General features: G+C 70.9%; 46 protein-coding genes and 1 pseudogene (1 of these 47 only partly in view). 24 read left to right on the top strand and 23 right to left on the bottom strand.

What is annotated here, in order from left to right; all coding sequences use genetic code 11:
- Window positions 1–156 precede the first annotated feature (156 nt).
- From ACZ6MA_RS07620 to ACZ6MA_RS07590, 7 genes are all read left to right on the top strand, one after another.
- Window positions 157–1536: an MFS transporter gene (locus tag ACZ6MA_RS07620; protein ID WP_469431859.1), complete on the top strand. Its 1380-nt coding sequence runs from the start codon at window positions 157–159 to the stop codon at window positions 1534–1536.
- A 278-nt stretch (window positions 1537–1814) separates the two neighbouring features.
- Window positions 1815–2882: a pyridoxal-phosphate dependent enzyme gene (locus ACZ6MA_RS07615; protein ID WP_469431857.1), complete on the top strand. Its 1068-nt coding sequence runs from the start codon at window positions 1815–1817 to the stop codon at window positions 2880–2882.
- Complete coding sequence (locus ACZ6MA_RS07610; RefSeq protein WP_469431856.1) at window positions 2879–3814, top strand: diiron oxygenase; 936 nt, start codon at window positions 2879–2881, stop codon at window positions 3812–3814. Before ACZ6MA_RS07615 ends, ACZ6MA_RS07610 begins: the two co-directional genes overlap by 4 nt.
- A gap of 141 nt (window positions 3815–3955) precedes the next feature.
- Entirely contained in the window at window positions 3956–4993 is a 1038-nt protein-coding gene (locus tag ACZ6MA_RS07605) for an ornithine cyclodeaminase family protein (protein WP_469431855.1), read from the top strand.
- Between the two features lie 70 nt (window positions 4994–5063).
- Window positions 5064–6053, top strand: coding sequence for an ornithine carbamoyltransferase (locus ACZ6MA_RS07600; RefSeq protein WP_469431854.1), 990 nt, complete (start codon window positions 5064–5066; stop codon window positions 6051–6053).
- A 53-nt stretch (window positions 6054–6106) separates the two neighbouring features.
- Window positions 6107–7027: a methyltransferase domain-containing protein gene (locus ACZ6MA_RS07595; protein ID WP_469431853.1), complete on the top strand. Its 921-nt coding sequence runs from the start codon at window positions 6107–6109 to the stop codon at window positions 7025–7027.
- Between the two features lie 83 nt (window positions 7028–7110).
- Entirely contained in the window at window positions 7111–8223 is a 1113-nt protein-coding gene (locus ACZ6MA_RS07590) for a hypothetical protein (protein WP_469431851.1), read from the top strand.
- On the opposite strand, the gene thpD is transcribed toward ACZ6MA_RS07590, so the two are convergent.
- The 4 genes from thpD to ACZ6MA_RS07570 form a co-directional block, all read right to left on the bottom strand.
- A complete protein-coding gene (gene thpD / locus ACZ6MA_RS07585; protein ID WP_469431849.1) occupies window positions 8183–9073 on the bottom strand; it encodes an ectoine hydroxylase in 891 nt (296 codons plus the stop codon). The two genes, ACZ6MA_RS07590 and thpD, sit on opposite strands and share 41 nt — an antisense overlap.
- Window positions 9074–9327: 254 nt before the next feature.
- Window positions 9328–10272, bottom strand: coding sequence for an amino acid ABC transporter permease (locus tag ACZ6MA_RS07580; protein ID WP_469431848.1), 945 nt, complete (start codon window positions 10270–10272; stop codon window positions 9328–9330).
- Window positions 10269–10916: an amino acid ABC transporter permease gene (locus ACZ6MA_RS07575; RefSeq protein WP_469431847.1), complete on the bottom strand. Its 648-nt coding sequence runs from the start codon at window positions 10914–10916 to the stop codon at window positions 10269–10271. The genes ACZ6MA_RS07580 and ACZ6MA_RS07575 overlap by 4 nt, the downstream gene beginning before the upstream one ends.
- 52 nt (window positions 10917–10968) lie before the next feature.
- Window positions 10969–11904, bottom strand: coding sequence for a glutamate ABC transporter substrate-binding protein (locus ACZ6MA_RS07570; protein WP_469431846.1), 936 nt, complete (start codon window positions 11902–11904; stop codon window positions 10969–10971).
- A gap of 394 nt (window positions 11905–12298) precedes the next feature.
- Between ACZ6MA_RS07570 and ACZ6MA_RS07565 the strand changes: the two genes are divergently transcribed.
- Window positions 12299–13711, top strand: a complete 1413-nt coding sequence (locus ACZ6MA_RS07565; protein WP_469431844.1) for an NADP-dependent succinic semialdehyde dehydrogenase — start codon at window positions 12299–12301, stop codon at window positions 13709–13711.
- A 99-nt stretch (window positions 13712–13810) separates the two neighbouring features.
- Here ACZ6MA_RS07565 and dhaK read toward each other — a convergent pair whose 3' ends face one another.
- On the bottom strand, window positions 13811–14803 hold the full coding sequence (gene dhaK / locus ACZ6MA_RS07560) for a dihydroxyacetone kinase subunit DhaK (RefSeq protein ID WP_469431842.1): 993 nt from the start codon (window positions 14801–14803) through the stop codon (window positions 13811–13813).
- A gap of 507 nt (window positions 14804–15310) precedes the next feature.
- Entirely contained in the window at window positions 15311–16195 is an 885-nt protein-coding gene (locus tag ACZ6MA_RS07555) for a patatin-like phospholipase family protein (RefSeq protein WP_469432282.1), read from the bottom strand.
- Window positions 16196–16897: 702 nt separating this feature from the next.
- On the opposite strand from ACZ6MA_RS07555, the gene ACZ6MA_RS07550 reads away from it, so the two are divergent.
- The 3 genes from ACZ6MA_RS07550 (at window position 16898) to ACZ6MA_RS07540 (ending at window position 19804) form a co-directional block, all read left to right on the top strand.
- Complete coding sequence (locus tag ACZ6MA_RS07550) at window positions 16898–18175, top strand: wax ester/triacylglycerol synthase domain-containing protein (RefSeq protein WP_469431841.1); 1278 nt, start codon at window positions 16898–16900, stop codon at window positions 18173–18175.
- A gap of 63 nt (window positions 18176–18238) precedes the next feature.
- Window positions 18239–18526: an acyl carrier protein gene (locus ACZ6MA_RS07545; protein WP_469431839.1), complete on the top strand. Its 288-nt coding sequence runs from the start codon at window positions 18239–18241 to the stop codon at window positions 18524–18526.
- A 6-nt stretch (window positions 18527–18532) separates the two neighbouring features.
- A complete protein-coding gene (locus tag ACZ6MA_RS07540) occupies window positions 18533–19804 on the top strand; it encodes a beta-ketoacyl-[acyl-carrier-protein] synthase family protein (protein ID WP_469431838.1) in 1272 nt (423 codons plus the stop codon).
- 30 nt (window positions 19805–19834) lie between these two features.
- Here ACZ6MA_RS07540 and ACZ6MA_RS07535 read toward each other — a convergent pair whose 3' ends face one another.
- The 3 genes from ACZ6MA_RS07535 to ACZ6MA_RS07525 all read right to left on the bottom strand — a co-directional run bounded on the left by ACZ6MA_RS07535 (window position 19835) and on the right by ACZ6MA_RS07525 (window position 23125).
- Window positions 19835–20821 (bottom strand): terpene synthase family protein, encoded by a 987-nt coding sequence (locus ACZ6MA_RS07535; RefSeq protein ID WP_469432281.1) that lies wholly within the window; start codon window positions 20819–20821, stop codon window positions 19835–19837.
- A 63-nt stretch (window positions 20822–20884) separates the two neighbouring features.
- Complete coding sequence (gene uppS / locus ACZ6MA_RS07530) at window positions 20885–21637, bottom strand: polyprenyl diphosphate synthase (protein ID WP_469431836.1); 753 nt, start codon at window positions 21635–21637, stop codon at window positions 20885–20887.
- 147 nt (window positions 21638–21784) lie between these two features.
- Window positions 21785–23125, bottom strand: coding sequence for a cytochrome P450 (locus ACZ6MA_RS07525; RefSeq protein WP_469431834.1), 1341 nt, complete (start codon window positions 23123–23125; stop codon window positions 21785–21787).
- A gap of 768 nt (window positions 23126–23893) precedes the next feature.
- On the opposite strand from ACZ6MA_RS07525, the gene ACZ6MA_RS07520 reads away from it, so the two are divergent.
- Window positions 23894–25471: a GMC family oxidoreductase gene (locus tag ACZ6MA_RS07520; protein WP_469431833.1), complete on the top strand. Its 1578-nt coding sequence runs from the start codon at window positions 23894–23896 to the stop codon at window positions 25469–25471.
- Between the two features lie 22 nt (window positions 25472–25493).
- A pseudogene (locus ACZ6MA_RS07515) lies at window positions 25494–25607 on the top strand (S-adenosylmethionine-dependent methyltransferase); the annotation flags it as partial.
- 85 nt (window positions 25608–25692) lie between these two features.
- On the opposite strand, the gene ACZ6MA_RS07510 reads toward ACZ6MA_RS07515, so the two are convergent.
- The 3 genes from ACZ6MA_RS07510 to ACZ6MA_RS07500 form a co-directional block, all read right to left on the bottom strand.
- The gene (locus ACZ6MA_RS07510; protein ID WP_469431831.1) at window positions 25693–26496 is read right to left on the bottom strand and encodes a GNAT family N-acetyltransferase; all 804 of its coding nucleotides are present in this window, start codon (window positions 26494–26496) and stop codon (window positions 25693–25695) included.
- Window positions 26497–26765: 269 nt separating this feature from the next.
- Window positions 26766–28022 (bottom strand): protein-glutamine gamma-glutamyltransferase, encoded by a 1257-nt coding sequence (locus tag ACZ6MA_RS07505; protein WP_469431830.1) that lies wholly within the window; start codon window positions 28020–28022, stop codon window positions 26766–26768.
- Between the two features lie 161 nt (window positions 28023–28183).
- Window positions 28184–28462 (bottom strand): hypothetical protein, encoded by a 279-nt coding sequence (locus tag ACZ6MA_RS07500; RefSeq protein WP_469431828.1) that lies wholly within the window; start codon window positions 28460–28462, stop codon window positions 28184–28186.
- A gap of 737 nt (window positions 28463–29199) precedes the next feature.
- On the opposite strand from ACZ6MA_RS07500, the gene ACZ6MA_RS07495 reads away from it, so the two are divergent.
- The gene (locus tag ACZ6MA_RS07495; RefSeq protein ID WP_469431827.1) at window positions 29200–29511 is read left to right on the top strand and encodes a hypothetical protein; all 312 of its coding nucleotides are present in this window, start codon (window positions 29200–29202) and stop codon (window positions 29509–29511) included.
- A gap of 51 nt (window positions 29512–29562) precedes the next feature.
- On the opposite strand, the gene ACZ6MA_RS07490 is transcribed toward ACZ6MA_RS07495, so the two are convergent.
- A complete protein-coding gene (locus ACZ6MA_RS07490) occupies window positions 29563–30258 on the bottom strand; it encodes an SDR family oxidoreductase (RefSeq protein ID WP_469431826.1) in 696 nt (231 codons plus the stop codon).
- Between the two features lie 201 nt (window positions 30259–30459).
- Between ACZ6MA_RS07490 and ACZ6MA_RS07485 the strand changes: the two genes are divergently transcribed.
- Window positions 30460–31278 carry a LysR family transcriptional regulator gene (locus ACZ6MA_RS07485; RefSeq protein WP_469432279.1) on the top strand — a complete coding sequence of 273 codons (819 nt, stop codon included), beginning with the start codon at window positions 30460–30462 and terminating at the stop codon, window positions 31276–31278.
- Between the two features lie 15 nt (window positions 31279–31293).
- On the opposite strand, the gene ACZ6MA_RS07480 is transcribed toward ACZ6MA_RS07485, so the two are convergent.
- The 5 genes from ACZ6MA_RS07480 to ACZ6MA_RS07460 form a co-directional block, all read right to left on the bottom strand.
- Entirely contained in the window at window positions 31294–32277 is a 984-nt protein-coding gene (locus tag ACZ6MA_RS07480) for an alpha/beta hydrolase (protein WP_469431825.1), read from the bottom strand.
- A gap of 32 nt (window positions 32278–32309) precedes the next feature.
- Window positions 32310–33293 (bottom strand): hypothetical protein, encoded by a 984-nt coding sequence (locus ACZ6MA_RS07475; RefSeq protein ID WP_469431823.1) that lies wholly within the window; start codon window positions 33291–33293, stop codon window positions 32310–32312.
- A 37-nt stretch (window positions 33294–33330) separates the two neighbouring features.
- Window positions 33331–34293: an LGFP repeat-containing protein gene (locus tag ACZ6MA_RS07470; RefSeq protein WP_469431822.1), complete on the bottom strand. Its 963-nt coding sequence runs from the start codon at window positions 34291–34293 to the stop codon at window positions 33331–33333.
- Between the two features lie 240 nt (window positions 34294–34533).
- The gene (locus tag ACZ6MA_RS07465) at window positions 34534–35994 is read right to left on the bottom strand and encodes a serine/threonine-protein kinase (RefSeq protein WP_469431821.1); all 1461 of its coding nucleotides are present in this window, start codon (window positions 35992–35994) and stop codon (window positions 34534–34536) included.
- 126 nt (window positions 35995–36120) lie between these two features.
- Window positions 36121–36927, bottom strand: a complete 807-nt coding sequence (locus ACZ6MA_RS07460; protein ID WP_469431819.1) for a serine/threonine protein kinase — start codon at window positions 36925–36927, stop codon at window positions 36121–36123.
- Between the two features lie 578 nt (window positions 36928–37505).
- Between ACZ6MA_RS07460 and ACZ6MA_RS07455 the strand changes: the two genes are divergently transcribed.
- The 8 genes from ACZ6MA_RS07455 to ACZ6MA_RS07420 all read left to right on the top strand — a co-directional run bounded on the left by ACZ6MA_RS07455 (window position 37506) and on the right by ACZ6MA_RS07420 (window position 49843).
- Window positions 37506–38273 (top strand): hypothetical protein, encoded by a 768-nt coding sequence (locus tag ACZ6MA_RS07455; RefSeq protein WP_469431818.1) that lies wholly within the window; start codon window positions 37506–37508, stop codon window positions 38271–38273.
- Window positions 38270–41359 carry a non-ribosomal peptide synthetase gene (locus ACZ6MA_RS07450; RefSeq protein ID WP_469431816.1) on the top strand — a complete coding sequence of 1030 codons (3090 nt, stop codon included), beginning with the start codon at window positions 38270–38272 and terminating at the stop codon, window positions 41357–41359. Before ACZ6MA_RS07455 ends, ACZ6MA_RS07450 begins: the two co-directional genes overlap by 4 nt.
- A gap of 25 nt (window positions 41360–41384) precedes the next feature.
- Window positions 41385–42386, top strand: coding sequence for a methyltransferase (locus ACZ6MA_RS07445; protein WP_469431815.1), 1002 nt, complete (start codon window positions 41385–41387; stop codon window positions 42384–42386).
- Window positions 42383–45658: an ACP S-malonyltransferase gene (gene fabD / locus ACZ6MA_RS07440; protein ID WP_469431814.1), complete on the top strand. Its 3276-nt coding sequence runs from the start codon at window positions 42383–42385 to the stop codon at window positions 45656–45658. The genes ACZ6MA_RS07445 and fabD overlap by 4 nt, the downstream gene beginning before the upstream one ends.
- Window positions 45659–45747: 89 nt before the next feature.
- On the top strand, window positions 45748–47007 hold the full coding sequence (locus ACZ6MA_RS07435; RefSeq protein WP_469431812.1) for a cytochrome P450 family protein: 1260 nt from the start codon (window positions 45748–45750) through the stop codon (window positions 47005–47007).
- Between the two features lie 50 nt (window positions 47008–47057).
- On the top strand, window positions 47058–47474 hold the full coding sequence (gene panD / locus ACZ6MA_RS07430; protein WP_469432277.1) for an aspartate 1-decarboxylase: 417 nt from the start codon (window positions 47058–47060) through the stop codon (window positions 47472–47474).
- Between the two features lie 31 nt (window positions 47475–47505).
- Window positions 47506–48465, top strand: coding sequence for a class I SAM-dependent methyltransferase (locus ACZ6MA_RS07425; protein WP_469431810.1), 960 nt, complete (start codon window positions 47506–47508; stop codon window positions 48463–48465).
- Between the two features lie 43 nt (window positions 48466–48508).
- Window positions 48509–49843 (top strand): acyltransferase domain-containing protein, encoded by a 1335-nt coding sequence (locus ACZ6MA_RS07420; protein ID WP_469431809.1) that lies wholly within the window; start codon window positions 48509–48511, stop codon window positions 49841–49843.
- A gap of 134 nt (window positions 49844–49977) precedes the next feature.
- Here the strand turns inward: ACZ6MA_RS07420 and ACZ6MA_RS07415 are convergent, their stop codons facing one another.
- The 5 genes from ACZ6MA_RS07415 to ACZ6MA_RS07395 form a co-directional block, all read right to left on the bottom strand.
- Window positions 49978–50310: a DUF6204 family protein gene (locus ACZ6MA_RS07415; protein WP_469431808.1), complete on the bottom strand. Its 333-nt coding sequence runs from the start codon at window positions 50308–50310 to the stop codon at window positions 49978–49980.
- Between the two features lie 53 nt (window positions 50311–50363).
- Entirely contained in the window at window positions 50364–52040 is a 1677-nt protein-coding gene (locus ACZ6MA_RS07410; RefSeq protein ID WP_469431807.1) for an MFS transporter, read from the bottom strand.
- The gene (locus ACZ6MA_RS07405) at window positions 52037–52678 is read right to left on the bottom strand and encodes a TetR/AcrR family transcriptional regulator (RefSeq protein ID WP_469432276.1); all 642 of its coding nucleotides are present in this window, start codon (window positions 52676–52678) and stop codon (window positions 52037–52039) included. Before ACZ6MA_RS07405 ends, ACZ6MA_RS07410 begins: the two co-directional genes overlap by 4 nt.
- A 238-nt stretch (window positions 52679–52916) precedes the next feature.
- On the bottom strand, window positions 52917–54269 hold the full coding sequence (gene ccrA, locus ACZ6MA_RS07400) for a crotonyl-CoA carboxylase/reductase (RefSeq protein ID WP_469431805.1): 1353 nt from the start codon (window positions 54267–54269) through the stop codon (window positions 52917–52919).
- A gap of 385 nt (window positions 54270–54654) precedes the next feature.
- Complete coding sequence (locus tag ACZ6MA_RS07395; protein WP_469432274.1) at window positions 54655–55353, bottom strand: 4'-phosphopantetheinyl transferase family protein; 699 nt, start codon at window positions 55351–55353, stop codon at window positions 54655–54657.
- Window positions 55354–55765: 412 nt separating this feature from the next.
- Here ACZ6MA_RS07395 and ACZ6MA_RS07390 point away from each other — a divergent pair, with 412 nt between their 5' ends.
- A protein-coding gene (locus ACZ6MA_RS07390; protein ID WP_469431804.1) for a beta-ketoacyl synthase N-terminal-like domain-containing protein crosses the window boundary here: on the top strand, window positions 55766–57671 show its start. It continues 4091 nt past the right edge of the window; the window shows 1906 of its 5997 coding nt (coding positions 1–1906); it begins with the start codon at window positions 55766–55768; its stop codon lies off the right edge, out of view.

Genomic DNA, 57671 nt, shown 5'->3' with positions numbered 1-57671 from the left:
AGACGCCGGGGCGCTCCGACCCTTGAAAGGGCGGAATCTATGGCCGCCCCGGCCGCCGTCCCCGCCGCTTCGCGCAACGTCACACCCGCTGGGCGCAGAGCCGCCCACTCGGCCCGGGTGTTCATCTCTCCCGTTCGGGTCGAATAGGGAATATTCATGAGGACTCTACAGGCGGTCCGCGAGTTTCCGCTCGCATTGCGATTGCTATTGGTCAACCAGTTCGGGGTGGACGTCGGCTTCTACCTCCTGATTCCCTTTCTGGCGGAATATCTGGGGCAGGGGCTGGGGATGTCGGCCGCGCTGGTCGGGCTGGTGCTCGGCACGCGCAACCTCAGCCAGGAGGGGCTGTTCCTCCTCGGTGGTTCGGCGGCCGACCGGATCGGCCCCCGTGCGGTGATCATCTGCGGCTGTGCCCTGCGGGCCGTGGGTTTCGCCCTCTTCGCCGTCGGGGACTCCCTGCCGCTGCTGCTCGGCGCGTCCGCGCTGAGCGGTCTCGCCGGGGCGATGTTCTACCCGGCGATGCGCGCCTACGTCGCGCTCGAGGCGGGCGAGCGCAAGGCCGAGGCGTTCTCGCTGCTGACCGTCTCGTCGACGGCGGCCTCGCTGGTCGGGCTGCTCCTGGGCAGTCTGCTGGTCACCATCGACTTCCGGCTCTGCGCGCTGTCGGCGGCCGTGGTCTTCGCCCTGCTCACCGGCGCCCAGGTGTTCCTGCTGCCGACGTACCGGGTGCCGGGCAACCGGGGCACGGTGCTGGCGGACTGGCGCGAGGTCTTCGGCGACCGCCGGTTCGTGGTGTTCGCGTTCGCCATGACCGGCATGTTCGCCATGGAGAACCAGCTCTACCTGCTGCTCCCCGCGGGGGCGCGGCAGGCGTCCGGCTGGCAGGGCGCGGCGGGCATGCTGCTCGCCACCGGCGCGGTGGCCAACATGCTCTTCCAGCTCCGGATCACCCGGCTGCTGGCGCGGCGCGGCGGTGGTGCGCGGTGGGTGGGGGCCGGGCTCGCGGTGATAGGGCTCGGGTTCACACCACCGCTGCTGATCTGCGGTGCGGCGCCCCCGCACGGCTTCGCGGAGTCCGCTTCGCGGATAGTCGTCATGATCACGGGGTCGCTGATGCTCTATCTGGGGCTCATGATCGCCCAGCCGGCGGTCATGGACCTCATCCCCAGATTCGGGCGTGAGCGGCTGACCGGCACCTACTACGGGTTGTTCTACGTCTTCTCCGGGCTGGTGGCGACCGGCGGCAACGCCGCGGTCGGCTGGGCCATGGACGTGGCCGGGGCCACCGGGCACACGTGGCTGCCCTGGATGTGCTGCCTGGGCTACGGGATGGTCTCCGCGTCGGCGGCGGTGTGGCTGTACCGCACCCGGGCGTTGCCGTCCCGTCCCGTGCCACAGGCTCCGCTTCCCGTCGGCGCGACCGATGCCGCGGTCCCGGGGGCGCCGGTGGGCGACGGCGTCGGGCCGTCGGCGGCGAACCGGTTGCGGGGCCCGGCCCGGCCCTTCGACGACACGGCGGACCAGACTCCCCGTTGAGGGCGGCGGCCCGGCCGGCGTTGCCGGGTGAACGGGCGGGGATTTCGGCCACGGGACGAATGGCGTCTCACGGGACCGCCGCGTGTTCGACGTGTCGCCCAAGCGTCCTGACGACACCTCAAGTCCAGGGAATTATGCGGCTGTCATGGCTCCTCCCCGAATAAAGGTGGCGAGTTCGCCATCTTGCAGCACGCGTCCCCCGGAAATAGATTCGAGGATCCGGGGGTATCGTTTCCCGGATTGCGGACCGTCGGTCCAGCAGTACCCGAGGAGGAGTTTTGGCGGGCTTGGCGGACGGTCAGGAGAATCCGCCGAGGGACAGTGGATCTCCGGCGCCCATCACACCGGTTGTCAATGTTCAGCTTTCCGTCGACGGTATTCCCGGAACACTGTGGCTGAAATTGGAGTCACACAATCCGCATGGTTCCGTCAAAGGCCGTACCGCACTCGCCCTGTGGCAGGACGTCGAGAGCCGGGTGGACCCGGAAATCGGCATCGTGGAGTCCACCTCGGGCAATCTCGGCCTCGCCCTCGCGGCCGTCGCGGCGGCGCACGGCGTGCCCTTCACCGCCGTGGTGGACCCGCGCAGCAGCGCGTCGGTCGTGGACGCCGTGCGCGCGCTCGGGGGGCGGGTGGTCACCGTCGACAAGCCCGACGGCGCGGGCGGCTATCTGCTCAGCCGGATCGCTTTCATCCGCGAGCGGCTGCGCGTCCAGCCCCGGCTGGTCTGGCCCAATCAGTACGTGAATCCGGCCAATCCCCGGGCGCACACCCGGGGGACGGCCCCCGAGCTGTGGGCGCAGACCGGCGGGCGGCCCATGTCCGTCCTGGTGGCGGTGTCCACCGGGGGCACCCTGGCGGGCTTCCGCGACTACGTGGCCGCCTTCCGCCCCGAGTGGGAGCTGATCGGCGTGGACGTGGTCGGCTCGGCCGCCCTCGGCGGCGTCTCCGGGCGGCGCGTGCTGTCGGGCATCGGCGCGAGCCGGCCCTCCACCTTCCTGCCCGACGGCTACCGCCCCGCCCTGTGGATCACCCCGCAGGAAGCGGTCAGCGCGTGCCTGTGGCTGTCGGAGAGCACCGGCATGGGAGTGGGCGGAAGCTCGGGCGCGGTGATCGCGGCGGCGCTGAAGCTGCTGCGCGCCACGCCCCGCCGCGACAGTGTGGCCTGTTTGTGCCCGGACGGCGCCGACCGCTACTTCGACACCGTCTATTCGGCTCTCTGGCGGGAACGCAAGGGGCTGGAGCCGGTGGACGTCGCCCGGGGCATAGAGATCGTGGCCACCCGCGACCACCCCCCGCCCGCCGCTCCGCCACCGTGGTCCCCACGAGAGGAGTCGACGCCGTGAGCGCGGCGGAGCCCAAACGCGAATGGTACGACCGGGCCGGAGTGCGTTCCGGGCCGCGCCGCCGGCTGGGCGGCGAACTCTCGACCGGACGGTACTTCTTCCCGCCGGGCCTGGTCCCCTACTGGGAACACCCCCTGGTCCGGGCCCTGCCCGAGCGCCGCCGGGCGGAGCTGCTCGCCCGCCATCTCTTCCAGTACCTCGGCTTCACCGCCCAGTTCGAGACCCGGGTGGTCAACCGGGCCGCGGAACGCATCGCGGGAGGCCGCAGCGGCGTCGAGACGGGCACCCCGGCCCGCCTCGACGCCTACCGCATCTACGTGGACGAGGGCTACCACTCCCTGTACAGCCTCGACATCATCGACCAGATCTCCGCCGCGTCCGGCATCACCCCCGCCCCCTACGACTTCGAACCCTTCCTCGACCGGCTCGACCACGTGGGCGAACAGGCGCTGCCCGACGAGCCCGTGCTCGCCCAGCTGCTCCAGGTCGTGGTGTTCGAAACGCTGATCACGGCGATCCTCAACGACGTGCCGAAGGACCCCCGGGTCCTCACCGTCGTCCGCGACGTCGTCCGCGACCACGCGCGCGACGAGGGCTGGCACCACGTCTTCTTCTCCCGGTTCTTCCGTGAGCTGTGGGCCCAGCAGTCCGCCGCCTCGCGCGGCCGCGTCGCGCGCTGCCTGCCGGAGCTGATCCGCTCCAGCCTGCTGCCGGACCTGCGTCCGGTGCGGGCCTCACTGGGCGCCGCCGGGCTGTCACCGGCGGCCGTGGAGGAAGTCGTCCGCGACGCCTATCCGGCGGGCCGGGTGAACGCGGGCATCAGGACCGCCGCCCGGCACGCCGTCCGGCTGTTCGAGGAGGTGGGTGCGCTGGACGTGCCCGGCGGCCGGGCCGCCTTCGAGGCGGCGGAGCTGCTGCCCGACCGGAGCTGAGACCGTGCCACCCCGGACCCGCCCGTCCCGCACCCTGAAAACGATCGAAGCCGATCGAGAACGACCGAGACGTACGGAAGCTGACACACCAGCACGGCGGCGATCGTCCGGATCGGCCCGTGCCCAGTCGAGAGGCGACGGATGACGGAAGATCTGCTCTTTCTGGACCGGAGCGCGGTGCTGGCCTGCATGGCGGACGTCGACCCCTGCGCGGTCGTCGAACGGGTGCTGCGGCGCCAGGCCGAGGGGCGCACCACGCTGCCGCCCGAGGGATACCTCCCGTGGACCAACGGCGAAGGGGCGTACTGCCGCTCCCTCGCCATGCTCGGCGCGGTGGAGCGGGACGACGGGCCGCCCGTCCTGGGAGTGAAACTGATCAACGCGGCCACCAGCAACCCCGGGCACGGCCGGGAACGGGCCGGCGGGATCGGCATGGTCTTCGACCCCGAGACCGCGCGCCCGGTGCTGCTGGCCGAGGCGGGCTGGCTCAGCGCCGCCCGGACCGCCGCGTACACCATGGTGAGCCTCGCGTACCTCGGGCCGAGCCGGTGGGACGCGATGACGCTCATCGGCTGCGGCACCCTGGCCCGCGCGCACATCGACCTCCTCACCCGCACCTTCCCGCAGGTCGGATCCGTCCATCTGCACGACACCGCCGCGCCGCGCGCCGAAGCCCTGGCGCAGTGGACGCGCGAGCACCATCCGCGGCTGAAGGTCCACGTCCAGGACCGCGCGCGGGCGGCCGTGGGCGCGGCGCCCGTGGTCGTGACCACGACCACCACCGACCGCGGCTACCTGCCCGCGGGATGGCTCGTCCCGGGCACCTTCGTCGCCCACGTCTCCCTGGACGATCTCCTGCCGGACGTCTTCCTCACGGCGCAGGGCCTGTTCGTCGACGACGTGGACCTCGTGGCGGACAACCCGCGCCGGATCCTCGGCCGGATGCTGCGCGACGGTCACGTCGTCGCCCGGGCGGACGCCGACGTGCGGGGCGGGGCACGGGCCCTGGACGGCACGCTCGGCCAGGTGCTCACCGGCGAACGCCCCGCGATCCGGCCGACCACGGGGCATGTGATCAGCAATCCGTTCGGCATGTCGGTGCTGGACGTCGGCCTGCTGGGGGAGGTCCACCGCGTCGCCGTGGAACGGGGCTACGGGCAGGTACTGACCCTCTACTGACCACCCCGCACACCCCCGGCCACCGGCCCCGCTTCCCTCCCGTCTTTCTTCCCCGTCCCCGCGCCATCCGATGAGTTCCGTCTCCGACGAGCGAGGTTTCATGGGCGACACCCACGACCGGCAGGGCCCCGGGCACGCGCGGGGCCTGTTCTCGCTGGCCGAGCTGCCACCAGAGCTGATCACGAGTCTGACCGGGCGGTCGGTCGAACTGTTCCGCGACCGCCACGCCCACGACCGCCCGCTGGACGGCCAGGCGGTGGGCGTGCTCTTCACCAAGACCTCGACCCGCACCCGTACCGCCTTCACCGTCGGCGCCATCCGGCTGGGCGCCACCCCCGTCACCTTCGGCCCGGGCGATCTGCAGCTCAACACCGGGGAGTCGGTGGGGGACACCGGCCGGGTGCTGGGCTCGATGCTCGACGCCCTGGTGGCCCGGACCGCCGGCCCCCTCGACGAGCTGCGCGAGCTGTCACGCCAGGGCCGGCTGCCGGTCGTCAACGCCATGGCGGCCCAGGAGCACCCGAGCCAGGGCGTGACCGACCTCGCGACGCTCGCGCTGACCTTCGGCGACCTCGCGGGGATCCGGGTGCTCTACGTCGGCGAGGGCAACAACACGGCCGTCGCCCTCGCCCACGGCCTCGCGGGCGTTCCCGGGGCCCGGCTCACCCTCGCCACCCCCGCCGGATACGGGCTGCCGGGCGACGCCCTGGCGACGGCGGTACGACGGGCCGACGGCGCGGGAGCCCAGGTGCGGCAGATCCACGACCTCGCCTTCGCCCCCGACGAGGTGGACGTCGTCTACACCACCCGCTGGCAGACCACCGGCACCGCCAAGCCCGACGCGTCCTGGCGGGAGACCTTCCGCCCCTTCCACGTCGACGAGGCGCTGCTGAGCCGCTGGCCCCAGGCGTCGTTCATGCACGACCTGCCCGCCCACCGGGGCGACGAGGTCGCGGGAGACGTCCTCGACGGCCCCCGGTCCCTGGCCTGGACACAGGCGGCGATGAAGCTGACCGGTGCGATGGCGATCCTCGAATGGGCGGCAGGACCACACGGCTGACCCCGCGCACCCCCTCTCCGCACCCCGCCCGCCACCTCCCGGATCGAGGCCCCATGCCGAACGTCTCCCGTGTCCTTGACTACCAGCACCTGCGCGCCGACGACTTCGTTCCGCCCACCTCCCCGCAGGTGTTCTTCGAGCCCGCCGACACCGAGATCGGCGTCTGGGTGGCCCAGGACCTCATCACCGAGGGCTGTTCCGTGCTGGACCTGGGATCCGGCAGCGGGGCGGCCGCGGCCGCGATGGCCCGCGCCGGAGCGGCCCGGGTGCACGGTGTCGACGCGGGAGCGGAGACGGTCAAGTGGGCGACCGAGCACTACGCCTCGCGGGACGGCGACCGGGTCACCATCGCCCAGGGCGACTTCTCCGAGCTGTCCACCCAGGAGCTGCTGGCCACCGCGCCCGCCCCGCTGCCCCGGCCGCTGGTCGTCACCAGCAACCCGCCCTACGTTCCCCTCGCCGCGCACGCCGACGACCGGCGCCGGTCCATCGGCGGCGGTACGGACGGCCTCAAATGGGCCCCCGCGATCCTCGGCCACGGCCGGGCGCTCCAGGCCGACCTGGGCTTCACCATCGGCAGCTACTCCACCCCGCGCAAGGCCGTGCGGCTGCTGGAATCGGCCGGATACCGCGTCGAATCCGTCACGCTGTGCCCGCTGCCGCTGGGGGAGTTCACCCTGAGCCACATGGAACAGGTCCTCGCCCTGGAGGAGCGGGGTGAGGCCGTGCTGTGGCGGACGGAGCACGCGCCGCCCGCCTACTTCATCGTCGGCCTCGCCTGCCGGTGGGCGGGCGCGGACGCGTCCCCGGCGCCCGGCCGGCTCACCGCGGACGGGCTGCTGGAGCTGCTGCGGACCGCGGCCCGCTCGCGCACCTCGCGCCTGGAGACCCTGGACGAGCCGCGCCCGGAAGGCCGGCCGGAGCGGCTGCGGGTCCTGGACCTGCCGCCGGCCACCGTACGTCACCACTGGTGAAACGGGCCCCGGCCGGCGGGGGACGACGAGTGCGGCGCGCACACGAGAGGCAGTGAGTACGAGAGAAAGGCGGAGAGTCCGTCGTGAAAGCACCAGGCCCCATACCCGTCTCACCGGTCAGCGTCACCGCCCACGCGGTGCTGCACAGCGCCGACTTCCTCCACGCCCGGCTGAGAGCCACCGGCCACGACCGGGTGGTCCTGCACGCCGGAGTGCAGATCAACGGTGCCCCCCACTTAGGGACCAACCTCATGCAGACCGCCGCCTTCCAGCTCGCCGCCGCGGCGAGGGAACGTTTCGGCGTCGCGGCGGCGCTCCGGTTCGGCGCCCTCGACAACTCCCCGTGCGAGACCAGGGTGTGCCCCGAGACGGGCTCCCTCTACGAACGTTCCTTCCGGCACACGATCGGGGAACACCGCGTCCGGGAACTGGTGCGGCTCTACTACGGTGCCCTTTTCGACGAACTGTCCGCCGCCACCGGTGTTCCCTACGAGGTCGAGACCTATACGCGCCAGCAGTCACAGGCCGCGTTCCGTGAGGAGTTCCTGATCTCGCTGGGCATGATGGACACCCTGAGATGGATACTCGCCCCCTCCACCGGCACGGTGCCGGTGAGCTTTCCCTGCCCGCGCTGCGGATGGTCGCAGAAGTACGGCGAGGACACGGAAGTGCTGTCGGCGGACGCCGGGGAGGCCCGCTTCGCGGCCGTCTGCCTCGACCACGGGAAGTACCTGGTGGACGTCTCGCCCGACACCGACGCCTATATGGGACTGACGACCCTGCACCGCAATCTGGTCAAGGAGCGCGTCGCGGCCCGTGACCCCGACGCCCTCCCGGTCATCGTCAAAGGGGCCGACTGGGCACCGGGCTGCCGGCTCCTGGACGAGGCGTTCCTGTGCTACCCCGGCGCCGTACTGCCGCCGCGCCTGTTCACCCCGGTGGTCCTCTCCGACTCCGGGGCGAAGCTGTCCAAGACGCTCCTGCGCGAAGGCACGGCCGATCTGCCGGCGGAGACCGCACCGTGGATGCTCGACGCCACGGCCTGGACGGGCACGATGGCGGAGTACGCACACACCCTGCTCGCCCTCGGTGCGCTGATGCTCTCCGAGCCCCGGCACTTCGAACGCGGCTACACCACGCGGGAGGTGGCCCGGCTCATCGCCCGGAGCCCCGGCTCTGCCGCGGGATGGGCGTGACCTCACGGCTGGCCAGGTACCCGGGGCGGGGCCGGGGTGCCGCGTAGGGGACGCCGAGGGGATTGTCGACGCTGTTGTAGACCACGAAGAGATTGGTGCGGGGGAAGGGCGAGGTGTTGCCGCTGGAGGCGTGCAGACAGTTGCAGTCGAACATGACGGCCGACCCCGGGGCACCGGTGAACTGCCGGATGCCGTGCCGCTCGGCCAGGGCCCGCACCCCGGCCCGGTCCGCGGACCCGGCCGGCAGGTTCTTTCCCAGCAGCGAGAGCTTGTGGTAGTCCTCGGGGGTCTCGCCGACGGACGGTACGAAGGTCCGGTGCGAACCGGGAATGATCATCAGCGGGCCGTTGTAGGGCATGTTCTCCGTGAGGGCGATCGACATGCTCAAGGCCCGGGGCGCGGGCATCCCGTCCTCCGAGTGCCAGGTCTCGAAGTCGGAGTGCCAGCCGAACCGTGAACCCTCGAAGGCCGCCTTGTAGTTCACCCGGCTCTGGTGGATGTACACCTCCGAACCGAGGATCTGCCGGGCGATGCCCGCCAGCGCGTCCGAGTGGACGACCTCGGCGAACACCTCGGACAGCGCGTGCACTTCGAAGACCGAGCGGATCTCCGCGGAGTCCGGCTCCAGCACCACCCGCTCGGTACCGCGTAACGTTTCGTCACCGCCTATGCGGCCTATCTCTCTGCGGCACGCGGTGACCTGATCACCCGTCAGCAGCGCCGAGAAGGCGAGAAAGCCGTCACGCTCGTACGCGGCGAGGTCGTCCGCGTCCAACGGGCCCCCACCGGGCGCCCCGGCGGCGCTCCAGACGACGGGGTGGCTCCGGCCGACGGGCACCGACTCGGTCACGTAGCGGGTGGGATACGGGTCGTGCGCGATCCCGGAAACAGGACCGGGACCGGAAACAGGACCGGGACCGGAAGCGCCAGCGGAACCGGATGCGTCGGATGAGGGCAGAGACGAGGGCATCGCCGAATCTCCTTGGGGCCTCGGGAATGCCGGGAGGGACCCTTGCCATCGGCCCCTGGCGGCCTCGGGTCGAATTCCGCTGGATGGCTGCCCCCGGCCGGGAATCCGAAAACCTCGCCCCCTTCCGGCGCGCTTTATCCCGGGGGTTTTCGGTCACGGGCCGGAGGCGACCGGAAACGGATCCCGGGACGCCGCTGCTGCCGGCCCCGGTGCGCGAGCCGGGTGGCGAAGGTGCTGAGGGCCAGGCACATCCCGATGTATATCGGGCCGACCACGAGCAGGACGGGTATGTAGGGATATCCCGCGGGGGTCGCCGTGTTCTGCGCCAGGAGTTTCCCCGCGTAGAGGAGTTCCTCGTACGTGATGATGAAACCCAGTGAGGTGTCCTTGAGCGTCACGACGATCTGGCCGACGATGCTGGGCAGCATGGCCCGTACCGCCTGCGGCAGCACGACCGTCGTGGTGACCTGTGCCTTGCGCATGCCCAGCGCGTACGCCGCCTCGGTCTGCCCGCGGGGAACCGCGCGGGCCCCGGCGCGCAGGATCTCCGCCTGCACCGAACCGTTGTACAGCGCGATCCCGATGACCAGCGCCCAAAGGGTGGGGCTCGCGAAGTTGTCCGCGAGCCAGACGCCGGTCCGGCCCAGGTGTTCCCGCAGCAGGCGTGCGACGGCCGCGACCCACGAACGCAGCCAGCCCATGTTGTACAGCGCGAAGATCATGATCAGCAGTGGCATCGCGCGGAAGAACTCCACCAGCGCGGTGGACGGCCAGCGCAGCGCGCGGTGCCGGGAGAGCCGGCCGGTGGCCAGCAGCACACCGAGCAGCAGGGAGAACACCACCGCCAGCGCGAACGCCTTGAGGGTGTCCAGGGCCCCGATCAGGATCCGCCGCTGTACCCCCTGGTAGGTGAACGCCTCCCACATGGCCCAGGTGAACTGGCCGGCGTCGCGCAGCCGCACGACCACGTAGCCGGCCACGGCCCCGAGAACGACGACCGCCAGCACGCCGCAGATCCGGTTGCGGCGGCGGGCGCGCGGGCCCGGGGCCTCGAAGAGGATCGGGTCACCGGCGGTCACCGGACCACCGCCAGCCGGTGTTCGAGGAGCCGGAAGACCCCGCTGATCAGCATGATCAGCGCGAGATAGGCGAGGGCGACCCACAGGAAGACGGTGAGGATGGCGTACCCCTCCTCGGCGAGGGTCTTCTCCACGCTGAAGAGTTCGTACACGCTGAAGCCGCCCGCCAGTGCCGAGTTCTTGGTCAGGGTGATCAGCAGGCTGCCGACCGGCGGGACCACCGCCCGTCCGGCCTGGGGCAGCACGATCAGCAAGGTGGTCTGGGCGAAGGACATGCCCAGACTGCGGGCCGCCTCCGCCTGCCCCGCCTCGACGGTGTTGATGCCCGATCTGAGGGCCTCGCAGACGAACGCGGAGGTATAGCCGCCCAGGGTCAGCACGGCGAGCGTGAAGTAGCTGAGCCCGGACAGGCCGAGCATCGGCAGGCCCAGGGTGACACCGAAGAACAGCAGGGTCAGCGGGGTGTTGCACAGGACGGTCACCCCGGCGGCGCCGACGACGCGCAACGGTGCGACGGGGCAGACCCGGAAGACGGTGAGAACGGTGCCCAGGACCAGGGCGAGCAGCGTGCTCAGACCGGTGAGCGCCACGGTGCCGACGAACCCTCTGCGGAAGAGGTCGAGGTTGTCCAGCAGTACGTGCACGAGCGCCTCCGTGGCCTGGTGGGCGGGGCAGCGGGCCGTCGGGTGGGTGCCGTCAGTACCGGATCACCTCCGGCGGCTTAGGGGCACGCGCTCCGGAGAGGCCCAGCGTGGCGTCGTACGCCCGCTGCCAGTCGCCGTTGTCCCGGTGGCGCTCCAGCGCGTCGTCGATGGCGCCGCGCAGCGCCTTGTCGCCTTTGGCGAGCCCCACCCCGTAGGGCTCCTGGGAGAAGGGCCGGCCGACGACCCGCAGCCGTCCGCCGTTCTGTGCCGCGTAGCCCTTCAATATCGTGTCGTCGGCGGTCACCGCGTCGGCCTCGCCGCTGATCAGGTCCTGGACGCACTGGGCGTAACTGTCGTGCGAGCTGACCTCGGCGCCGTACTCCGGCTTCTCGATCCGCTGGAAGGGCGTGGAGCCGGTGACCGAGCAGACCCGCCGGCCCTTGAGGTCACCCGGGCCGTCGATGTCCCGGTTCGCCCGCTTGACCAGCAGGTCCTGTCCCGCGATGTAGTACGGCCCGGCGAAGGACACCTGCTTCTTCCGCTCGTCGTTGATGGTGTAGGCGGCGACGTAGAAATCGACGTCCCCCTTGGAGATCGCCGTCTCCCGGCCCTGCGGCGGGACGGTCTTCCAGGAGATCCGGCCGGGCCCGAACCCGAGGTCCGCGGCGACCATCCGCGCGACCTCGACGTCGAAGCCGAAGCGCCGCCCGGTGACGGGGTCCTCGAACCCCAGGAAGGGGTGGTCCGACTTCACCCCGATGACGATCCGGTGGGCGGCCTCGGCGCGGGCGAGCGTCGGGGAGCCTTCGACCGTGACGTTCCGGTTCACCGGATAGGCCGAAGGGGTGACGCCGTGTCCCCGGGCGCCCATCAGTGCGGCGACGCTGCCCGGCGGTACGCCGCCCCGGCCGCAGGACACCAGGCAGACCAGCGTGAGCAGCACGGTGGCCAGGGCGGGGCCATTCCTCGATCTCGTTCCGCTCCGCAAGGGCTGCTCCTCAACGGACCTGCGCGTGGCCGGTGCGAGAGCGACGCAAGGGACGTGCGCGAGGGCCGATCAGTGACGCGGCACGGGTCGTCGGCATGCCGGCGTCGAGGTGACGACACGGGGTGGCACAACAAGAGGATGAGCGGGAAAAGTGATGATCAGGGGATCACTCAAGACGAAATAAAGCATACCGGCGGGGCGGTGTCGCGCTACCCGCGGTGCGCGCGCGAACACCGATTCGGGTGATCGCTCCGGCCCGGGATTGACGTCCGGTCGGCGTGGCCCCCGACGGAAGGGGTAGGGCCCTGTCGTGGCCCCGCCCGTCCGGCATACGCGTTGCGCGGCCGGGCGGGGCGTCGCAAGGTCGAGGCATCGCGCATGAGGAAGGACATCCATGCCCATCGCAACGGTGAACCCCGCCAACGGCGAGACGCTCAAGACGTTCGACCCGCTGGGGCCCGAGGAGATCGAGCGACGGCTGGCCACCGCGGCCGAGACGTTCCGTACGTACCGCACGACCGACTTCCCCGAACGGGCGCGGCTGCTGAACCACGCGGCGGACCTCCTGGAACAGGACCAGGACGACATCGCCCGCACCATGACGACCGAGATGGGCAAGCCGCTCGCCGCCGCCCGCGCGGAGGCCGCCAAATGTGTGAAGGCGATGCGCTGGTACGCCGGGCACGCCGAGGAACTGCTGGCCGACGAGCACCCCGCCGAGGCCGAGGTCAAGGACTCCGGGGCCGCGCACGCCCGCGTCCACTACCGGCCGCTGGGCGTGATCCTCGCCGTCATGCCGTGGAACTTCCCGCTGTGGCAGGTGGTGCGCTTCGCGGCCCCCGCCCTGATGGCGGGCAACGTGGGCCTGCTCAAGCACGCCTCCAACGTGCCGCAGACCGCGCTGTACCTGGAGGACCTCTTCCGCCGCGCCCGGTACCCCGAGGGCTGCTTCCAGACGCTGCTCGTGGGATCCCGGGCCGTCGAGGGCCTTCTGCGCGATCCCAGGGTCGCCGCCGCGACGCTCACCGGCAGTGAGCCGGCCGGCCGCTCGGTCGCGGCGATCGCCGGGGACGAGATCAAGAAGACCGTACTGGAACTGGGCGGCAGCGACCCCTTCGTGGTGATGCCCTCGGCCGACGTCGACCGGGCGGCCCGCACCGCCGTCACCGCCCGTGTGCAGAACAACGGCCAGTCCTGTATCGCCGCCAAGCGCTTCATCGTCCACACGGACGTCTACGACGCCTTCGCCGCCCGCTTCACCGCCCGGATGGCGGAGCTGACCGTCGGCGACCCGATGGCGGAGTCCACCGACGTCGGCCCGCTCGCCAGCGAGCAGGGCCGGGCCGACCTGGAGGAACTCGTCGACGACGCCGTGGGCCGGGGCGCGACCGCGCTGTGCGGCGGCGGCAGGCCGGCCGCCACCGGGCCGCTGGCGAACGGCTGGTTCTACCGGCCGACGATCCTCGCCGACGTCACGCCCGAGATGCGCATCCACCGCGAGGAGGCCTTCGGGCCGGTGGCCACGCTGTACCGGGTGCGGGACCTGGACGAGGCGGTCGACCTCGCCAACGACACCCCGTTCGGCCTGAGTTCGAACGTCTGGACCCAGGACGAGGAGGAACAGCGCCGCTTCGTCCGCGACATGGAGGCCGGCGGCGTCTTCTTCAACGGCATGACGGCCTCCCACCCGGCGCTCCCCTTCGGCGGGGTGAAACGCTCCGGCTACGGGCGGGAGCTGTCCGGGCACGGCATCCGCGAATTCTGCAACGCGATGACGGTGTGGCATGCGGAGCCCAACGCGGGGTAGGGGCCTCGGGGTGCCCTGGCCGCCTACGGCTTTCGGGGCGTCCCACGGGCGCGCGCCGAACCGGCCGCGCCCCCTGGCGGCGGCGCCGCTGACCGGCGGTCAGCGGCCCCAGCGGAGCGCGGCCGTCTGGACCGGCGCGTCCCACAGCCGCAGCAGCTCGTCGTCGACCTGGCACAGGGTCACCGAGGCGCCGGCCATGTCGAGGGAGGTGACGTAGTTGCCGACCAGCGTCCGCGCGACCGGCACGCCGCGCTCCCGCAGGACCCGGTGCACCTCCGCGTTGAAGCCGTACAGCTCCAGCAACGGCGTCGCGCCCAGCCCGTTGACCAGCGCAAGCACCGGACCACTCGGCCGCAGGTCGGACAGCACCGCGTCCACCGCGAAGTCCGCGATCTCACCCGACGTCATCATCGCGCGGCGCTCGCGTCCCGGCTCGCCGTGGATGCCGACCCCCAACTCCAGCTCACCGGCCGGAAGGTCGAAGGTGGGTCCGCCCTTGGCGGGTGTCGTACAGGAGGCCAGGGCGACCCCGAAACTGCGGGACGACTCGTTCACCCGGCGGGCGATCGCCTCCACCCGCTCCAACGGCGCGCCCTCCTCGGCCGCCGCCCCCGCGATCTTCTCCACGAAGAGCGTGGCCCCGGTGCCCCGTCGGCCCGCCGTGTAGAGACTGTCGGTCACCGCGACGTCGTCGTTGACGAGCACGCTCGCGACCTGGATGCCCTCGTCCTCGGCGAGTTCGGCGGCCATGTTGAAGTTCAGGAGGTCGCCCGTGTAGTTCTTCACGATGAACAACACGCCCTTGCCGCTGTCCACGGCCGCCGCCGCCCGCACCATCTGATCGGGCACGGGCGAGGTATAGACCTCCCCGGGGCACGCCGCGTCGAGCATCCCGTACCCCACGAAGCCCCCGTGCAACGGTTCGTGCCCCGAACCGCCGCCGGACACCAGCGCCGTCTTACCCGCCACGGGCGCGTCCCGCCGGACGACGACACGTCGCTCCACATCGACCGACAGCTCCGGATGAGCCGCCGCCATCCCGCGCAGCGCATCGGCGACGACGGTCTCGGCCACGTTGATGAGCATTTTCATGCGGGTCTCCTCGGATGTTGGGCGGACAGGCCGCTGACCTGTGCCTTCGCGGGGCAGGAAGGGTGTGAGCGCATGCTGACTTTGTTGACCGACCGTCGGTTCCCTGACTGCTTCGCCTGACCAGGGAACAGTACCGACGCCGGAGGCGGCTCGCCGCAGCAACTTCCCGTACGCGAGTCCGAGCGGCCCTTGCGGGCCGTATGGGTGAGCAGCCGACAGCCTTTCCTGGCATGTCCGGGTATTACTATGCGCGCCGTCCCGTCTCCTTCGGCGAGTTGGCGGACGACGTCCGCGCGGGTGCCGCTTTCCGGGCGCGGGACGCGGGCACGGACCGCCGCGAGCGCCGGCGGGATGTACGCGGTGGCGGACTGCGGGTCCGGCCGCGAGGTGCCGGCGGCCGGGGACACGGGCGGGGAGGGCGACGCAGCGAAAGCTGTCGGCGTGCTCAGCCCGCTCCTGCCGGGTGTCGGCGACGGAACCGCCGGCGGCCGCTGCGAACCCTCTCGTTCACTCCGAGTTCCACACAGCTGCCACGTCGACAGCCTGGGCCAGCCCTTGCGACCGACCAGCCTTGGCGCACGCTACCCGGCGGGCCAGATCGACACTGAAGGCGTTATAGCCAAGAAGAGGCTTGTACCCAAGGGCTTTACGGGACATTGCGTCCGGTGTCAGAACGACGACCCTCGCCCCGCCTCGCCTGAGCGATGCGATTTGCCGGGCGGTATCGGGGCACCTTCCGAGGACTCGGTAGACGGGCGCGAGCACCACGATCTTACTGTTCCCCGCCGCCAGGTGGGCGTTGGCAGGAGTTCCCATGCCACCGTCGACCCACCGGCGTCCCGCAGCCGCCACCGGCCGCCAGAGGCCCGGGGCGGCACTGCTCGCAGCGACCGCCCTGGTCAGGCTGACGTCCCCGCCGGATTCGAAGGCGGAAATCTTGCCGTTCCCGGCATCGACAGAGGTGATCATCAGGGCTCTTTCCGGCCACTCCGACATCTCCAGATAGTCGCTGGCGGTCTGCAGCGCTTGTTTCTCGGATCCCGCGGCCACGGCGAGAGCCACCCGCCCCGCGAACCGGGCCGCTCGCCGGGGCGACTTGGGCCCGAAGGCTGCCAACAGGACGTTCACAGCGAGAGCCTGCGGGGCATGAGTGGCGATATTCCCCGAGGCCGGCGGGTCAGTGAATTGCCGCGCGTACGACGTCGCGGGAGGCACACCTCCCGCGACATGCGAGGCCACTACCGCACCTGCCGATGTTCCGATGACAACGTCAGCAGTGCCCAGGTCGACCCCCGCCTCGAACAGTCCGGCCAGCACCCCGGCTTCCCAGGCGCCACCGGGCACACCCCCACCGCCCAACACAAGAGCGCCGCCCGACTGGCAATTACCCATCATCCACCTCTTCCGCATGGACGCACGTGAGTGCTGCACTGCCTTTCCGACACGCTATGGCGGCGTGCAACCTGGACCCTCGTGGAAGGGAAGTCACGGCAGTGACGGGCAGTATGGGCGGACTCCTTCTGTGTTGCCTCCTATGAAGACACAGTGATGACGAGCTGGCTAGGCGGCGCAGCCGACTTCGGGGGAGCACACAATTCCCTGTGCAACAAACGTACGGCGCGCGTAACGATGGGCGGCGCGCGGTAAAGTTCACACGCTCTCCCTTTGGCGCCCACCACATGCGCTGGCCCGTCGAGCTCAGCGCGGCAAGATGACCTCAGCCGGGGTCCGTCATCATGGTGGACACACGGTCGATAGCGGCGGGCGCGCAGCCCAGGCCGCGCGCCGCCCGTCGCCGCGCGCCACAGGTCTGCCGCACCGAGCATTCCCGCGCTCCTCGAACGCCGGCCGTGCGCCTAGCCAACATGCAGCCGGCATGTCTTCATGGTTAAAGAACGCACGTGATTGCGATGCACTGCGCGATGGCTAGGGCGATTTTGCAGCTGGGCGGTCCGTCCATCTCACCGACCGCCTCATACGACCTTGAGGCTCGCGCCGCACCACCTGGACTTTCCTCGCGATTCGCAAAGGAAGGCCACTCTGCTGCCCTCTGCGGACGTCTTGTGACTTCCCGGCGCCGCTACGGAGGTTGGCATGAAGCCATTTGCGCCGTGCACGAACGGAGGCCGACAGGCCGTCCCCCAGCTGGTGCTGGACCGCATCGTCCTGGCAATGGCTTCCCGAGTGCGCGAGGGCGATCTGAACCTGGGTGCGCTGCTGTACTTCGACGGACCGCCGCCCCAAAGGCATCATCTGGTGGCCCACCTGGAGGAGCGCCTGCCCGCCGTTCCGGAACTGGCCTACCGGCCCGGAGGAAGCATCCGACGTCCTCATTGGGAACCAGACCGCTCTTTCGATCTCGACGGCCACGTGCATGAGGTGGATCTCGCTCCGGGCCCGGGGGCGGTGGCAGACCGGATGGTGGCGGTTTTGCTGGCACAGCACCTTGCCCCCGAGCACCCGTTGTGGGGGCTATGGCTCATCCGTGGCGAGAATGCGTTCGGTCTCGGATATCTGGCTCATCACGGATTCCAGGACGGTGCGGCCGCCAACCACACGCTGCAAGCCCTCTTCGGGCCCCCACGCACCACCAAGGCCTCACGCAGCGTGGTACGAAAATCGGCGCCACGAGCGTGGTCCGCCAGCGTCCTTGCCGACCTCACGCCGCCGCTTCGCCCTACCTCCCGATGGACCGCTGCGCAGGCGCCGATCTGCGGCCCGCGCACCGCCACCACGATCGCGACCGACGGGGCACGGCTGCGTGCTCTCAGCCGCGCCACCGAAACGCGTGTCTCTCATGTGTGCCTGGCCGCTCTCGCCTCCGTGGTGCGCAGCTGGCATCCCCAGGACTGGACATGCCCCGACCGTACCCTGCGCACAGCCATGGCCATCAACTTGCGCCAGCCCGGCGAACCGTACCCCTGTCTGGGCAACCGCCTCGGGGCCTTTCACTTTGAACTGCCCTGTGGAGAAACCTCGGTTCGGCGCCGCCTCCAGACAGCTCGCGCGCAGCTGAACGCCCGGCACCTGGCGGATGTCGGGAACGCCCAGGCCAAGCTCTTGGCGCACGTGCCGTACTGGCTGGCCAACCGCCTCATGCGGCGTCTGACCAACCCGCGCTACGTGGCCATGGCCGTGGCCGACGTGCGATGCCGCGCCACCCTGCAGTATGCGGGGTCAGTCTGCCAGGCCCTCTACGCCGTGCCCGCCTCCACGCCCGGGCACGCTCTGTTCACGGCCTGGACCACCTACCGCGACTCGCTCTACACCACCTTCACCGCACCCGGCCCTCTCGCCGGATTCGACAGCCTGGCAGCTCACTGGGAGACGGCCCTCAGTGACATGGAAGCGCAACTCCGCACCCGCGCCTGAAGACCGGCCAAGGGACGGTCATCAGATTCCCGATGTCACCGGGATGAGAACCGAGGAGCACTCATGGACGAGCAGAGCATCTTCCTCACTGTGGTGTCGATCCTGCGCAGCACGGTCGAGGATCTGCCGGAGAACCAGGAGATCCGCTGGGACAGCCACCTGGAGGACCTGGGAGTGGATTCCCTGGCCATGCTCGAAGTCGCCGCAGCCCTTGAGGAGCACTACTGCTTCCGGGCCAAGAGCGACGCCGTGGACAACATCACCACGGTCGGCGCACTCGTCGCCTACCTCGCCACCGTCAACAGCGCCACCGCCCAGCAGGCCTCAAGCCCCCTCCTGCGCAAGAGGTGACAGTTGATGCCCGACGCCCGCCGCCGCGTGGTGATCACCGGCCTGGGAGCCACTACCCCGCTGGGCGGTGATGTGGCCACCACTTGGCAGGCCCTGCTCGGCGGCGCCACCGGGGTCCGCGCCGTTGACCTGACCACGCCGGGAGGCAAAGCCCTCCCCGTGCGGCTGGCCGCTCCGGTCGCCCAGGACCCGGCCGGCCGGCTCGGCCCGGCCCGCATGCGGCATACCGACCGCTGTGCGCAGCTCGCCCTGTTGGCTGCCCGTGAGGCATGGCATGACGCGGGGTTCGAGCCCCGTTCCCGCCGGGGCGACAATGACGGCGGTAGTCCGGGAACCGCGGCGATCGTCGGCGTCGGCCTCGGCGGCCTGCTGACGATGGACGACCAGCTGCGTACCCTCTCCGACCGTGGTCCCGACGCCTTGGCGCCCCGCTGCATCCCGATGATCCTGCCCAACCACCCCGCCGCCGAGGTCGGTCTGTACATCGGAGCCCGCGCAGCCGTCCACGCCCCCGTGAGCGCCTGCGCCTCCGGTGCCGAAGCCCTAGCCCTCGGCCTGGCCCTGATCCGCGCCGGCCAGGCCACCACCGTTCTGGCCGGAGGTACCGAAGCCCCCCTGCACCCCTTGATCGTCGCCGGCTTCGCCCGTATGCGCGCCCTGTCGTGCCGCAACGATGCTCCCGACCAGGCATCGCGCCCCTTCGACGTAGCCCGTGACGGGTTCGTCCTGGCTGAGGGTGCCGCCCTGCTCGTCCTCGAAGACGCCCACCAGGCCCAGGAGCGCGGCGCGCGTATCTACGCCGAACTCGCTGGAGCCGCCACGACCAACGACTCCCACCACGTCGCCCGGCCACGGCCCGACGCGGCCGGCATCCGCGACGCGGTCAGCGGCGCCGTCAAAGACGCCGGCCTCCAGCCCAACGACATCCACCACGTCAACGCCCACGCCACCTCCACCCCCCTCGGTGACCTCACCGAAGCCATCGCCCTGCACCAGGCTCTCGGTGCTTCCCGTCAGCCCGTAGCGGTATCCGCGACCAAGGCCGCCCTCGGACACACTCTCGGCGCGGCCGGCGCCATCGAGGCCGTCCTGACTGTCCTGGCTCTTCACCACCACACCGCACCACCCAACCGCAACCTCACCACCCCCGACCCGGCTCTGCCCTTCACCCCAGTCGGGCCGCGCCCCGCCCCTCTGCCACCTGGTCCCCTCGCCGCTCTCAGCACCAGCCTGGGTTTCGGCGGTCACAACATCGCCCTCGTCTTCCGGACCTCCTGAGCAGGCCGCCCCTTGCCGTCTCGAACCGGGCTAGAACCGGTCGCCCCATTGGACGGAGCCTTGGGCGTCGTGCTGGTAGCGGGGAGTGGTGATGTGCCACTGGTGATTGCCTGCCACCCACGCCTCCAGGTGGTCGAGGTAGGCGGTGAGCACCGGATTGTTGCGGGAGCGGAGATGGGTGGTGGCACGGGCGAAAGCGGCCATGCCATCGTTGTGCCGTCGCGCGGTCTCCGTCATTGCCTGGTGCAATGTGCGGCCGTGTCGGCGGATGAGGAGGAGGGGAAGGCTGGCCGCCCAGGGCTCGTGGAGTTCTTTCGGACAGGACACCACGTCGTTGAGATAGCCGATGGTGTCCACGATGCCGGCGTGCATGGTCCGGACCTCGTGGTCGTTCCATAGGGCGTCGGGGAGTTCGGGCAGGTTGTTGACGTGGTCGAGGAAGGCGAAGAAAGGGTAGACGCCGACGTCGTGGCGGCGCATGGGGAGGAATTCGTCCACAGTGGGCCAGTACCCGCTGGAGCGGAAGCTGGCACGGGAGACGCAGCTCGCAAGATAGCTGTGGGTGGCGAGCGCGAACCGCCAGTACTGGGTCCAGGTGGCGGAGTGGTACAGGCGCAGGCACACGTCGCGCAAGGCTCGGGTGCATGGGTCGGGGGCTACGGGTTCGCCTTCGGGATGTTCGAGGATTCCCTGGCACCGGATTGCCTGACGGGCGGCGGCGGTCGCAGGGTCCGACGAGCCGGGCTGATCGATGTACGAGTCGTCGAACGAGAACTGCCACAACGTGAAGTCGGTCACCAGTTGGACGCGCTGCGTCTGCCCATGGGGATAGAGGGCGGCGACTAGCCCGCCGAAGCGGGAGCCGCGTACTTGCTTCTCGATCCGAGGATGGGCGATGACTCCGATCTCCCTTGCCCATGCGATGGAATTTTCCTCGATCCTGTCCGACTGTTCATGGACCGCATGCGGGAAGGGGCAGTGCAGCTCAGGAATGGCGATGGAGGATGCGGGAGGCATGGACACAGCGGAGTCCTTTTCAGATGCGGGGCGGGGTGCGGGTGCCGGGGGATGCCACCCGCCTTATACGCCGAAACGGCGCTCCGTGCCTGCGTAGTAGTCGAGGGCTTGACGCAGGTGATTCCGATCGAAGTCGGGCCACATGACGTCGCAGAAATAGAACTCGGTCTCGGCGGTCTGCCATGGCATGAAGCCGGACAGCCGTTTTTCGCCGGAGGTGCGGACCAAGAGATCGGGGTCTGGCTGCCCTGCCGTGAACAGGCGCCGACTGATGTCTTCCTCGCATATGCCAATGGGCGCGTTAGCGCCGGCGAGATCCTTGGTGAGAGCTTTGACGGCCTCCACAATCTCGGCTCGACCGTCGTACGCCAGGGCCAGATTGGCCTGTAGACCCTGGCACTGCCGCGTTGACTCCTCAGCATCACGGAAGGCGTTGGCCACGTGCTCGGGGAGCAGGCCCAGGAATCCCATAGGGTGGACCCGCCAATGCGCCGAGGCGAGTCGGTTGGCCACGTCCTCGAAGGCGCGGAACAGACCGGCCAGTTCTTCAACGCTCCGCTGCAGATTCTTCACTGCCAGCAGCCACATCGTGGCCACCTCTACGCCCTCTTCTTGGCACCAGTGCAGGAGGGCCGGAATCTTGGCGATGCCGATTCGGTGCCCTTCGTCCACACTCAGACCGCGGGCTTTGGCCCAGCGCCGGTTGCCGTCCAGGATGAATGCGACGTGTCGTGGAACCGGCGGAGGCTTGCGGGGAGGAGTGGCAACGGCTGAGGTTGCGGAAGGTCGCGTCAGAGCGGTCGGGTGTTTCGACATCAAGGCCCTTTCCTCACTGTCGTGACCGAGGGGTGGTTGCCTCGATAATTCCTTTGGGTGGCGCGAACTACGGGTGTGACCTTCTGGATCCGCATGAAGCGGTACCGAAGTCTCGCCCAGGGGGGGCGTCCCGGGTTCGGGCACACCTCATCGCGAAGTGGGGAGCATATGCAACCCTCCGGGATTGAGGATTCCGCCCGGCACCGGACGGACGTGTGTTCCAGGGGCGTGGCGCAGGCGCCATCGGGCCGCGATGGCTGCCAGGGTGAGCGTGGCTTCCATGACGCCGAACTTGTCTCCGATGCATTTACGTGCCCCTTCGGCAAAGGGCACCAGAGCACCTTTTGTCGGCCGCGTGGCGCCGTAACCGCCCTTCCACCGGTCTGGATTGAATCGTTCCGGGTCGGAGTACAAACTCGGTTTGTGGTGGATCAAATAGGGGCTGTAAGCGACAGAGCTACCAGCCGGGAGGAAGTATCCGCCGAGTTCGGTGTCCTTCGTGACGACGCGGGTGATGAACCAGGCAGGTGGATGGATGCGCAAAGATTCCGTGATGATGCGGCCGGTGACCTCGAGCCGGGGCAAGTCGTCGAAAGTGGGGGCGGCGCCGGACAGCACATTGTCGACCTCCGCGTGGAGTTGCTCCTCGACGTTCGGGGACAGGGCGAGTAGGTGCAGCGTCCAAGCGAGGCATGCGGCGGTGGTCTCGGCTCCCGCGCTGAAGAAGTTGACGAGCTGGTCGGTGAGTTCGAGGCTGGTCAGGCCGTTGCCATGCCCGTCAGGCGTGTCGGTGTCATGGGCGGCAAGCAGCGCGGAGAGCAGGTCACCACGGTCAACGTCGCGCATGCGGCGCTCTGTGATGACGGTCTCGATGGTCTGGCGAAGACGGCTCCGGGCCCGCCCGTAGCGGCGATTCCCAACGGTCGGGAATCCGGCCAGAAAGGATGGCATGAACATTCGTCGGAAGATGCCGTTCGCCACCGTGTTGAGGTCTTTGATCAGCGAGTCGACGGGGACCCTGTCCGCGTCTGCGAACATGGTCGCGACGACAGTCCGCGCGGTGATCGCTTGCATGTCAGCGAGGACGTCGACGCTCTCGCCATCGCGCCACCTACTGATGACAGCGGCGACCTGCTCGTTCATCACCTCTGCGTAGGCCGGGAGGCGGGACGGGTGAAAGGCTGGCTGGGTGAGGCGTCGCTGCCGCCGGTGATCATGATAGGGGCAAGCCAATACCCCATTACCGAGCGCCTCGCGTGCCCTGTTGAAGAGCGGCCCGCCCTTGTCGAACGTGCGGTCATCCATGAGGACCAGGTGGGTCAACTCCGGGCCGCAGATCAGGTATACAGACCACGGGCCGAGTTTGACCTCGACGAGGCCGTCATTGAAGGCCAAAGACGTCAGGAAGATATGCGGGTCACGAAACAAAGGGACCGCGTGCCCGAGCATGGGGAATTCCCTGGGCGCCCTAGGAGGAACAGTGTTCACGAATACTCCTTGAGGGGCGTTTGAGCTTTATGAGCTGACACGCCGCGGACCGTGTGTGGAGGTCTTCTTCTGGCGGCGGCCCCGCACCTGCGTTTCCGAATGCCGTTCCCCAGCCTGGCGGCCGACCTGACTGAGTCCCGGTGCCGCGCACGATCGAAGCGCGGCGGGGAGCCGCAACCCCAGTGCAGGGCCGGGGTCGGCTTCACCACGTGTTCGCCCGTGGCCGCCCTGGCCGGACGCCGGCATGGTCTTATCGCGGCCCAGTGCGGCCCCGCTCTGCCAACAGGGCAATGGGCAGGCCATTCAAGGGCACCACTCACGGCTGTTCAGCGCTACCCCCGCCGCGAGGCGCACCGAAGACAGCCCGGAAGGCGCCGCACGGCGCGTGCGCGGCACGGCTTCCCCGCTGATTCCCCCCATTGCGCCCACGCCTTCCCTGTCAGGGCACCATTGCGTGCAGAGGCCTAACGCCCTGCTGGCAGCACGTTCTCGCTCCCATTGGAGCATTTGCCTTACGTGCCACACAGCCTCACCCATATCCGCTCGTTCAGCGCGCTCCTGCCGCGATCGCGCGCTGCCCGTAAGCCGGGAGCACTCCTGCGCTCGGATGACAACGAATGACCCCGCGCGCCCTGGGATGGGCGGTTGTCAGAGGAACGGTTTTGCGGTGTGCTCGAAGGGCCTGTCCAAGAGCCTTATCGGGGAGAATGGGGGCCTGGCTGGGGACGGGATGCGGTGTGTCCCCGGGCGGGAAGCCGAACGATCGACGTGCCCACGGATTTTCCCCTGCGCAGGTCGGCGTCTGCACAGAGCTTCAAAGACGGGTCGCTCCGCGAAATGCCGAACATGAAGGTGTATCCAATGCCTGACCTGGGATCGTGGGATGTGGCCATCGTCGGGGGCGGGACGGCCGGTTGCGTGCTGGCGGCCCGGCTGTCGGAGACGTCCGGCAGGCGCGTCATTCTTCTCGAGGCCGGCCCTGTCTTCCCGCCCGACGGATATCCGCCTGCTGTCGCCTCCAGCGCCCTGATGGGCCGGGTCGCGGGCCATGACTGGCACTACCGGGCGGTGCCCGGCGGCTCTGCGCTTCCCCGCGGGAAAATGATCGGCGGTTCGTCGGCCATGAACGCCACCGTGGCCGTGCGCGCTCTGCCCGCCGACTTCGCACGGTGGACGGACAGGGGTCTGCGCGGCTGGTCGTACGAGGACGTCTTGCCTGCCTACATGCGCCTGGAGCGCTCGGATGAGCCGGGGAAGAAGAACCGGGGCCGCCACGGCCCTGTCCCGGTACACCAGTTACGCATGGACGAACTGAGCAGCCTGCAGACGGCTTTTCTGACGGCCGCCAGGGACATGGGATACCCAGCGGCCGACTTCAACAGCGCACAGCCCCGCGGTGTCGGCGTCTACTCCGTCACCGCTGCCGGCGGTATTCGGATCAACGCGGCGATGGCGTACCTGCCGCACAGCGTTCGCCAGCGCCGCAACCTACGCATCGAAGGACGGGCCCTGGCCGACCGCGTGTTGTTCCGTGAACGACATGTCACCGGCGTCCGACTGGCCGACGGCCGCACGATCGCCGCAGCCGAGGTCATCGCCTGCGCGGGGACCTATGGCAGCGCCGCGCTCCTGCTGCGCTCCGGCATCGGGCCGGTGGCCCACTTGCGGAGTCTCGGCATCCGGGTCGTGCAGGAACTGCCCGTGGGGGCCGGGTTCCTGGACCAACCGCTGCTGTACCTGCCCTACCTGGCCTGGCCGTGGGCCTGCGGCCGGGCACGGTCGGTCGTCGGATCGGGCGTGTGGACCGCCAGTGCGCAGGCCCTGCCCGGTGAACTTGATCTGTCCGTCAGCCTCATGCAGCCGAAGGCACCGTTCGCCGTTCCCGCTTGCGCGATCGTCGTCACCCTGAATCGCCCCCACTCGCGCGGCACCATCGAACTGGCCTCACGCGCCCCCGCCGCACCCCCGCGCATCCGGCCCGGATGGCTGGCTGCGACCAGTGACCGGGAACGGCTGCGTGAGGGCATCACCCTGGCCCGCCGACTGGCGCACACGCATCCCCTGGTCGACGTGCTGGCGCGCCGGCTCTTTGCCCAGCGGCTGTCCGACCCGGCACGGTCCGAGGCATTGAAGGCAGCCGTGCGCACCTGCCACCATCCCACCTCAAGCACCCCGATGGGACGGCACGGCGACCCCCGAGCTGTGGTCGACGCCACCGGTCGGGTCTTCAACGTCGAGGGGCTGCGCGTCGTCGACGCTTCGATCTTCCCGGACCCGCCGTCCGCACCGCCCAACCTCACGGTGCTCATGGCCGCAGAACACGTCGCCGCGACCATGCAGTCGTGAACAGCGGCGGACACACCCGCACGTGACCGACCTCGACGCCACCGACGGCACCCCGGTCATCGACATCGCCCCGGGGTTCGCCGCATTCGGCCCACGAGGACCGCCCCGTCAGCCGGCCTGGCCCACGCAGACGCTGGACCTTGCGGTTCGCCTCGGCGATGGCCCGTGCGGGCGAGGGGTGCCCGGGCCGGCCGGGGCGCTGCGTCAGGCCTCGGTGGTGGTCACTGCGAGGACCACCAGGTCGACCAGGTGGCGGTGGCGAAGCCCAGTGACTCGTACAGCGGCCGGCCGAGCCGTGAGGCGGTGAGTGTCACCGTGAGGTCCGACATGGGTGCCAGGGAGCCGAGCATGACGGCCCGTCCGACCCCTCGGGAGCGGTGCGCCGACGCCGTGCCGACCCAGTAGTGGCTGCCGGACCCGTCGTGGACGACGGTGACCCCGGCCCCGGCCGTCTCGCCGTCGAGGACGGCGACGAAGACGTCCACGCCCGGCTGCTCGGTCAGCGTCGTGGGGAACATCTCGCCGGGACGGTAGGGGGTGAACCTGGTCAGCCCGAAGCCCTCGATCACGATCTCCTCGGCACTGCGCAGTTCGTGTGCCCGCCGGACGCGGACCACCTCCATCGCGGGGGCGGGGACGGGGCCGGGCGGGCGCACCATGATGGGCATCTGCCAGTTGCGCATGCCCAGGTGACCGAGGTCGGTGGAACCGAACGGATCCTCGGCATCCACCGGTCCGGCCGACCGGCCGGCCAGCTCGGTCAGCTCGGCGAGTTCGTCCGCGTCGAGGTCGGGTTCCTGCAGCAGGATGCGTGCCCCGGCGCGCTCGTCGCCGAGCACGGCGAGGAAGCCGCGCCGGCGGATCACCTCGTGGCCGCGGGCGTTACCGGTCGCGGTCCAGAACGCGGCGGAATTGCGGGCCTGGCGAATCGCCGCGTCGTCGACGGCCGCGGGGGCATCGGGATGGTCCCGTCTGCTTCGATCCTCGACACGGGCGTCGGGGGTGGTCTGCCAAGAGTTGGCCACGGTGGCTCCAGTTCGGTCACGGTGCGGTGGTCCCGGCGAAGGAGCGGACGAAGGGCCCGAGAAGAAGTCGACTCGGGCCTTCGTCATGCTCCGGCCTGACGACGTAATGTCGCTGATAACCGGGCCGATCTCAACCGGGATTGCCGAGCCGTCCGGCTTCCGGGATCTCACCCGGGCCCGCATGCCGCGGCCGTGCTCCCGCGATCCGCGGTGTGGCCGTGGTGCGGGAGGGCCGGGCGGCCCCGCCCTCCCGCCCGATTCCGTTACGGCTACGGCCAGCCCAGCTCCACCTTGGCGGGGGCGGTGTTCCAGCTCTTGGGGATGAACGTGATCATGTAGGTTCCGCGGTCGAAGTCGGCGTACCCGGAGGACCAGTTGCGGAACTTGCTCTCATAGACGTGCATGGGGCCCAGGTCGCTGTTGGGCGCGTGGTAGTGGTCACCGTGGGTCCACACCGTCTTGTCGGCATCCGCTTCCGTCTGGGCCCCGAACCAGCCGTAGTCGAAATTGACCCAGCTCTCGCCGGGCCTGGCGGGACTGCGCGGGATGCTCCTGTCTCCCGACATGTCGACCAGGCCGGTGCCCTGGTCGGGACGGAAGGCTGTCGGATCGCCGTACTTCCTCGTGTCGGAGGAGCCCCGTTGGTCCTGCCCGCTCCAGAAGTGCTTCGAGTAGATGACCGCCTTCATCTTGGACGGGTCGTAGTTGCCTCCGTCCCTTTCCTTGAAGGACGGTGTGTTCCGCAGTGCCGAGTAGAAGTTCGAGCGGCTGTCCTCGTGGAGCAGAGCGTCATTGCTGTTCGTGAGCCCCGCCTTGAGATTGGCGAGGTACGTCCCCTCGTCGTGGGCGGTCTCCAGGGCCTTGTTCATGACGGACGCCACATCCCGCGCCCTCTTGAATCCCTTCCCCTCGTCGAAACTTCCCTTGGCGATGCGGCCCTCGAACTCCGCGCGCGTTTCGCCGGGCCGGGGGCTGGTGTTCTTGAGGTCGTTCTTGTACTTGTTCTCGTCGAAGGACGCGAACGCCAATCTGTTCGTCGGATAGGGGCCCGAATTGACCCAGGTGACGCCGACGCAGCCGTAGGACAGCTTTTCTCGCTGCCCCTCGGTCATTTGCTGCTTCTTGCCGTCGCGGTGACTGTAGACCTGCTGCCACTTGCGTATGTAGTTGTTGATGACCGTGGTGGCCCTGCCCCCGTAGGCCTGATAGGCGTCAGGCATCCGTTCGAGCGGCTCGGCCGGAGGGGTCACCCTGTCGTCGGCACGGCTGGGGGGCCGGAAGGACGGGTCGGCGCTCGGAGACGATTCCCCCGGAGGCTTGCCGGGCTGCCCCAGAGCCAGGGCGCTTTCGTTGAGCGCGTTGATGTTCTTGACGTCTTCCGCCGTCAGGCCATGTGTTGCGGCGTAGGGCTTGTCTTCCGGGCCGCCACTGCCGGCGGCGGCCTGGCTGACCGTCGGGATGAACGCGGCGGTGCATATGACCGCGCCCGCGGTGGCGTAGGTGAGGAATCTTCTGTGTTTGTCCATGGAAATCAACAACTCCCTTGTGGTGATGTGCGGGAACGAGGGCGTGCGAGGCACGACAAGGCCGCCGCCGCGAGGCGGAAGGAGGCGCGGTGCCCAAGGAGACGGCGGTGCGGCGTGTTCGTCGCCGGTCACGGCCGTGGTGGCGCCGGGCGGAGCCGGCGTTAGATCAGCGTCATCGCCGAAGCGCCGACGCGGGCCCGGCCCGGGGCGTCGGAGCCGCCGTAGCGGGCCTGGACGCGCGGGCGGGAGCGCGGGAACGCGCCGGGGGCCGGGGTGTGGACGCAGAACTCGCCGCCCTCGGCGGCGCTCGCCCGGGCGGTGCCGGCCGGGGTGACCGCCTGGGCTCCCCGGGGGAGCGGAAGGGCGGGAGCCGCGGTCACGGCGACGGTGGTGCGGGTGCGGGTGCGGGTGCGGGTGCGGAGAGCGGCTCTGCGTATCACTTCTCGGCTCCTGGATGAGTGATCAGGTCGATACGAGCAGTGATCATGTCTCCGTGTTAACTCCCCGGCAACATCGTGGCTTTGAAACCGGCCAACCCGCTGATGAGGCGGTATCTGGCCATACGTTCGACCCGGCCCGGCGTGGGGGACGCGGTGCTGTCCGGGAACTTGGCAGCGTGGCGGATGCCCTCATTCCCGACCGGGACGAAGAGCCCCGTACGGCGGCGATCGCCCGTCTGTCCAGGTGGAAAGAGGGCCGTTGAGCCGCCGGGAGAGGCGCCGCGGACCCGGGCGTTTTCGGTGACCCCGGAGAGCCCCACGGGGTGCCGACGGCTTCCGTCGGTGTGAAGGCCGGGGCAGTGGCGTGCCACAACAGGTCACCGACCGGTGTCCCCCAGGCCGAGATGGTCGACCTGATGCCGCCATCGGCCGACCTGATGCCGCCTTCGGCCGACCCGATGCCGCCTTCGGCCGACCCGATGCCGCCTTCGGCGTCGTGGCCGAAGAGGGCGCACGGGGTGACACGCCGGATGCCCGGGACCGGCAGAACGGTGTCGGGCGGCGGGGCCGGGGACGGCTCGCCGGAAGCGGCCTCTCGCCGATTGAGTGCAACTCCCCAGCAGCGGCTACGCTTTGGTCGATCTTGAGAAGGGGCGCTGATGGGCACCAGATTTATTGAGGTAGACGAATCGCGGCAGGGCGAGCCGGGCGTGCGGAAGGGGGGCAGGACATTGACGGTGGGGGACCGGTCCTTCACCCAGGAGATATGGGTGAAGGTGGAGGATTACGACGACCTCGATCCGACCGTGACCGAGGACGTCCACCGGCACACGTTCGCCGTCCCGGGCATGGAAGTGCGGGCGGGGGCAGCCAAGGACGACGAGGACGGCAGCAGCGAATTCGAAACCAGACTGGTCCCGTCCGTCCAGTATTACCAGATCGAACTCGGGCCCGATTCGCTGAACAAGCTCCACGACGCGCTGCAGCCCTTCATCGCGGCCGCGAAGGAATGCGACCCGCCGAAGGCCCGCAAGGTACGCGCCAAGTAATCCTGGGTGTCCCCTCCCGCGAGGGGACATCGCCCTGCCCGGCCGCGGCGACTACCAGGGCACGACCTTTCCCTGGTAATCGAGGAAGTGGAGACCGCGCGCACCCCGCCGGCTCTGGATCGTCTCCACCACCCCGGGAATGCTTTCCGCCACGCTGAGATCGGCGTCGGGCCCGCCGAGTCCGGTACGCACCCAGCCCGGGTCCATGAGCAGCAGCGTCCGCGTGTCCTCGGCGTGACGGGCGGCATAGCCGCGCATCAGCTGGTTCAGCGCGGACTTGCTGGCCCGGTACAGGTCCTGCCCGCCCTCGGTGTTCAAGGCGATGCTCCCCTGGTCGGAGGACATGACGCCGATGGTGCCGGTCGGCGCGACCAGCGGCCCGAGGCACTCCACGACGCGCATCGGACCGAGCGCGTTGGTGACCATCACCTCGGTGAACATCTCCGTCGGCACCTCGCCGATCGGGAGGTCGCCGCGCGTGATGGCGGCGTTGACGAACAGCAGGTCCAGGGTGCGCCCGGCCAGCCGGTCGCGCAGGGCGGCGATCTGCTCCGGCTCGGTCATCTCCAGCGACTCCACCGTCAGCCGCTCCCCGGACGCGTCGGCCAGGTCGTGGAGGCCGGTGCGCCGGGTGCCCCGGACCGTGCCGATGACGTCCCAGCCGCGACGGAGGTACTCGGCGGCGAGCGCGAGGCCCAGGGTCCGGGAGGCCCCCACGACGAGAGCGGTCCTGCGGGTGTCGTTCACGTGATTCCTCTCCTCGGCCAGGACGGTCGTGCGTCATCCTTCGCGCACGACCGTCCTGACGACCGCGTCGACGAACAGGCAGCTGCCGCCCGTCGGTGTGATGCGACCGTGTGATGCGACGATCACCACGCCAGTCTCCGAGTGGCCCGGGGCGGGCGTCCAATACCCTTCCGACCGCGTTGATACCGTGACGGCATGGATCTGGATCTGGATCTGCGGAAACTCCGCTACTTCGTCGCGGTGGCCGAACATCGGCACTTCGGCCGGGCGGCACAGACGCTGTTCATCGCACAGCCCGTCCTCAGCCGGCAGATCCGCGCGTTCGAACAGGAGCTGGGCTGCGCGCTGTTCACCCGGACCACGCGCAGCGTGGAGCTGACCCCCGCCGGGCAGCAGCTGTACGACGAGGCGCAAAAGATCACCACCGTGGTCGCCGAGGCGCTGCGGCGGGTGCGGGAAGCCGAGCGGGGCCGGCAGCGGCTCGTCGTCGCCTTCTCACCCGGTCTGCACGTGGCGGACGCGATCCGGGCGTTCACCGCCCGCCACCCGGAGGTCGAGATCGATGTCTTTCCGCTGCGCTGGTGGGAGCAGGACGCGCCGCTCCGTGACGGCCGCGCACACGTCGGATACCTCCGGCGCCCCTTCGACGACACGGGGCTGCGCACCGTCCCCATCGGTCACGAGACCAAGGTCGCGTGCCTGCCCGTGACCCATCCGCTGGCCGGCCGTCCCGCGCTGACGTCGGCCGATCTCGACCGTGAGCCGTTCCTCGGCGTGCGGAGGCGGCGGACGGCCTCGTTGGAGGAGAAGTTCGAACTCATCGCCTCCGGGCAGGGCATCGCGCTCGTCCCCCTCAGCGTCGCGGGCTCGTATTCCCGCCCTGACCTCGTCTATCTGCCCGTCACCGACGGCTTGCCCGTGGAAACCTGCCTGGCGGCACCGGAAAGCGACCGCCCGGGCCCCGTACAGGACTTCCTGGCCCTCGCCACCGCCACCCTGCGCGGGCCCGTGGAAGCCTGATCCGCCGGATACGGCCTAGGCCTTGCGGAGGCGGTCGATGATGCCGTCGAGGTCGTGCCGGAAGAGATCCGGGCGGACCCAGTGGCCGCCCTCCCGCTCGTGTGACTCGTGCGGGATGCCGGCGCGGTCGAGGAGGCCGCGGAACTCCCGCTGGGTGTCGAGCACGTTGGTCTCGTTGAGCCGGTCCCAGATGCGTTCGGGGCTGGTGCCGGCCACCATGAACACCCGCTTGTTCCGGTAACTCTCCACCCGCTGGCACGGGTTGTCGGCGCTGACCCTGTTCTGGTCCCAGGGCACCCCGTAGACGGTGCCGCCGCCCAGGTCCAGGGCGGAGGTCGCGTTGGCCCAGTGGACGATGATGTCACCGCGGCCGCGCAGACTGGCCGGCCCGGAATGGGCGCTCACCGAGGCGAAGTGGCCCCAGTACTTGGCGGCGTACTTCAGCGCGCCGAAGCCGCCCATCGAGAACCCGGAGACGGCCCGGCCGTCGTACTCGGCGTACGTCCGGAAGTTGTCGTCGATCCACGGGATTAGCTGCTCGATGTGGAAGTACTCCCAGTTGCGGGGGCCCACGAAGGAGGTGACCGGGTTGGAGTACCAGCCCGTGTGCCCGCCGTCGGGCATTACGACGATCATGGGCTTGCCGGCGGTCCACGCCCGGATGCCACCCTCCGGCAGGCGGTCGAACTCGATGAAGTCGCCCCCGCCGCCGTGCAGCAGGTACAGAACCGGATAGCGGCGCCCGCTGTAGTGATAGTCGTCGGGCAGCAGGACGTTGACGGCGGGCTTCCAGCCGATCGCCGCGGTCTCGAACCGGTAGTACCACATGCGGGGGTCGCTCTCGCCCGCCTCCACGATGTGCAGCCCGCGACCGTCACCGGCCGCGGCGGCCGACGCCGCCGACCCGAGGACGGCGCCGCCGCCCAGCGCCAGCGCCGCGGACATTCCGCCGACGGTCTTCAGGACACCTCTGCGGGAGGGGTGGTGCTCGTTCATCATGATCTCCTGGTCGAAACGGGGGTAGCAGCGCGTCAGTTGTCGGTGAGCCAGGTGCCCTTGGTGGGGTTCCAGTGGATGGTGGCTTTCTGGAATTTCTGGGCTTTGCCGCCGGGTTCGTCGATTTCGTCGGTGGTGGGGTAGCCGAGTTTTCCTTCGTGGCCGGCGGTGTGGAAGGCTTTGTAGATTTCTCCGTGGACGGGGTGGGTTCCGGTTTGTGGGGACCAGAGGAAGAGGCCGTTTTCGAAGAATTGGTAGCGGCCGCGGGTGCCGTTGGGTGCGGGGGAGGCGTCGGCTTCGTCCATGGTGGGGAAGCCCCAGCGGCGTTCGGCGTCGGTGGCCCAGAATTTTTCGAGGATGTCGCCGTGGATGGCGTAGGCCACGTCCGGCCGCCAGATGATGATCCCGTTCCGGAACTGCTGGAAACGCCCGCCCAGCGAGGAATCGCGCTCACCCGTGACCGGCGGCCCCAGCACGCTGTCCAGTCCGCCCATGCCGTCGTACTTCACCCTGATCGCGCCGTAGGGCATCAGATCGTCCAGACGGTTGTACCGGCGGGGCGAGAACCCCCGCAGCCCGTTGCCCCACACCCGCTCCTCGGCCACGTGCCCGAAGTCGTACGTCTCACGGACCACCGGCTGTGTGTGGGCGGCATCCGCCCAGCGGACGAACAGCGCCACGTGGTCCGTGCCGCCCGAGTCCCGCAACAGGGCGTCACCGGCTTGCAGATCACCCGCCGGGATCTCGGAGGTGACGTTCCACAGACTCCAGGTGGTCAGCGACGAACCCAGGTGCCAGGCCATCGACACGAAGCCCGAGCAGTCCGGGCGGTAGCAGCCGAACTGGTTGCGGTAGCAGCCGCTCATGTCGTACGGCACCTGCTCGGCGACCCAGGACCAGGACCGGTCCATCACCTCGCCCCGCCCGATCGACCCGTCCGGGTCCGACGCGCTCGCGGCCGGTGCCAGGGACACGGTCACGACGAGGGCCGCCAGCCACAACGCCATGGCTCTCGTCACCCGCCGAAGAATCAATGCTCTCATGACTGTCCCCTGTTCAGTTGTCGGTAAGCCAGGTGCCCTTGGCGGGGTTCCAGTGGATGGTGGCTTTCTGGAATTTCTGGGCTTTGCCGCCGGGTTCGTCGATTTCGTCGGTGGTGGGGTAGCCGAGTTTTCCTTCGTGGCCGGCGGTGTGGAAGGCTTTGTAGATTTCTCCGTGGACGGGGTGGGTTCCGGTTTGTGGGGACCAGAGGAAGAGGCCGTTTTCGAAGAATTGGTAGCGGCCGCGGGTGCCGTTGGGTGCGGGGGAGGCGTCGGCTTCGTCCATGGTGGGGAAGCCCCAGCGGCGTTCGGCGTCGGTGGCCCAGAATTTTTCGAGGATGTCGCCGTGGATGGCGTAGGCGACATCCGGCCGCCAGATGATGATCCCGTTCCGGAAGAGCTGGAAACGCCCGCCCAGCGAGGCGTCCTCCTCCGCGCGGAGCGGCGGGCCGAGCACTCCGTCGTGCCGGCCCATGCCGTCGTACTTCGCCCCGATCGCGCCGTAGGGCCAGAACGCCTCATCCCGCATCGCCCGGGCGATGCCCTCCGCCTGGGCGTAGCGCTCCGGATAGGCGGACCGCTGCACCGCCTGGGCGAGTTCCCCGGCGGAGCTTCCCTCCATGCCGGGTTCCATGTGCTGGGCCACTTCGAAGAACTTGTTCGCCGCGTAGGTGACGTCGCGGACCTGGTCGGGGGTGCCCCAGCCCTGCGAGGGCCGCTGCTGGAAGACACCGAGCGAATCCCGGTCCCCGCAGTCGAGGTTGTTCATCCGGGACTCGACCCAGCCCGTCTCGAAGCCGGCGAGCATCACCTTGTCGGACACGCCCCGACGCTGGCCGACCTCGTAGACCTTGCGGGTCACCGCTATGTCCCGCTCCGGTGGTATGTCGCAGTACAGGTCGGCCGTCGCGCTGTGTCCGAGGGGGCCGGGCACATCACGCGCGCCCCGCGCCCAGGCCGGCCCGCTCAGGGCGGACACGGCCGTGACGGCCAACAACACCGCTGTTCCGAATCTCGAGCATCGTGCCGCTGCGCCACGCACGTCCTTGCTCCTCGCTGTCAGAGGTGATGCCGTCCGGGATCAACGGGCCGCAAGGTAGTCGTGGGGCGCCGCCGCCCGGCATCCGGGACCTTCCGGGGTGACAGCGCCCGACGATCCGCGATACAGCTACGTCAGCCGTGCATCGCGGCAGTCACGACGAGTCGAGGGAGAGGTGTGTCACCGAACGGGCGTGGGGCGCGGGCACGGCGGGACCGCGGGGCGGTCCTTGGTCCGCACGGCCGGCAGCCACGCGGTGGAGCGCGCGGCGCCGGGCGGGAGACGGACGCGGAACCACTGCGCGGACCACGCGCCCCGCTCGTCGACGATGGGCACCCCGTTCGGCAACCGGCAGTCCACCGTGAGGACGTCACCGTGCCACACCCGGGTCGGCACGACATTGTCGACGGTGTACGGCCGCAGCGGGTCGACCGCCAGGCCGAGGCTGCACTCCGGATCCCGGTCCGGGCGGTCACCGCAGCGCTCCTCGGTGTTGAAGACCCGGATCCGGGCCGCGGCAGCGGCCCGCGGGCCCACCGTGGCCGTGGCGGCGGACCCGCCCGGCTCGTCGGATCCGGCCGTCGCGGCGGAGCCGCCGTCGCGCACGGCATACGTCCAGCCCGCCGCGACCGCCCCGCACACCGCGACGGCCACCAGCACCGCGCGCGTCCTGCCGCGCCGGAGCGCCCACGGACGGGCGGCGGCCCCTCCGGGCCCCGTCAGGCCCATTCGGTCCGCCCGGCCCGTCTTCCCGGCGGGTTCCGTGTCCGTGTCCTGCCGGGCGCCGATGCGGGCGAGCAGGCTCCCGGCGGTGTGCGCGGCCCGCGCGTCGTGGGTCGGGGCCAGGCAGTCGGCGGCCAGCGCACGCCAGAAGGGCGGCACCGCGTTGTCCATCCGCAGCGGGGCACGTCCGTCGGCGTATTCCTGTGCCGCGGCCGCCCGCGAGACGGGTGTGGCACCGGGGAACGGCGAGGCGCCCGAGGTGAACATCTCGTGGATCAGGATGCCCAGGGCCCAGATGTCGGCGCTCGGCCGGACCCGCACACCCCGCTCGCCGAGCGGGGCCTTCCAGCGCTCGGGCGGCAGGTAGTCGAACGTGCCCATCGGCGGCCCGTACCCGTGCGTGCCGCGGGTGCCGGTCAGTTCCGTGACGAGCCCGAAGTCCGAGAGCTTCGCCGAGCCGTCGGCCATGATCAGGACGTTGTCCGGTTTGAGGTCACCGTGCACCCAGCCGCCGTGGTGCAGATGTGCCAGCCCCACACAGACCTCGGTGATCAGCCGGGCGCCCTCGGCTTCGTTCACGCCGGTCTCGAGCAGGTCCCGCAGACTGCGTTCGGCCCGCTCCATGACGAGGACGATCGCGCCGTCCAGGAACGGGTGGCCCGGCTCGCTGAGCACGAGGGAGTCCAGCAGACGGATCAGCCTGGGGTGGCGGGCCCGGCGGCCGAACTCCACCTCGCGCCGGGCGGTGTCCGCGACCTTGCGGGCCTGACGGGGGGCGAGCCCCTCGGTCGGTAAGAACTTGAGCGCGACGTCTTCCCGGCCCCCGGCCGGGCTCTCGCCGTCGTCGACCGCCCGCCCCGCGTACACCGTCCCCCAACCACCGGACGCGATGGGGTCGGTGACCTCCCACCTGCCCACGCGGAGGCCGTGCGGCAGGGGCTGGACGCGCTCACTTCGCGACGAGCCGGCCGGACCGTGCACCGTTCACCCCTCCGGTCCGCCGGGCGTGCCGGGGTATGCCGCCGCTTGCCATGGATCCCGGTCTCATTCCCCGGTCTCCCGTCCCCGTGGGCCCGCCCCGGCCCGGGGCGGCAGCAGCGCGAGGTGTTCCTCCCGGACGAGACCGAACCGCAGGGCGAGTCCGACGACCGCCTCCCGCTTGCCGTTGCGGCGTGCTTCGCGGCCCGGTTCACCCCCGGCCGGGGCGTCGATGCGCATCTTCTCCCCGGCCAGGTAGTCGATGTGCGAGCTGACGGCCCGGGTCGTCAGCCGGCCGCAGGCGGGGTGCCGGCGGAGCCGCTCGACGATCTGGGGAGTGGTGGGCACCGCGACCGCCGACTCGTCCCGCAGGCGCGGTTCGCACAGCGCGACCAGCACCAGGAAGTAGGTGGCCGTCTCGTCCAGGGAGTACGCGGTGACGGTGCGACTGCCCCACGGGCCGCCCGTCTCGTGCGGATCCATATAGACGTGGTCGGGGGCGAACACCTGGAAGGCGACCGTGGTGCTGTTGCGGGTGGGCAGCACGACCCGGGAGAACTCGAAGGGGATGGGCGCTCCGGCCCGGCGCGGCGGCACGCGGAGGTATTCCCCGGCCCCTTCGGGGTTCTCCACCAGATAGCTCTGGGTCGTGCTGTGATTGCTGAGCTGCCAATGATCGTCGGTCACCCGGATCTCCCCCGCCAGCCGGGAGATCGCCTCGTCGACGAGGCGGAGTTCGACCGAGGTCGTCGCCGATCCCCGTCCGAAGCGCGCCACTTCCCCCGGGCCGAGCCGTAACGTCACCGCGTCACCGCACGGCCCCCCGCCGGCGGTGCCACTCTCCCGCGGCAGATAGACCACTATTCCGCTCACTGCCCCCTCCTCACACCCGGTCAACGGCTGTCACGCACGCCGAACGTTACACACGGGTTCCCGGCCCGGTCCGGTGGTCGCCGACCCGGTGGCCGTCGGACACCCCTGGCCGGTAATGACCGGAAGCGCTCTCGTCGTTGGCGGTGCGTATGGGGTCCGTCACGCCGCAAAGCCGGACATTCTGGAGTTTCCGGTGGGCGCCGAAGGGCGTCCGTGGTGCGGCCCCGGCGAGTGCGGCCGAGGCCGGGTTTCCCGGCGAACCCGCTGGTCACGGCGGCTGAAATGTGATGGGCGCATGTCCGGAACCGCCTCACTGGGTGTCTGAAATTCATCGGTCATGGCGCATATTCGCCCGGTGGGATCCATGGGGTTTGGCCGGGTTCGGTCCATGATCGTTTGCTGTGGACAGAGGGGATTGCCTGCCCCTAGGATCCAGCCTGGCCTGACCGGACACGGTCGAGGAATTAGCCGAAGACTTTTTGACATTCGGGGGAATTCATATGCCCAGCCCCACCGTGTGGAATGTCGTGCTCGATGCAGGAGCTGACACCGACATTGTGCTCGCCGCCGATTTTCCGGTGACAGGCCGAAACGAGGGTGGATTCGCCGAACTGGCGCCGGGCCTGCGGTTGGACTGCGCCCTGTGGCAGACGGTCGCCCCCGTCCGCAGCCCCGAGACGGACGCCCTGGACGAGGCCTACCTGGAGCCCTGGCTCTCCGAGGTCGCCGCGAGCGGACGGACGGTCCGCGCGGTACTGGGCTACTGCGCGGGCTCGGTGTTCGCCGGCGTGCTCGCCGAGAAGATCGCCGCGCGGCAGGCCACCGCTCCGCGCGTGGTCGTCTTCGACCCCGAACTGGTCGACGTCCCCACCGTTCACCTCCAGTTCGGCCGGGTGATCGGCAATATGACCACCGTTTTGACGGCCGAGGAAATCAAGGAGCTGACCGACGCCGCGGAACGGCTCGTCGCGAAGCCCGGTATCGGACCGGTCGAATTCGCCGCCGGGCTCTACGGCGCCTTCCGGCCGATCGGCACCGCCGCGCTCCGGCGGGCCGGACTGGACGAGGACTACGCCGGCGAACTCGTCACCCTCGTCGGCTCGTTCATGGCCTACCTCGCCACCGCCGCCGGACTCGACCCGCGCCCCGGCTGGGCACGGGCCACCGTGATCACCTCCGCCAGCGAGCAGAGCGGCCTGAACCGGCTGCGCGCCACGCCCGGCATCGCGCCCATCGAGATCGCGGACGAGCGGCGCTTCGAGGTCGAGCACCGCGACCTGCTGCGCACCCCCGCCGTCGCCGAGTCCGTGGCCGGCGTCCTGGCCCAGCCGGGGGCGCACGCGTGAGCCCTGGACTCCCGGCCGGCCACGTCCGTCCGACCCGCAAGGAGAGCACCCTCTGGCTGCTCGACGAGCTGGTCCCGGACAGCGGCGCGAGCAACCTCTCCCTCGCGGTCCGGGTGCGCGGCCGCCTCGACGCCACCGCCACCACCCAGGCCCTCCAGCTGCTGACGGCACGCTTCGAGGTGCTGCGGACGGTCTTCCACCGCGACGACACAGGCGGTCTGACCAAAACCGTCGCCCCGTCCCTGACCGTCGGTCTGGAGGAGGCGGAGCACCCCGGGGGCGAGGCGGACGAACGAGCCGTCCTGACGGCCTTCGTGGCCCGCCCGTTCACCCCCGACGGCAGTCCGCTCCTGCGGGCGCTGCTGCTGCGCGGGCCGGACGCGGACGTGCTGTGCCTGGCCGTCCACCACGCCGTCTCCGACGTCCAGTCGACGGCGATCCTGCGCGCCGAGTTCGTGGCGCTGTACGAGGCGGTGGTCGCGGGCGAGTCCGCCGGGTCCGCCGAGGTGCCCGCCTGGCACGAACCCGAACCGTCGGCCGGGAGCCGGCAGTACTGGCGCGAGCAGATGGCCGGATTCCGCTCCTCGGGGCTGGAACTCTGGTGCGAGCAGCGGGAACAGGCCGTCACCACCCTCCAGGGCGACGAGGTCACCCACGTCCTGTCGCCCGAGGCCCACGCGGTCGTGCGCCGCCTCCAGCGCGAGCTGCGGGCGCCGGAGTCCGTCGTCCTCCTCGCCGCCTACGCGGCCCTCCTCGCCGCCCACGGGGCCGGCCCCGACCTGACCATCGGCTCGCCGGTGAACACCCGCCCCCGCGAGGCGGTGGACACGGTCGGCTACCACAGCAACCTCGTCACCCTGCGGCTGCCGCTCGACCGCGACGCGAGCTTCAAGGACCTCACCGCCCTGACCCGGCGGACGTTCATGGAGGCGATGGCGCACAAGGACGTGGCGGCCGACGACGTGCTCGACCTGGTCGAGCGGGACGGCTCCGGCTGGCGCAACGGACTGTTCAAGCACGTGTTCAACTACGTGCCCTTCGCCGAGGACCAGCGCGCCTTCACCATCGCCGGCGCCGACGCCGAACTCCTCGTGGTGGAAAACGGCTTCAGCCAGTTCGACCTCGAATTCTTCGTCTCGGCCAACAAGGACACGGCCACCGTCCGCGCGGTGTTCTACACCGGCGTGCTGGACCGGTCGGACGTCGAGCTGATGGTCCACCGCTACGACGCCCTGCTGGTCGCGCTGGGCACCTCGACGGACGCCCCCCTCGCCACGCTGCCGGTCTGGTCACCCCGGGACCACGCGGTCATCGACGCCGCCAACGCGACGGACCGCACCATCGACACACCGTCGGTGCTCGCGGGATTCGCCCGCCGGGCCGCCGCGGCACCCGCGGCCGTGGCCGTCCGCGACGGCGACCGCACGATGACCTACGGTGCCCTGTGGTCCGCCGCCGTCGCCACCGCCGCCCGGCTGGCCGAGGCCGGTGTCCGGCGCGGCGACGTCGTCGCACTGCTCCTGCCGCGCGGAGCGGCCCTGGCCGCCTCGGTGTTCGGCACCTGGCTCGCGGGCGCAGCCTACCTGCCGCTCGACCCCCACCACCCCGCCGAGCGGCTGGCCTACCAGCTGGACGACGCCGGCGCCCGCACCGTGATAACCGGGGCGGGGATCACGGCCCCGGACGGCCGCGCCACCGTGCCCGCCGTCGACCGGGACGACGTGCCCGACACGCCGGTGGACGTGGCGGCGGCCGCCGCCGCCGATCCCGACGGCCTCGCCTACCTCATCTACACCTCCGGATCGACCGGCAAGCCCAAGGGCATCCCGATCCGGCACCGCAGCCTCGTCAACCACATCGTCGACTACGCCGACCGGTTCGGCGTGGCCGGCGGGACGCGCCCCACCGGCTGGCTCAGCACCTACAGCTTCGACACCTCCTCGCTCGAGCTGATGATGCCGTTGCTCCACGGCGGGCACACGGTGGTCCTCCCCGACGAGGCGCGGACCGACGGCGGCCTGCTGGCGGCCGCGGTGGCCGCCCACGACATCGGCCTGCTGCAGGCCACCCCGACCACCTGGCGGATCGTCGCCCGCGACGCCGCCGGCACCCTGGCGGGACGCACCGTCCTCACCGGCGGCGAGCCCCTGCCCGCCGAGCTGGCGGCCACGCTGCTGGCGGCGGGCGCCGACCTGTGGAACGTCTACGGCCCCACCGAGAGCACGATCTGGGCCACCGCGGGACGCATGGGCGCGGACCCCGGCGGCCGCGTGGACGTCGGCGCGCCCGTCGCCAACACCCGGATCTTCATCGCCGACCCGCACGGCAGGCCGCTGCCGCTCGGCCTGCGCGGCGAGTTGTGCGTCGCGGGCGTCGGCGTCGCCTCCGGCTACCACGAGCGGCCCGAACTGACCGCGGAACGCTTCGGCGAGAACGCCGAGTACGGGCGGTTCCACCGCTCCGGCGATGTGGCCCGCTGGCGGCCGGACGGCCGGATCGACCTGTTCGGCCGGGTCGACCGGCAGGTCAAACTGCGCGGCAACCGCGTCGAGCTGGCGGAGGTGGAGGCCGTGCTGCTGGGCCACCCCGACGTCGAGGCGGCGGCCGTCGTGGTCGTCGGCGACCCCGGCGCGGACGGCACCCTGGCCGCGTTCGTCCGGGTGCCCGGCCGCCCCGAGGCGGTCGACGAACTCTGGGACCACGCCCGCGGGCAGCTTCCCCGCTCGGTGGTCCCGCACCGGTTCATCGCCGTGGACGCGTTCCCCCGGACCGGCAGCGACAAGGTCGACTACCTGGCCCTCGCCGAACGCGCGGCGCACCACCGCGGCCCCGTCGCGGGCGGCGAGACCGCCGAGGCGGGCGACGACGACCTCACCACGACCCTCGTCGGCCTCTTCGCCGAACTGCTGGACCGCCCGGACCTGGACGCCGGGGCGCACTTCTTCGCCAACGGCGGCCACTCGCTGCTGGCCGCCACGCTCGCCCAGCGGATCAAGGACATCACCGGCGTCCGGCTCGCCCTGACCGACGTGTTCGAGACCCCGACCCCCGCCGCGCTGGCCGACCGGCTGCGCCGGCTCGCCTGACGGGTTCGTGAAAGAGAGACATCCCATGGAAATCCTCAAGCTCGCCGTCAGCGGTTGGTTCGCCCGGGCCCTGGCCGTCGCCGCCCGACTGGAGATAGCGGACATCCTCGACGGGGGTTCGATGTCGTCCGCGGAGCTGGCCAAGCGCACCGAGACCGACCCGGACGTGCTCCACCGCCTGCTGCAGATGCTCACCGTCCCGGGCGTGCTGGAGCGCGACGGGGAGAAGTTCATGCTGTCCGAGGCCTACGCGCCGCTGCGCGCCGACCACCCCATGACCCAGCGGCACTTCGCCATCCTCGCCGCCGAACTCTACGACGACGCCTTCGGCGGTCTGATGCACACCGTCAAGACCGGGCGCTCGGGCTTCCAGGAGGTCTTCGGGGAGTCGCTCTACGCCTACCTGGAGACCCACCCCGAGACGGCGGAACTGTTCGACCAGGGAATGATCGACCTGGCGACGCCGGTCGCCCAGTGCCTGATCGAGGCCCACGACTTCGGCGGCGCCGGCACCGTCGTCGACGTCGGCGGCGGCAGCGGCGGTCTGCTGCCCGGCATCCTCGCCGCCCACCCGGGCCTGCGGGGCACCGTGGCCGACCGGGCCAGCGTCTGCGCCCGGGGCCACGAGGCCCTGGGCCGGGTCACCGACGAGAGCGTCCTGGAGCGGATCACCTTCGCGCCGAGTGACTTCTTCGCCGAGGTCCCCGCGGGCGCAGACCGCTACCTGCTGAAGAACGTGCTGCACGACTGGACGTACGACAACTGCGTCCGCATCCTGCGCACCGTCGCCACCGCGATGGCCGACAGCGCCGACGGCGCCCGGCTGCTCGTCGTGGAGCCGCTGGTGGAGAACGACATCGACGGATGGCGGGCGATGTTCCAGGCGGTGGCCTGCGACGAGGGCACGATCGGCCTGGACGAGGCGGGCATGCGCCGCGCCCTGGAGGAGGCCGGCTTCACGGTGGAGTCCGTGGCGCAGCTGCCCACCGGGCACAAGGTCCTCGAGTCCTCCCTGCGCGCCCGATGACCCTCACGCCGGTCTTCCTGTTCGCGGGTCAGGGCTCGCAGTACCACGGCATGGGCAAATGGCTTCACGGAGCCGACCCCGTCTTCCGCGCGGCCCTCGAATCCCTGGACGCGGTCGTCCGTGACGTCCGCGGCGACTCGGTGATCGAGGCCATCCACGGTGACGGCCACGGCCCCGAGCTGCCGATGACGCGCTTCGCGCTCACCCAGCCGGCGATCTTCATGGTCGAGTACGCCCTGGCGGAGATGCTGCGGTCACACGGCTTCACCCCCGGGGCGGTGCTCGGCGCCAGCCTGGGCGAGGTCGCGGCCGCGGCCGTCGCGGGCGTGGTCGACCCCAAGGAGTGCCTGCGCTCCTTGCTGCGCCAGGTCGAGCTGTTCGAGGCGGAGTGCCCCCGCGGGGGCATGCTCGCGGTCCTGGCCGACGCCGGGCTCGCCCGGCGTGACCCCGTCCTCGCGCCGGCGCACGTGGCCGCCGTCAACTCGCCGGACAACTTCGTCCTGGCGGGCACGGCCGAGGACCTGGACCGTATCGAGCGGCACCTGACCGCCACGGGTGTCCTCTGCCAGCGGCTGCCCGTGCTGTTCCCCTTCCACTCGCCCCTGATCGACCCGGTGGAGGGTGCCTTCAAGGACCTCATCGGCCAACTGGCCATGAAACCCGCCACCCTGCCGCTGATCTCCGGGACCACCGGCGCGGCCGTGCACCTGCCCGACCCCGCCCACCTGTGGCGGGTGCTGCGGGAGCCGTTCGACCTGACCCGGGCCCTGGGCCCGCTCCTGGCCCGGGACGACCTGCTCTTCCTCGACCTCGGGCCGTCCGGGTCCATGGCCAACCTGGTACGCGCCGCCCTGCCGGACGGCAGCCGGTCCAAGGTCCTGCCGCTGCTGTCCCCGTACGCCCGCGACGAGGTGCTGTACCGGGCCGTCCTCGACACCCGGCCCCTCCTCGCCGCCCCGGCCCCCCTCGCCGCCCCCGCACGACGAACCGAGGTGAACCCCGTGAGCGCCTCCGCGGCCACACCCGACCCGCCCGCCCTCGACGGGCGACCGCTCGACGTCTACGTCTTCCCCGGGCAGGGCGCCCAGGCCAAGGGCATGGGCCGGGAGGTGTTCGACCGCTTCCCCGACCTGGTCGCCCGCGCCGACGCCGTGCTCGGCTACTCCCTCCGGGAGCTGTGCCTGCAGGACCCGGGCCGCAACCTCCGCGACACGCGGTACACCCAGCCCGCCCTGTACGTCGTCAACTCCCTCACCTGGCTGGCGGCCCTCGGCGAGGGCGGGCGGCTGCCGGACTACGTCCTCGGACACAGCCTCGGCGAGTTCGCCGCCCTGTTCGCCGCCGGCGTGTACGACTTCGAGACCGGGCTGCGCCTGGTCGCCGAACGCGGCCGGCTCATGGGACAGGTCACCGGCGGCACGATGGCCGCCGTCTCGGCGGTCGACGCCGCGCTCGTCGAGCGCGTCCTGCGGGACAACGCACTGACCGAACTCGACATCGCCAACTACAACGCGCCGACCCAGACCGTGATCGCCGGCCCGGTGGAGGCGGTCAACCGGGCGCTGCCCCTGCTGAAGGAGGCCGGGGCCCGCTGCGCGCCGCTCAACGTCAGCGCGCCGTTCCACAGCCGGTACATGGCCGCGGCCGCCGAGGAGTTCGGACGGCTGCTCGACGCCACCGACTTCGCGGCACCGAAGATCCCGGTGATCAGCAACGTCCACGCCAGGCCCTACGAGCCCGGCGAGGTGGCCGCCACCCTGCGCCGCCAGATCGCCTCACCGGTGCGCTGGACCGACAGCGTCCGGCTCCTGATGGGCCTGGGCGACTTCCGGGTACGGGAACTCGGCCCCGGACAGGTGCTGACCAAGCTCGTCGCCCGGATCCGCACCGAGGCGACCGCGCTCCCGGCACCCCGGCCCCTCGCCCCCACCGCCCCGCGACAGCCGGCCCCGGCCCGTACCGAGCCCGCGTCCGCCCGCCCCGAGTCACTGGGCTCGGAGGCCTTCCGGCGCGACTACGGCGTCCGGCTCGCCTACGCCGCGGGCGGCATGCGCCGCGGTGTCAGCTCGGTCGACCTGGTCGCCCGGATGGCACGCGCCGGTCTGCTCTCCTACTTCGGTGCCTCAGGCCTGGCCGCCGACGAGGTGGCCACCGCGGTCGCCCGGATCCGCGAGCGCGTCCCGGCCGGCGCGCCGTTCGGGGTCAACGTCACCCACGACCCCTTCGACCCGCGCGCCGAGGCCGACCTGGTGGACGTGCTGGTCCGCCACGACGTCCGGTTCGTGGAGGCCGCCACCCACGTCGAGGTGACCCCCGCGCTCGTCCGGCACCGGCTGACCGGTGCCCGGGTCCGCGCCGACGGCACCGTCCACGTACCCCGCAAGCTCCTGGCGAAGGTGACCCGGCCGGACGCCGCCCGGCTGTTCCTCTCCCCGCCGCCCGCCGCGCTGGCACGGCGACTGGTGGACGAGGGCCTGCTCACCGCCGAGGAGGCGGCGGCCGGGGAGCGCGTCGCGCTGGCCGACGACGTCTGCGCGGTGGGCGACGCGGGCGACCACTCCGACCTGGCGACCCTGTGGGCGCTGCTGCCCGCGCTGCGCCGGCTGCGCGCGGAACTCGGGGGCGTCGCCGAGGCGGTGCGCATCGGGGCCGGCGGCGGCATCGGCGCGCCCGAGTCGGCCGCGGCCTCCTTCGTCCTGGGCGCCGACTTCGTCCTCACCGGATCGGTGAACCTGTGCACGGCCGAGAGCGGGATCAGCGCCGCCGCCAAGGACCTGCTGCAGGAAGCCGACGTGCACGACACCGCCTTCGCGCCCTACGGCGACCTGTTCGAACTGGGCGGCCGGGCACGCGTGCTGCGCAAGGGCGTGCTCTTCCACGCCCGCGCGGGCAAGCTGTACGACCTGTGGCGCAACTACGACTCCTGGGACGCGGTACCCGCGGCGGTGCGCTCCAAGGTGGAACGCGACTACCTGGGCGCCCCGTTCGAGGACGTCTACGCCCGCCTGGGACGTTCCGCCGAGCCGGCGCTCGACCCCAAGCGGCGCATGGCGCTGGTCTTCCGCTGGTACTGCGCCCAGGCGAGCGCCTGGGCGATCGACGGGGCACCGGGCCGCGCCGCCGACTACCAGATCCCCTGCGGGCCGGCACTGGGCGCCTGCAACCGGTGGCTGGCGCACACGCCGCTGCACGCCTGGCGGGACCGGCACGCCGACGAGCTGGCCGACCGCCTGATGACCGAGGCCGCCGACGTCGTCGGCCCCGCGCTGTGATCCGTGCCCGGCTCCGGGCGCGGACCGGCGCCGGCCACGAGGCGACACCGAACACGACACGACACTGAGCAAGAAGCGAGGCCGACCCCATGACCGACACCTCCGCCGCGGAGCACCCCACCGAACCGGATGCGCTGGCCAGCGAGTTCGACCTGTCCGACCCGGCGTTCATCACCAACCCGGAGGCGGGCGAGCGCTGGCTGGGCGGCCCCCGGCCGGTCTGCCGGGGCAAGTTCGCCGACGGCAGCGACGTCTGGGTGGCCACCGGCTACCAGGACGTCAGGTCCGTACTGAGCGAGCCGACGTTCCGCAGCCGGCCGCCGGGCGACTCCCACCGGGAGTCCATGCTCAGCAGGGGCATCCCCGAGGACATCGTCGACATGTTCGACTCGACCCTGCTGACCATGGACGGCGACGACCACATGCGGGTGCGCCGGCTCGTCACCCGGGCCCTGTCCGCCCGGCGGATGCTGACGCTGACCCCGGCGATCACCCGGATGGCACACCGTCTGCTGGACGACCTCGCCGGCAAGCCCGAGCCCGACCTGATCGCGGACTACGCGCACCCGCTGGCCATCAACGTCATCTGCGAGATGCTCGGCGTCGACGAGCACTACCGCGAGCAGTGGCGTGAGTGGAGCGAGACGCTCGCCCAGGCCCTGCGCCCGAACCCCGAGCAGTTCGCCCCCGCCGTACGGGGCATGGCCCGGGTGACCCGGGAACTCGTCGAGGCCCGCAAGGCCGAGCCCCGGGACGACCTCATATCCGAGCTGGTGCAGGTCCACGAGGAGGACAGCGACCGGCTGACCGACGACGAACTGGTGGCCCTGGCCATGGTTCTCGTCCAGGCCGGCCACGAGACCGTCCGCAATCTCATCGCCCTCGCCGTCTTCACCCTGCTCCAGCACCCCGACCAGCTGAAGCTGCTGAAGGAGGACCCCTCCATCGCCAGCCGGGCGGTCGCCGAACTGGTGCGCCACACCGCACCGGTGAAGCACACCTTCCGGCGCTTCGCCACCGAGCCCGTCGAGATCGGCGGGGTGACGGTGCGGCCCGGCGAGGCCGTCCAGGTGGTGCTGGCCGCCGCCAACCGCGACCCCGCCGAGTTCGGCTGCCCGGCCGACCTGGACCTCACCCGCGAGCACAACCCGCACCTGGGCTTCGGCCGCGGCGCCCACTACTGCCTGGGCGCCAGTCTCGCCCTGATCGAGGGAGAGGTGGCCCTGACCGCGCTGTTCGAGCGGTTCCCCGACCTGACGCTGGCCGCCGACCCGGCCGAGATCGCCCCCCGCTACCTGCTCGCCATGCAGCGGCTCCCGGTGCACCTGACGCCGGACACCCAGGAGTGACGACCCACCCCCAGCGCACCGCCGGTGACCCGCCGACAGGAGAGACCATGCTGTACCGAGAGATGTTCAAGTCCAAGATCCACCGGGCCACGGTGACGCAGGCGAACCTGCACTACGTCGGCTCCGTCACCATCGACGCCACCCTGATGGCCGCCGCCGACCTGCTGCCCGGCGAGAAGGTCGACATCGTCGACATCGACAACGGCGCCCGGCTCAGCACGTACGTCATCGAGGGGGAGGCCGACAGCGGGATCATCGGCATCAACGGCGCCGCCGCCCGCCTCGTCAGCCCCGGCGACCTCGTCATCATCATCTCCTACGCCTCCATGAGCGAGGAGAACGCCCGCTCCTACGAGCCCAGCGTGGTGTTCGTCGACACGGACAACCGGCCCGTCACGACGGGTTCGGACCCCGCCGAGGTGCCCGACGGCTTCGGCCTGGTGCGCGGCGACACCATCAGCGCGTGACCGACCCCGCCCCGCCCATCGGAGACCGCCCATGAGTGCCACCCCTGACGTCATGACCGCCTTCACCAGCGGTCTCGCGGACATCAACCTCGACGACTCCAGCACCCCGCGCAGCGGCGAGAAGGCCGCCACCATGAAGTCGGCCAGCGCCACCATCTACGACATGGCCGCCACCCTGTCCGGCAAGGGCGACCTGTGGAACTGGGGCATGTACGACGCCGGCCTCGTCGAGGAGATCCGGGCCCGGGTGCCCGGGTTCGGCCAGCCCTGGACCGACGGCTTCAGCGAACAGCTCTACTTCCTCGCCCTGCGGGACCTCCCGATCGATCTGGACGACTACGCCGGCCGGGAGGTCCTGGAGGTCGGCTGCGGCATGGGGGAGGGCCTGAACTTCCTGTCCCGCGTCGCCCCCGGCGCCCGCATGACCGGCCTCGACCTGTCGCCCAAGGCCATCGCCCGGGGAACGGCCACGCTCTCCCGGGGCGACGCGCTGCGCTTCGTCCACGGCGACGCGGAGGACCTGCCGTTCGAGGACGGCTCGGTGGACGTGCTCGTCAACATCGAGAGTTCGCACACCTACCCCGACCTCGGCAAGTTCCTCAGCGAAGCCGCACGCGTCCTGCGCCCCGGCGGGCATCTGAGCCACATCGACGTCTACACCCGGCAGCGCACCGCGACCATGCGGCAGGCTGCGGCGGAGACCGAGGGCCTGGAATGGATCGCCGACAACGACATATCGGACCGGGTGCGCGCGGCGGTGCGCCGCCGGATGGCACCGGGCAGCCACTTCCGCACCATGCTCGGCAAGCAGCGGATGAACCCGCTGATGCGGCAGATCGTCGCGCACAGCCAGATCCTGATGTTCGGTGGCATGTTCGCGGGCTACCAGCCGCCTCCCACGATCAAGGCGCTCAGCAAACTGGGCATCGTGCCGTGGATGAGCGGACTGCCGATGGAGAGCTACCGCCACCAGATCGCCGTCCGCCGATGACCCGCCTTCCGACGTCGTGCCGTTCGGACGGGAAGGGGGAGACATGAACGCACGGCTGTTCGCCGTCGCCGCCGGCACCGAGGACCTCCTCCAGGGGCTCCTGCGCAGCCACCGGGACCGGATCCGCGCCGGAGGACACCTTCCGCCGCTGGCCCGGTACTGCCACGACGCCGCGACGGGCACGGCCGGGCCGCACCGCGTCGCCCTCGCCGTCGAGTCGTACACCGAGCTGGAGCAGCGGCTCACCGAGGTGTGCGCGGGCGAGGTCGAGCGGATCCCGGCGGAGTTCACGGCCCGGCGCCCCCCGCTGGTGTTCGTCTTCGCCGGACAGGGCGCCCAGTGGGACGGCATGGGCCGCGAACTGCTCGCCACCGAGCCGGTGTTCCGGGAGGCCCTGCACCGCTGCGACCGGCTCGTGCGCGCGTTCGCCGGCTTCTCCGTCGTCGAGCAGCTGGGACTGCCTCCCGGGGCGGCCCGGCTGGACGAACTGGACGTGCTGCAGCCGACGATGGTGTCCTTGCAGATCGCCCTGACGGCGCTGTGGCGCAGCTGGGGCGTGACGCCGGACGCGGTCGTCGGACACAGCATGGGAGAGATCGCCGCCGCGCACACCGCCGGGGCGCTGTCGCTGGACGACGCCATGATGATCGCGTGCCGGCGCAGCGCGCTGCTGCGCCGGATCGCCGGCAAGGGGGCCCTGGCCACGACGGAACTCTCGCCCGCCGAGGCCCAGGCGGTGGCCGAGGCCAGCGGCGGCAAGATCAGTGTCGCCGGGGAGAACAGCCCCCGGTCGACCGTCCTGGCCGGTGACGCCCCCTCGCTCGCCGCGCTCGTCGACGAGCTGGGCCGGCGGGACGTCTACTGCCGGGTGATCAAGGGAACGGTCGCCTCGCACAGTCATTACGTCGAGGAACTGCGCGAGGACCTGCATACCGCGCTGCGTTCGCTGGAGCCGACGCCCACGCGGGTGCCGATGTACTCGACCGTGACGTCCGAGCCGGTGCCCGGCACGGATCTGAACGCCGCGTACTGGATGCGCAACCTCCGTGAGCCGGTACGGCTGGCCGCCGCGGTGGAGAACCTGTTCGCCGCGGGGCACGAGGTGTTCGTCGAGGTCAGTACGCACCCGGTGCTGCTCAGTCCCGTCCGGCAGACGCTGGAGAGCGGCGAACGGCAGGGCCGGCTGCTGCCGTCGGGCAGACGGCGGGAGGAACGCCGTTCGGTGCTGTCCTCGCTCGGCACGCTGTACGCGTGTGGGCGCGAGCCGAACTGGCCGGCGCTGTTCCCGGCGGGCGGGGCGGGCGGGGGCGCGACGGCCTTGACTCCGTACCAGGGCGCGGTGCTGGACGCTGTGCGCATGCCGAGGCCCGTGCCGTAGCCTGGCCGACGGGTCTTCGGCTGACGGCCTGCCTTGCCGCCTGCGGCGGCCAGCGCCCTGCGGGCGCGTCCTCAATCGCCGGACGGGCTCGGTTTCCCGGCCCGTCCGGCGATTGAGGGCACCGCACAGACGGATCAGCGGCCCTTGCGGCGGATCTTGATGCTGGCCAGGTCGGTCGCCACCGAGCGGAGGTCGCCGCATTCGGCTCCGAGTTTGCGGACGGCGATGGCGGCCAGTTCCTCGGCCTTGGCCAGGACGACGGCTTCGGTGTCCTCCTCCTCGGCGGGGATCAGGACGCGGAAGGCGAACCCGTGCAGCGTCCGCTGGTAGGTGACCGTGCCCTCCTCGGTGAACCTGGCGCTGAACACGTCGTGTTCGTCCGCCTGGGCGCGCAGCGACGCGCGCTGCTCGTCGTCGAGGGGAGCGAACTTGCCCTGGGTGATGACCTGGTAGGTCGTGTGGCTCATGACTGCGGTTCTCCCGAGATGTGTGCTTCGGATATCGGCTGCGGGGGGGCGGCTCACGCCGTCTCCTCCCGCCGGGCCCGGTGGTGCGGCAGCAGGAACAGCAGACCGGTGACGGGTACGAGGCCGCCGGCCGCCCAGTACAGCGTCTCGCTGTAGGTCGACACGAACGTCTTGGCGCGGATCTCGCCGAGCGCGTCGGCGACCGCGGCCCGGGTGCCGGGGTCGGTGTCCTGGGCGAGCCCGGCACAACTGCGCGGCACCTTCGAAAGATCGTCCTGGCCGAGCGAGTCGGTCGCGCAGGTCTTGACCGCCGCGGCCCGCTCGGGCGCCACCGCGCGGACGGCCGGGACGACGCGGTCGGCCTGGGGTCCGGCGTTGCCCGCCAGGGCGGAGAAGAAGATGCCGCTGATGACCGCCACGCCGAGGGCGGCCCCGAGCTGGCCGGTCGCGTTGATGATGCCGGACGCGGCCCCCGCCTCCTGGGGGGTGACCTCCCTGAGGACCAGCGCGGTCAGCGGGGGCATGAGCAGACCCATGCCGGAGCCGAGCAGCAGCATCGACGGGATGGCGTGCCAGGACGTGATGCCCGTGCCCTCGTGGTGGGCCAGCCACGCGTAGGAGGCGATGCCCGCCAGCATGCTCAGCGCGCCCGCCATCAGGCAGTAGCGGCCGTAGAGCGGGAACAGCTTGCGCACGGCGAGGCCGCCGACGAGGGGGACGCACACCGAGAAGGGGATCGCGGTCAGCCCGGTGTGCAGCGCGGACCAGCCGAGGCCGCCCTGCAGGTACAGCGTCCAGCTGAGGAAGAAGCCGGCGGGGATGGCGCTGAAGAGCAGCTGCACGCCGATGCCGGCACCGAAGGCACGGACCTTGAACAGGGACAGGGTCACCAGGGGCGAGCCGTCCTTGCGGGTCTTGTGGCGTTCGTACACCACGAACAGCGCGATGACGGGTGCCGCGGCGACGAGCGCGACGATGCTCCAGACGGGCCAGTCGAGTTCGCGCCCGAGCGTCAGGGGCAGCATCAGCAGCAGCAGTCCGGCGATCGCCAGCAGCATGCCGATGATGTCCAGCCGCTTGGCGTGCGGGGAGTTGGACTCCCGCATCCACTTCCACGCTCCGAACAGGGCCGCCACGCCGACCGGCAGGTTGACCACGAAGATGCTCCGCCAGCCGAGGTCCAGCGGGCTCCAGTCGACCAGGGCACCGCCGACGACGGGACCGGAGACGATGGCCAGACCGATCATGCTCGCGTACAGGCTGACGACGCGCCCGACCTCCTGGGGAGCGAAGGTGACGTGGATGAGCGCCAGAACCTGGGGCACCATGATCGCGGCGGCGAGCCCCTGCAGCACCCGGGAGGCGACCAGCATCTCGGTGTTCTGCGCGGCGGCGCACAGGGCCGACGCGAGGACGAAGCCGGCGACGCCGGTGAGGAACATCCGCTTGCGGCCGAAGATGTCACCGAGCCGCCCGCCGGTGATCAGCAGGACCGCGAAGCTCAGTGTGTATCCGGCCGTCATCGCCTGCACGGCGACGGCCGAGGCGCCCAGGTCGCGCTGGATGCTCGGGATCGCCACGGTGATGATGTTGGCGTCGAGCAGGTCCATGAAGGTGGCGACCAGCAGGACGGTCAGCGCGAGCCACCGCTTCGGGTCCGGCTCGGGTGCGTCGGGGGTAACAGGCGGTAACGCGGCAGCCGGCCGCTCCGTTTGCCCTGCCTTGCTCATGGCTGCTTCTCCAGGTTCTCGATCGACGGCGTCCGGCTGGGGATGGCCGGGCGCCCGGTGGCCGTGAACGCGGAGTCCTGGGCGAGGGCGGTCCAGGCCCTCATCAGGAGTTCCACCACGTCCACGACCGTGTCCGTGCTGCTGTCGGCGGGGGAGAGCACGCGCTGGATGGACAGACCGTCGTCCAGTGCGTGCACGATGAGGGCCAGCAGTTCCACGGGGGCCGGGGTGGTCACACCGCGCGCGGCGAAACCCTGCTCCAGGCCCTGGGCCAGCGCGGCGCGGGAGCGGCGTTCGCGGTCCGCGAGCACCGGCAGCAACTCGGGCCGGTCCCGCAGGCCGTAGAGCCACAGTTCGGTGCGCAGGGCGAGCCAGCCCGCGAGGTTGCGGTCGCGCTCGCCGTGCCAGGAGCGCAGGTGCTCGATCATCTCGTCGAAGGAGCCCGCCTGGCGGCTCATCGCCCGGACCTCCTCCAGCTCGAGTTGGGTCCGCTGCTCGAGCAGGGCGAGGACGAGTTCGTGCTTGCCCTTGAAGTTGCCGTAGAACGCGCCGCGGGTGTAGCCGGCACGTTCGACGATCTGCTCGACCGACGTCCCGTTCACCCCCTGTTCGGCGAAGAGTTCGGCCGCCGACCGCAGGAGCTGTTCGCGGGTGAGTTCCCGGCTCTGCTGCCGGGTGAGCCGCTGGGTGATGGTGATCGCCTCCCTGACGCTTCACTGGGATGCGAGACTGTATCCCAATACGGCTCTGTATCTGAAACGGGATCACCATCCGGAACACGCGCACCCGCCCGCCCGGCAAGCCCGGGCACGACGAAGGGCTGCCGCCGTCCCCGGAGGGAGGCGGCAGCCCGGTACCGAGCCCTGGTGCGGAGGTTCAGCCGGCCGCCCGCTCCGTCACCCGGAACCGGTCGATGGCCGGCAGGTGCTTCTCGCGCAACGCGTGATCGCGTACGCCGAGGCCCTCGCGCGGGGCCAGCGCGAGGACCCCGACCTTGCCCAGGTGCAGATTGTGGTGGACGTCGTACAGGGCCTGGCCGGTCTCCTCCAGTGGGTAGGTCCGCGACAGCGTGGGGTGGATCCTGCCCTTGGCGATCAGACGGTTGGCCTCCCACGCCTCGCGGTAGTTGGCGAAGTGCGAGCCGACGATGCGTTTCAAGGACATCCACAGATAGCGGTTGTCGTACTCGTGCAGATAGCCGGAGGTGGAAGCGCAGGTGACGATCGTGCCGCCCTTGCGCGCGACGAAGACGGAGGCGCCGAAGGTCTCCCGGCCGGGGTGCTCGAAGACGATGTCCACGTCCTCGCCGCCGGTCAGTTCGCGGATCCGCCTGCCGAGCCGCTTCCACTCCTTGGGGTCCTGCGTCCGCTCGTCCTTCCAGAACCGGTACCCCTCGGCACCGCGGTCGATGACCGCCTCGGCGCCCATGGCGCGGCAGATCTCCGCCTTCCGCTCGCTGGAGACCACACAGACGGGGGTGGCGCCGCCGGCCAGGGCGAACTGGGTCGCGAACGCGCCCACGCCACCGGAGGCACCCCAGATCAGGACGTTGTCGCCCTGCTTCATCCCGGCGCCGTTGCGGGAGACCAGCTGACGGTACGCCGTGGCGGCGACCAGCCCGGGAGTGCCGGCCTCCTCCCAGGTGAGGTGGGCCGGTTTGGGCATCAGCTGATTGGCCCGGACCAGGGCCAGTTCGGCGAGCCCGCCGAAGTTGGTCTCATAGCCCCAGATGCGCTGCTGCGGGTCGAGCATCGTGTCGTTGTGCCCGTCCGGAGCCTCCAGGTCCACCGACAGGCAGTGCGCCACGACCTCGTCGCCGGGCTGCCAGGCGTGCACGCCCGGCCCGGTGCGCAGCACGACGCCGGCCAGGTCGGAGCCGATGACGTGGTACGGCAGGTCGTGCCGCGCGGCGAGCGGCGACTGCGCTCCGTAGCGGGAGAGGAAACCGAAGGTGGAAAGCGGTTCGAAGATCGACGACCAGACGGTGTTGTAGTTCACGGAGCTGGCCATCACGGCGATCAGGGCCTCGCCCGGGCCGAGTTCGGGCACCGGGACGTCGTCGAGGTGCACGGACTTGCGCGGGTCCTTGTCCTTGGTGGCGAGCCCGGTGAACAGCTCCGTCTCGCTCCGGTGCAGGGTGACGGCCCGGTAGGACCCGGGGAGGGGGAGCGCGGCGAAGTCCTCCCGTGCCGCGTCCCCGCTCATGATGGCATTGACGATGTCCTGCATGGGGCGTCCTCGGAACTGGGAGGGGTACGGGTGGCGCGGGTCGGTGGCGCGGCCCGCGCACCGCGCGGCGGGCGCGGCCGGGCGCGCGGTGCCGGCGACGGTGGGTCCGGCGGCGGGGGTGCCCGCGCGGAGCGCACGGAGCGCGTAGGCCCGCCGTGACGTCGGGCAACCGAGACGCGGGTGCCCCTGGTGACGTGCGGGTCACCCTACTGGGATGGGACAGGTGTTCCAAGAGGTGATCGAAATCCCGCCGCCACTCACCCCCGGGGAGACCCCCGAAGGACACACCGGGCTCTACTGGCTGATTTCTTATGGGTTTTGCCGAGTGGAACAGTGAATTCCGGGACAAGTTCCGGCCAATTTCCGGGGAATGATCAGGTGGCGGTCATCCGGCGTCGGCGGGGTGGGCGGCGCTGCCGGGCACCGGCACCGCGATCGCGGTGGCCACGTACGCGGCGCCGTCGCGGGTGAACGTCCGCCAGTGCCCGGTGAAACGCTCGATCCGGTGCCCGTCGACCACCGGCCCGGGGACGTTCAGCACGCAGTCGAAGGTGCCGTCCTCCGGGTCGGGGGTGATGACGCAGTCACCGAAGTCCAACCACCGGCCCGTCAGCGGGAACCAGGTCTTGTACGTGCTCTCCTTGGCGCTGAACAGCAGCCGGTCCCAGGCCACGGCCGGGTGCGACAGGCCGAGCCGGTCCAGGGTGCGGCGTTCCTCGGGCCGTGCCACCAGCTTCTCGACGCCCGCGGGCAGCGGCGCGTGGGGTTCGGCGTCGATCCCCACCGAGGCCACGGCCGTCTTCCGGGCGACCGCCGCCGCGCGGTAGCCCTCGCAGTGGGTCATGCTGCCCGCGATCCCCTCGGGCCAGAGGGGGGCGCCGCGCTCGCCGCGCGGGATCGGCCCGGGGGCGATCCCGAGCCCGGCCAGCGCCGTGCGCGCGCACAGCCGGGTGGTGGCGAACTCCCGGCGGCGCTTGTCAACCGCGCGTGCCACGAGTTCGGCCTCCTGCGGGTACAGGTGGACGTCCGGGGGATCCGTGAACATCTCCACGACGGTGACGTCCGGCAGGAGGCCCGTCAGCAGGCCGGCTCCGGTGCCGGGAGGGACCGGGTGGGGCCGGGGCGCGGCCCCGGCGTCCGGGAGGATTTCCGTGAGGTTTCCCCCTGGTGAACCGTGTGTCCGTATCGGACCGTTTGGACAGAAACCCGGCTCCTGAATGCCTGTCATGAACGAAGCCTACCCTTGCAGAAGTGGTCATGATCGACCAAGATGTGTTTCGTCGAAGCGCGATTTCCAGCCTCCCAGCCGGGGATTGGCTCTCTTGCGCACGACGGTTCTTCCGAGGTCCCGCTAGCGTCGGTGGTTCGCCGCGCCGTCGCGGGGACTTCATCGCAATACATCGCAGGGTGGGGGATGTGATGATTCAGCGCTGCCGTCCGTCATGGTCGCGTTCAGGCCGTGCCGGGTGTGGTTCCGCGCCCTTCCTCCGGATCGCATGCGTGGACGCATGCTGACCCGGCCGGTTGTCCTGGGCCTTCCCGCGCTCTCCGTCAGTGGTCTGTCCGAGAACTGGCTGTTACGAGAAGCCGGTGACCTTCATTGGTCCCTCATCGGCGAGCACTTCGGGGTTCCCGTCGCCGAACTCTCCGACGCCGAGGGCAATCGGCTGCTGCCCGCCTTCACCCGTGCCAGGCTCGCCGCCGCCGGTTCGCTGCGGTCCTTCACCGAGCACGACGAGGGAGAGCTGAGCGGCGCGCTGACCAGGATCGACGAGCAGACGTTCGTGAGCGACATCCGTTTCGCCACGGCGACGGCGCACGTCGACGTCCGGCTGCTCACGGCCTTCGTCCACCGGGGCGCCGGCAACTGGCTCGTCCCCGGCACACCACGGTCCGCCGGTCACACCCCGGTGGCACCCGCGACGGCCGAACACCACGACTTCCACCACGAGTTCCGCGCCCGTACCGCTGCGGACCCCGACGGCGCCGGCCTGTACCGCGACCGGTACGAACTCAACCCGTTCGCGGACATGAACGCCGCCGGCCTGCTGTACTTCGCCTCCTACCCGCACATCAACGACCGCGGCGAGCGCAACTACGTCCAGTCGCTCGTGCCCGGCGGCGAGTGGGCCTCCGAGGCCGTCACCCTCAGCCGGGACATCGTCTACCTCGGCAACTGCGGCATCGACGACGTCGTGCGCTACCGGCTGGACGACTGCAGGCGGGAAGCGGACGACCGCGTCGTCCTGACGTCGTCACTGCTGCGCGAGCGCGACGGAAGGCCGCTCGCCCGGCTGGAGAGCGTCAAGCGGCTCACCCGGCCCGGCGCCTACGCGGCGTTGTGGGACGCCACCGGAGCCCCGGTCGTGGTGCGGTCGGCCGCACCGGCCGCCCCCGCGCCCGCCGGCCCGCCGGCCCCGGGAGACTCCGTGCCCGACGAGCCCGACGACCTCGAAGCCCGGCTCCTGGCCCTGATGGAGAGCGTGCTCGACGAGCCCGCCGGAACGCTGTCCGCGGACGACGACCTGCGTCCGCGCGGACTCGACAGCCTGGCGCTGACGGAAGCCGCCGCCCGGGCCCGGGACGAGAGCGGGCTGGAGATCGACCCCAGCACCATGTTCCAGGCGTTCACCGTCACCGCCATGGCGCGCGTGCTGCGCGGTGCGCGCCCGGCCCCGGCCACCGCCGTGCCGCCGGCCCGGCCGCGGCCCGCTGCGGGGGCGCCGATCGCCGTGGTCGGCATGGCCGGCCGGTTCCCCGGCGCGCCGAGCGTGCCCGCACTGTGGGACCTGCTGGGCCGGGACGAGGACGCCGTCCGTACCGTCCCGAACGACCGCTGGGACACGGCCGCCCACCCCGGGCTGGTCGACAAGGCGGCCCTGCTCGACGACATCCGCCGCTTCGACCACGAGTTCTTCTCCATCAGCCCGCGTGAGGCCGCGCTGATGGACCCCCAGCAGCGGCTGCTGCTCGAAGTGGCCTGGGCCACGGCCGAGGACGCCGGGTGGGACCCCACTTCGCTGGCCGGCAGCCGCACGGGCGTCTACGCGGGCGTGTGCCACTCCGACTACGCCGCGGTCCTCGCCGAGCACGCCGGCGGCGACGAGCCGCACCTGAGCGTCGCGGTGTCCCCCTCCCTGGTCGCCAACCGGGTCTCCTACGCCCTGGGGCTGCGCGGACCGAGCGTCGCCGTCGACACCCTGTGCTCCTCGTCCCTGGTGGCCGTCGCGCAGGCCGTCGCGGCCCTGCGCGCCGGAGAGTGCGACCAGGCGTTCGCCGGCGGGGTGAACGTGCTGTGCGACCCCGCCCGGCAGCAGGCCTACCAGCGCACCGGGGTGCTGAGCCCGCGCGGGCGCTGCCACACCTTCGACGACGACGCCGACGGATACGTCCGGGGCGAGG

The sequence above is a fragment of the Streptomyces sp. NPDC042259 genome (assembly GCF_055582085.1).
This window is presented reverse-complemented; position numbering and strand designations above follow the sequence as displayed.

Excerpts from the sequence above, each read along its gene's own strand:
- ACZ6MA_RS07620 (WP_469431859.1), top strand. The coding sequence starts at position 157 with ATGAGGACTCTACAGGCGGTCCGCGAGTTTCCGCTCGCATTGCGATTG.
- ACZ6MA_RS07605 (WP_469431855.1), top strand. The coding sequence starts at position 3,956 with ATGACGGAAGATCTGCTCTTTCTGGACCGGAGCGCGGTGCTGGCCTGC.
- ACZ6MA_RS07600 (WP_469431854.1), top strand. The coding sequence starts at position 5,064 with ATGAGTTCCGTCTCCGACGAGCGAGGTTTCATGGGCGACACCCACGAC.
- ACZ6MA_RS07595 (WP_469431853.1), top strand. The coding sequence starts at position 6,107 with ATGCCGAACGTCTCCCGTGTCCTTGACTACCAGCACCTGCGCGCCGAC.
- ACZ6MA_RS07565 (WP_469431844.1), top strand. The coding sequence starts at position 12,299 with ATGCCCATCGCAACGGTGAACCCCGCCAACGGCGAGACGCTCAAGACG.
- dhaK (WP_469431842.1), bottom strand. The coding sequence starts at position 14,803 with ATGAAAATGCTCATCAACGTGGCCGAGACCGTCGTCGCCGATGCGCTG.
- ACZ6MA_RS07555 (WP_469432282.1), bottom strand. The coding sequence starts at position 16,195 with ATGGGTAATTGCCAGTCGGGCGGCGCTCTTGTGTTGGGCGGTGGGGGT.
- ACZ6MA_RS07550 (WP_469431841.1), top strand. The coding sequence starts at position 16,898 with ATGAAGCCATTTGCGCCGTGCACGAACGGAGGCCGACAGGCCGTCCCC.
- ACZ6MA_RS07545 (WP_469431839.1), top strand. The coding sequence starts at position 18,239 with ATGGACGAGCAGAGCATCTTCCTCACTGTGGTGTCGATCCTGCGCAGC.
- ACZ6MA_RS07540 (WP_469431838.1), top strand. The coding sequence starts at position 18,533 with ATGCCCGACGCCCGCCGCCGCGTGGTGATCACCGGCCTGGGAGCCACT.
- ACZ6MA_RS07535 (WP_469432281.1), bottom strand. The coding sequence starts at position 20,821 with ATGCCTCCCGCATCCTCCATCGCCATTCCTGAGCTGCACTGCCCCTTC.
- uppS (WP_469431836.1), bottom strand. The coding sequence starts at position 21,637 with ATGTCGAAACACCCGACCGCTCTGACGCGACCTTCCGCAACCTCAGCC.
- ACZ6MA_RS07505 (WP_469431830.1), bottom strand. The coding sequence starts at position 28,022 with ATGGACAAACACAGAAGATTCCTCACCTACGCCACCGCGGGCGCGGTC.
- ACZ6MA_RS07480 (WP_469431825.1), bottom strand. The coding sequence starts at position 32,277 with ATGATGAACGAGCACCACCCCTCCCGCAGAGGTGTCCTGAAGACCGTC.
- ACZ6MA_RS07445 (WP_469431815.1), top strand. The coding sequence starts at position 41,385 with ATGGAAATCCTCAAGCTCGCCGTCAGCGGTTGGTTCGCCCGGGCCCTG.
- fabD (WP_469431814.1), top strand. The coding sequence starts at position 42,383 with ATGACCCTCACGCCGGTCTTCCTGTTCGCGGGTCAGGGCTCGCAGTAC.
- ACZ6MA_RS07435 (WP_469431812.1), top strand. The coding sequence starts at position 45,748 with ATGACCGACACCTCCGCCGCGGAGCACCCCACCGAACCGGATGCGCTG.
- ACZ6MA_RS07425 (WP_469431810.1), top strand. The coding sequence starts at position 47,506 with ATGAGTGCCACCCCTGACGTCATGACCGCCTTCACCAGCGGTCTCGCG.
- ACZ6MA_RS07420 (WP_469431809.1), top strand. The coding sequence starts at position 48,509 with ATGAACGCACGGCTGTTCGCCGTCGCCGCCGGCACCGAGGACCTCCTC.
- ACZ6MA_RS07415 (WP_469431808.1), bottom strand. The coding sequence starts at position 50,310 with ATGAGCCACACGACCTACCAGGTCATCACCCAGGGCAAGTTCGCTCCC.
- ACZ6MA_RS07410 (WP_469431807.1), bottom strand. The coding sequence starts at position 52,040 with ATGAGCAAGGCAGGGCAAACGGAGCGGCCGGCTGCCGCGTTACCGCCT.
- ccrA (WP_469431805.1), bottom strand. The coding sequence starts at position 54,269 with ATGCAGGACATCGTCAATGCCATCATGAGCGGGGACGCGGCACGGGAG.